At 72.0% G+C, this 57,001-nt stretch carries 50 protein-coding genes (1 of these 50 running past the window's edge); 25 read left to right on the top strand and 25 right to left on the bottom strand.

Translation table 11 applies throughout. From position 1 onward, the window contains the following. Positions 1–172: 172 nt before the first annotated feature. Both CU044_RS13960 and mgt read right to left on the bottom strand, forming a co-directional pair. Entirely contained in the window at positions 173–1,381 is a 1,209-nt protein-coding gene (locus CU044_RS13960; RefSeq protein ID WP_129768878.1) for a S8 family peptidase, read from the bottom strand. Positions 1,382–1,829: 448 nt separating this feature from the next. Next, positions 1,830–3,041: a macrolide-inactivating glycosyltransferase gene (gene mgt, locus CU044_RS13955; RefSeq protein WP_129768877.1), complete on the bottom strand. Its 1,212-nt coding sequence runs from the start codon at positions 3,039–3,041 to the stop codon at positions 1,830–1,832. 125 nt (positions 3,042–3,166) lie between these two features. On the opposite strand from mgt, the gene CU044_RS13950 reads away from it, so the two are divergent. Further along, positions 3,167–4,039 carry an aminoglycoside phosphotransferase family protein gene (locus CU044_RS13950; RefSeq protein WP_129768876.1) on the top strand — a complete coding sequence of 291 codons (873 nt, stop codon included), beginning with the start codon at positions 3,167–3,169 and terminating at the stop codon, positions 4,037–4,039. Positions 4,040–4,164: 125 nt separating this feature from the next. Here CU044_RS13950 and CU044_RS13945 read toward each other — a convergent pair whose 3' ends face one another. Together CU044_RS13945 and CU044_RS13940 are read right to left on the bottom strand one after the other, a co-directional pair. Beyond that, a complete protein-coding gene (locus CU044_RS13945) occupies positions 4,165–4,884 on the bottom strand; it encodes a 3'-5' exonuclease (RefSeq protein WP_129768944.1) in 720 nt (239 codons plus the stop codon). A gap of 163 nt (positions 4,885–5,047) precedes the next feature. Then, the gene (locus tag CU044_RS13940; protein WP_129768875.1) at positions 5,048–6,280 is read right to left on the bottom strand and encodes an SAV2148 family HEPN domain-containing protein; all 1,233 of its coding nucleotides are present in this window, start codon (positions 6,278–6,280) and stop codon (positions 5,048–5,050) included. Between the two features lie 469 nt (positions 6,281–6,749). On the opposite strand from CU044_RS13940, the gene glgX reads away from it, so the two are divergent. The 3 genes from glgX to CU044_RS13925 all read left to right on the top strand — a co-directional run bounded on the left by glgX (position 6,750) and on the right by CU044_RS13925 (position 12,693). Continuing rightward, positions 6,750–8,870, top strand: a complete 2,121-nt coding sequence (gene glgX, locus CU044_RS13935) for a glycogen debranching protein GlgX (RefSeq protein WP_129768874.1) — start codon at positions 6,750–6,752, stop codon at positions 8,868–8,870. Positions 8,871–9,053: 183 nt separating this feature from the next. Further along, positions 9,054–11,408, top strand: coding sequence for a malto-oligosyltrehalose synthase (treY, locus tag CU044_RS13930; protein WP_129768873.1), 2,355 nt, complete (start codon positions 9,054–9,056; stop codon positions 11,406–11,408). A 205-nt stretch (positions 11,409–11,613) separates the two neighbouring features. Beyond that, positions 11,614–12,693 (top strand): lytic polysaccharide monooxygenase, encoded by a 1,080-nt coding sequence (locus tag CU044_RS13925; RefSeq protein WP_129768943.1) that lies wholly within the window; start codon positions 11,614–11,616, stop codon positions 12,691–12,693. Between the two features lie 143 nt (positions 12,694–12,836). Here CU044_RS13925 and CU044_RS13920 read toward each other — a convergent pair whose 3' ends face one another. Continuing rightward, the gene (locus CU044_RS13920; protein ID WP_129768872.1) at positions 12,837–13,385 is read right to left on the bottom strand and encodes a DUF1707 and FHA domain-containing protein; all 549 of its coding nucleotides are present in this window, start codon (positions 13,383–13,385) and stop codon (positions 12,837–12,839) included. 375 nt (positions 13,386–13,760) lie between these two features. Between CU044_RS13920 and treZ the strand changes: the two genes are divergently transcribed. Next, positions 13,761–15,437, top strand: a complete 1,677-nt coding sequence (gene treZ, locus CU044_RS13915) for a malto-oligosyltrehalose trehalohydrolase (protein WP_129768942.1) — start codon at positions 13,761–13,763, stop codon at positions 15,435–15,437. Positions 15,438–15,468: 31 nt separating this feature from the next. Here treZ and CU044_RS13910 read toward each other — a convergent pair whose 3' ends face one another. Both CU044_RS13910 and CU044_RS13905 read right to left on the bottom strand, forming a co-directional pair. After that, positions 15,469–16,599 (bottom strand): aminopeptidase P family protein, encoded by a 1,131-nt coding sequence (locus CU044_RS13910; protein ID WP_129768871.1) that lies wholly within the window; start codon positions 16,597–16,599, stop codon positions 15,469–15,471. A 162-nt stretch (positions 16,600–16,761) separates the two neighbouring features. After that, the gene (locus CU044_RS13905; protein WP_129768870.1) at positions 16,762–17,718 is read right to left on the bottom strand and encodes a hypothetical protein; all 957 of its coding nucleotides are present in this window, start codon (positions 17,716–17,718) and stop codon (positions 16,762–16,764) included. Positions 17,719–17,878: 160 nt separating this feature from the next. Here CU044_RS13905 and CU044_RS13900 point away from each other — a divergent pair, with 160 nt between their 5' ends. The 3 genes from CU044_RS13900 to CU044_RS13890 all read left to right on the top strand — a co-directional run bounded on the left by CU044_RS13900 (position 17,879) and on the right by CU044_RS13890 (position 20,388). Beyond that, positions 17,879–18,325, top strand: a complete 447-nt coding sequence (locus tag CU044_RS13900) for a VOC family protein (protein ID WP_129768869.1) — start codon at positions 17,879–17,881, stop codon at positions 18,323–18,325. Positions 18,326–18,523: 198 nt separating this feature from the next. Beyond that, positions 18,524–19,468 (top strand): 4-hydroxybenzoate octaprenyltransferase, encoded by a 945-nt coding sequence (locus tag CU044_RS13895; RefSeq protein ID WP_129768868.1) that lies wholly within the window; start codon positions 18,524–18,526, stop codon positions 19,466–19,468. Positions 19,469–19,494: 26 nt separating this feature from the next. Next, positions 19,495–20,388 (top strand): oxygenase MpaB family protein, encoded by an 894-nt coding sequence (locus tag CU044_RS13890; RefSeq protein ID WP_240045572.1) that lies wholly within the window; start codon positions 19,495–19,497, stop codon positions 20,386–20,388. Between the two features lie 91 nt (positions 20,389–20,479). Here the strand turns inward: CU044_RS13890 and CU044_RS38570 are convergent, their stop codons facing one another. Beyond that, complete coding sequence (locus tag CU044_RS38570) at positions 20,480–20,647, bottom strand: hypothetical protein (protein WP_165371888.1); 168 nt, start codon at positions 20,645–20,647, stop codon at positions 20,480–20,482. A 262-nt stretch (positions 20,648–20,909) separates the two neighbouring features. Here CU044_RS38570 and CU044_RS13885 point away from each other — a divergent pair, with 262 nt between their 5' ends. After that, positions 20,910–23,306, top strand: a complete 2,397-nt coding sequence (locus tag CU044_RS13885; protein ID WP_129768866.1) for a GTPase-associated protein 1-related protein — start codon at positions 20,910–20,912, stop codon at positions 23,304–23,306. Positions 23,307–23,378: 72 nt separating this feature from the next. Here CU044_RS13885 and CU044_RS13880 read toward each other — a convergent pair whose 3' ends face one another. After that, positions 23,379–24,443, bottom strand: a complete 1,065-nt coding sequence (locus CU044_RS13880; RefSeq protein WP_129768865.1) for an aldo/keto reductase — start codon at positions 24,441–24,443, stop codon at positions 23,379–23,381. A gap of 116 nt (positions 24,444–24,559) precedes the next feature. Between CU044_RS13880 and CU044_RS13875 the strand changes: the two genes are divergently transcribed. Further along, entirely contained in the window at positions 24,560–25,393 is an 834-nt protein-coding gene (locus CU044_RS13875) for a helix-turn-helix transcriptional regulator (RefSeq protein ID WP_129768864.1), read from the top strand. An 89-nt stretch (positions 25,394–25,482) separates the two neighbouring features. Here the strand turns inward: CU044_RS13875 and msrB are convergent, their stop codons facing one another. From msrB to CU044_RS13855, 4 genes are all read right to left on the bottom strand, one after another. Continuing rightward, positions 25,483–25,890, bottom strand: coding sequence for a peptide-methionine (R)-S-oxide reductase MsrB (msrB, locus tag CU044_RS13870; protein WP_030350719.1), 408 nt, complete (start codon positions 25,888–25,890; stop codon positions 25,483–25,485). Positions 25,891–25,934: 44 nt separating this feature from the next. Further along, positions 25,935–27,338, bottom strand: coding sequence for a UDP-N-acetylmuramate--L-alanine ligase (gene murC, locus CU044_RS13865; protein ID WP_129768863.1), 1,404 nt, complete (start codon positions 27,336–27,338; stop codon positions 25,935–25,937). A gap of 58 nt (positions 27,339–27,396) precedes the next feature. Then, complete coding sequence (locus CU044_RS13860; RefSeq protein ID WP_129768862.1) at positions 27,397–27,867, bottom strand: indole-3-glycerol phosphate synthase; 471 nt, start codon at positions 27,865–27,867, stop codon at positions 27,397–27,399. Between the two features lie 153 nt (positions 27,868–28,020). Further along, entirely contained in the window at positions 28,021–28,935 is a 915-nt protein-coding gene (locus CU044_RS13855; RefSeq protein WP_193563967.1) for a pyrimidine reductase family protein, read from the bottom strand. A gap of 37 nt (positions 28,936–28,972) precedes the next feature. On the opposite strand from CU044_RS13855, the gene zapE reads away from it, so the two are divergent. The 5 genes from zapE to CU044_RS13830 all read left to right on the top strand — a co-directional run bounded on the left by zapE (position 28,973) and on the right by CU044_RS13830 (position 34,168). Beyond that, on the top strand, positions 28,973–30,070 hold the full coding sequence (gene zapE, locus CU044_RS13850) for a cell division protein ZapE (RefSeq protein WP_129768860.1): 1,098 nt from the start codon (positions 28,973–28,975) through the stop codon (positions 30,068–30,070). Between the two features lie 154 nt (positions 30,071–30,224). Further along, positions 30,225–30,650 (top strand): OsmC family protein, encoded by a 426-nt coding sequence (locus CU044_RS13845; protein WP_129768859.1) that lies wholly within the window; start codon positions 30,225–30,227, stop codon positions 30,648–30,650. A 172-nt stretch (positions 30,651–30,822) separates the two neighbouring features. Next, positions 30,823–32,193, top strand: coding sequence for an alkaline phosphatase PhoX (locus tag CU044_RS13840; RefSeq protein ID WP_129768858.1), 1,371 nt, complete (start codon positions 30,823–30,825; stop codon positions 32,191–32,193). A gap of 97 nt (positions 32,194–32,290) precedes the next feature. Further along, entirely contained in the window at positions 32,291–33,184 is an 894-nt protein-coding gene (locus CU044_RS13835) for a PPK2 family polyphosphate kinase (RefSeq protein ID WP_129768857.1), read from the top strand. A 138-nt stretch (positions 33,185–33,322) separates the two neighbouring features. Beyond that, complete coding sequence (locus tag CU044_RS13830) at positions 33,323–34,168, top strand: polysaccharide deacetylase family protein (RefSeq protein ID WP_129768856.1); 846 nt, start codon at positions 33,323–33,325, stop codon at positions 34,166–34,168. Positions 34,169–34,292: 124 nt separating this feature from the next. Here the strand turns inward: CU044_RS13830 and CU044_RS13825 are convergent, their stop codons facing one another. Genes CU044_RS13825 through CU044_RS13815 form a run of 4 tightly spaced genes read right to left on the bottom strand, consistent with a single transcriptional unit; the run spans position 34,293 to position 36,821 of the window. Then, positions 34,293–34,493, bottom strand: a complete 201-nt coding sequence (locus CU044_RS13825) for a hypothetical protein (RefSeq protein WP_129768855.1) — start codon at positions 34,491–34,493, stop codon at positions 34,293–34,295. Between the two features lie 14 nt (positions 34,494–34,507). Further along, positions 34,508–35,176 (bottom strand): ABC transporter, encoded by a 669-nt coding sequence (locus tag CU044_RS39035; RefSeq protein WP_193563966.1) that lies wholly within the window; start codon positions 35,174–35,176, stop codon positions 34,508–34,510. Beyond that, the gene (locus tag CU044_RS39030; protein ID WP_193563965.1) at positions 35,173–36,126 is read right to left on the bottom strand and encodes an ABC transporter ATP-binding protein; all 954 of its coding nucleotides are present in this window, start codon (positions 36,124–36,126) and stop codon (positions 35,173–35,175) included. Before CU044_RS39030 ends, CU044_RS39035 begins: the two co-directional genes overlap by 4 nt. 17 nt (positions 36,127–36,143) lie before the next feature. Next, positions 36,144–36,821 (bottom strand): AIM24 family protein, encoded by a 678-nt coding sequence (locus CU044_RS13815; RefSeq protein ID WP_129768853.1) that lies wholly within the window; start codon positions 36,819–36,821, stop codon positions 36,144–36,146. A gap of 95 nt (positions 36,822–36,916) precedes the next feature. Between CU044_RS13815 and CU044_RS13810 the strand changes: the two genes are divergently transcribed. Then, on the top strand, positions 36,917–37,675 hold the full coding sequence (locus CU044_RS13810; RefSeq protein WP_240045571.1) for a peptidyl-tRNA hydrolase: 759 nt from the start codon (positions 36,917–36,919) through the stop codon (positions 37,673–37,675). A gap of 113 nt (positions 37,676–37,788) precedes the next feature. On the opposite strand, the gene CU044_RS13805 is transcribed toward CU044_RS13810, so the two are convergent. Further along, positions 37,789–38,766: an STM4015 family protein gene (locus CU044_RS13805; protein WP_129768852.1), complete on the bottom strand. Its 978-nt coding sequence runs from the start codon at positions 38,764–38,766 to the stop codon at positions 37,789–37,791. Between the two features lie 640 nt (positions 38,767–39,406). Between CU044_RS13805 and CU044_RS13800 the strand changes: the two genes are divergently transcribed. From CU044_RS13800 to CU044_RS13785, 4 genes are all read left to right on the top strand, one after another. Continuing rightward, positions 39,407–40,186: a DUF4142 domain-containing protein gene (locus tag CU044_RS13800; RefSeq protein WP_193563964.1), complete on the top strand. Its 780-nt coding sequence runs from the start codon at positions 39,407–39,409 to the stop codon at positions 40,184–40,186. Positions 40,187–40,366: 180 nt separating this feature from the next. Continuing rightward, the gene (locus CU044_RS13795) at positions 40,367–41,719 is read left to right on the top strand and encodes a DUF692 domain-containing protein (RefSeq protein WP_129768850.1); all 1,353 of its coding nucleotides are present in this window, start codon (positions 40,367–40,369) and stop codon (positions 41,717–41,719) included. Between the two features lie 5 nt (positions 41,720–41,724). Then, a complete protein-coding gene (locus CU044_RS13790; protein WP_129768849.1) occupies positions 41,725–42,705 on the top strand; it encodes a TIGR04222 domain-containing membrane protein in 981 nt (326 codons plus the stop codon). A gap of 370 nt (positions 42,706–43,075) precedes the next feature. Then, positions 43,076–44,695 carry an alpha/beta hydrolase gene (locus tag CU044_RS13785; protein WP_129768848.1) on the top strand — a complete coding sequence of 540 codons (1,620 nt, stop codon included), beginning with the start codon at positions 43,076–43,078 and terminating at the stop codon, positions 44,693–44,695. A 53-nt stretch (positions 44,696–44,748) separates the two neighbouring features. Here the strand turns inward: CU044_RS13785 and CU044_RS13780 are convergent, their stop codons facing one another. The 4 genes from CU044_RS13780 to CU044_RS13765 form a co-directional block, all read right to left on the bottom strand. Next, a complete protein-coding gene (locus CU044_RS13780; RefSeq protein ID WP_129768847.1) occupies positions 44,749–46,140 on the bottom strand; it encodes a hypothetical protein in 1,392 nt (463 codons plus the stop codon). Next, positions 46,137–46,946, bottom strand: a complete 810-nt coding sequence (locus tag CU044_RS13775; protein ID WP_205124073.1) for an ABC transporter ATP-binding protein — start codon at positions 46,944–46,946, stop codon at positions 46,137–46,139. Before CU044_RS13775 ends, CU044_RS13780 begins: the two co-directional genes overlap by 4 nt. 243 nt (positions 46,947–47,189) lie before the next feature. Beyond that, positions 47,190–47,387, bottom strand: coding sequence for a ferredoxin (locus CU044_RS13770; protein ID WP_129768846.1), 198 nt, complete (start codon positions 47,385–47,387; stop codon positions 47,190–47,192). Beyond that, entirely contained in the window at positions 47,387–48,634 is a 1,248-nt protein-coding gene (locus CU044_RS13765; protein ID WP_129768845.1) for a cytochrome P450, read from the bottom strand. Before CU044_RS13765 ends, CU044_RS13770 begins: the two co-directional genes overlap by 1 nt. A 183-nt stretch (positions 48,635–48,817) precedes the next feature. Between CU044_RS13765 and CU044_RS13760 the strand changes: the two genes are divergently transcribed. Continuing rightward, positions 48,818–49,423, top strand: a complete 606-nt coding sequence (locus tag CU044_RS13760; protein WP_165371886.1) for a TetR family transcriptional regulator — start codon at positions 48,818–48,820, stop codon at positions 49,421–49,423. 308 nt (positions 49,424–49,731) lie between these two features. Here CU044_RS13760 and hemQ read toward each other — a convergent pair whose 3' ends face one another. Then, complete coding sequence (gene hemQ / locus CU044_RS13755) at positions 49,732–50,448, bottom strand: hydrogen peroxide-dependent heme synthase (protein ID WP_129768843.1); 717 nt, start codon at positions 50,446–50,448, stop codon at positions 49,732–49,734. A 4-nt stretch (positions 50,449–50,452) separates the two neighbouring features. Then, positions 50,453–51,907, bottom strand: coding sequence for a protoporphyrinogen oxidase (gene hemG, locus CU044_RS13750; protein WP_129768842.1), 1,455 nt, complete (start codon positions 51,905–51,907; stop codon positions 50,453–50,455). A gap of 143 nt (positions 51,908–52,050) precedes the next feature. Between hemG and CU044_RS13745 the strand changes: the two genes are divergently transcribed. Next, positions 52,051–53,037, top strand: coding sequence for a DUF4349 domain-containing protein (locus CU044_RS13745; RefSeq protein WP_129768841.1), 987 nt, complete (start codon positions 52,051–52,053; stop codon positions 53,035–53,037). A gap of 57 nt (positions 53,038–53,094) precedes the next feature. Continuing rightward, positions 53,095–54,474 carry an FAD-dependent oxidoreductase gene (locus CU044_RS13740; protein WP_129768840.1) on the top strand — a complete coding sequence of 460 codons (1,380 nt, stop codon included), beginning with the start codon at positions 53,095–53,097 and terminating at the stop codon, positions 54,472–54,474. 15 nt (positions 54,475–54,489) lie between these two features. Here CU044_RS13740 and hemE read toward each other — a convergent pair whose 3' ends face one another. Beyond that, positions 54,490–55,554 (bottom strand): uroporphyrinogen decarboxylase, encoded by a 1,065-nt coding sequence (gene hemE, locus CU044_RS13735; protein ID WP_129768839.1) that lies wholly within the window; start codon positions 55,552–55,554, stop codon positions 54,490–54,492. A 91-nt stretch (positions 55,555–55,645) separates the two neighbouring features. Between hemE and CU044_RS13730 the strand changes: the two genes are divergently transcribed. Continuing rightward, entirely contained in the window at positions 55,646–56,335 is a 690-nt protein-coding gene (locus tag CU044_RS13730; protein ID WP_129768838.1) for a DUF3000 domain-containing protein, read from the top strand. Positions 56,336–56,649: 314 nt separating this feature from the next. Beyond that, positions 56,650–57,001: the 5' portion of a response regulator transcription factor gene (locus CU044_RS13725; RefSeq protein ID WP_030350743.1), read on the top strand. Its footprint extends 308 nt past the window's final position; the window shows 352 of its 660 coding nt (coding positions 1–352); it begins with the start codon at positions 56,650–56,652; the stop codon falls past the right edge of the window.

Below are 57,001 nucleotides of genomic sequence, written 5' to 3'. Positions count from 1 at the left end.
GGGAGGCCGCGCACGGGGCACCCGGCGCGAGCGGATCGCGGCCGCCACGAGCGACGGGCACACACGGCGCGACGGGCACACAGCGGGCACCGCACGGCGCGACGGCCGCCGCACTCCGTGGGGGAGAGCGCGACGGCCGCCGGATGTGCCGAGCCTGCCGGGTGTACCGGGACTACTCGACGATCTTGAGCAGCTTGTTCGGGGTGCCCGCGGACGGGTTGGTGATGACGTCCGGGACGGCGCCGTCGGTCAGGGCCGTGGCGACCTGGTCCGGGGTGGCGTCCGGGTGACCGGCGAGGTAGATCGCGGCGGCACCGACCACATGGGGCGTCGCCATCGAGGTGCCGGAGATGGTGTTGACGCCCGTGTCGCTGTCGTTCCAGTCCGAGGTGATGGCGGAGCCTGGCGCGTAGAGGTCCACCAGCGTGCCGTAGTTGGAGAAGCTCGACTGGCCGTCGGTCTCGGTGGACGAGGCGACCGTGATGGCCTCCTCGACCCGCGCCGGCGACGTCGTGCTCGCGTCGCTGGAGTCGTTTCCGGCCGCGACGCCGAAGGTGACACCGGAGGCGATGGCGTTGCGGACGGCCTCGTCGAGGGCGGGGTCGGCGCCGCCGCCGAGGCTCATGTTGGCGACGGACGGGCCCTGGTGGTTGGCCGCGACCCAGTCGATCCCGGCGACGACCTGCTCGGTGGTGCCCGAGCCGTTGTCGTCGAGGACCCGGACGGAGACGATCTTCGCCTTCTTGGCGACGCCGTGCGCGGCGCCCGCGATCGTACCGGCCACGTGCGTGCCGTGGCCGTAGCCGTCGTCTGCGGAGTCGTCACCGTCGATGGCGTCGTAGCCGTAGCTGGCACGGCCCTCGAAGTCCTGGTGGCTGATCCGGACGCCGGTGTCGAGGACGTACGCGGTCACGCCCTCGCCCGCGCCGTCCGGGTAGGTGTAGGCGCTGTCACCGGCGGTCGCGGACTGGTCGATCCGGTCGAGACCCCAGGACGGCGGGTTGGCCTGGGTGGCGCTGACGGTGAACGTCCTGTTCTGGACGACCTTGTCGACGGCCGGGTCGGCCGCGAGGCTCTTGGCCTCCTGCGCGGTGAGCCCGCTGGCGGAGAAGCCGTTGACGGCGGTGCTGTAGTTGCGCTTCAGCTGGCCTCCGTACTCCTTGGCCAGGTCCTTCTTGTCGGTCTTCCTTGCGGTCTTCTGGTCCAGCAGCACGATGTAGCTGCCGGCGACCGCGTCCTTGGCGTCGGCGCCGTACACCACTGCCTGTGCCGGAGCCGCGCCCGCTGTGGGGGAGGTGAACGCGGTGATTCCGGCCGCGGCGGCCACGGCGGTGAGGGCGGCGGTGAGCTTGATCCTTCTCGCGCGCTTCTGTATGGCCATGAAGAGGGGGACTCCTCGTCACTATCTGTGGGGGGATCGCCCGCCGGACGGAAGATCTCCGACGGACTGATGCGAAACCCTGGCCGATTGACGCGCTCAGATCAAGGGCTTCATACAGCCGTGACGCAGTAAACAACATTTCGTAATAAGAAATCGGCCAGTCCGGAACACATCGGTCCTGACCGCCAACCCCCGGGAGGCGCAGGGGGCTTCGGACCTCTTTGATGAGAGATGTCCGCACGGCCCCGGGAGGAGGGGATCCCCCTCCCGGACCGCCGGGGCGCGGGGCGACGCGGCTTGAATCCGCCCCTGCCCCAACCCGGGCGGCCGGGAGGCCCGTTCCGTCAGCACGCACCCTCCGTCAGCACGCACCGTTCAGTGAGCATCCGCCGTTCGGTGTGAGCACCCACCGTTCACACCCCACCCGCCATTCACCCCCACCCGCCGTTCAGACCGCACCCTCGGGCAGGGCTTCCTCGATCAGATCCGCCGCCCGTCGCGTGCCGCCCTCCTTCGCCGTCTCTCGCCCGATCTCCCCGAGCCGCCTGGCCACTTCGGGGTCCGAGGCCATGGTGAGCACCGCCTCGCGCAGGGCCTCGGGGGTGGCCGCTTCCGTGTCGAGGCGGCGGGCCACACCCAGCCCGACCAGCATGTCGGCGTTGCCGAACTGGTCGACGGCCTGCGGGACCGCGACCATCGGCGTGCCCGTCGCCAGCCCCTCCTGGCTGCCGCCGGCGCCCGCGTGGGTGATGAACGCGTCGGCCTGCTTGAGGACGGCGAGCTGCGGCACCCAGCGGTGCACCTCCACATTGGCCGGCACGTCGCCCAACTCCGCCTCGTCGACGTACGCGCCGATCTGCAGGACGACATGCCAGCCCGGCAGCCCCCCGAAGGCTTCGACGCACGCCCGGTAGAAGGCGGGCTGCTTGGTGAAGGCCGAGCCGAGCGAGACCAGCAGCACCCGTTCCGCCCCGGCGGGCCGCTTCCACTCCCCCTGCTCCGCGCGGTCCCCCTGACAGGCACCGACGAAGGTGAAGACGGACTCGTCCACGGACTCGGCCTTGTACTGGAGCGCCTTGGGGATCAGTACGAGGGAACGGGCGGGCCTGGCGATCAGCCGGTCCGGGTCGGTGTGGTCCATGTGGTGCTCGTCCAGCCACTCCTGGAACCTCGCGCGGTACGCCCGCCCGCGTTCGGAGGCGTCGAGTTCCGCGCTCATCGACTCGGCGACGTCCTTCTCGTACCCCTCCCAGGCGACCGCGTGCGTCGAGAACTGGACGTACGGAACGCCCCAGCGGTGCGCGAGCAGGGGCGCCGGATAGGACGTGGTGTCGCCGAGGACCAGATCGGGGCGGTCGTCCTCGAACGCCCCGGCCAGCTGCGGCAGCGCCTGGATGGCGTCGTCGAGGAACGGTTCCAGATTGTCGATCAGCTCCGTGCCCCAGTCTTCGGGGTCGTCGTCCGGGCCGGGCAGTACGGAGGTGTAGATCACCGGTTCCGCGCCGGTGGCCGCGACCTTTTCGGCGAAGGAGGCGGGGATCGCGTAACTGACGCGGTGCCCGCGGGCGACCAGTTCCCGGATGACCTCCAGGCTCGGGTTCACATGCCCGTGGGCGGCGATGGAGAACATGGCGATATGGGCGCGCTTCGATGGGGTCATGGCCCGACCGTAAACGAGACGAGACGTCTCGTACAACTTAATGAGAGCCCAGGGGCGGTCCCGTGTCCGCGAATGCGAGACTTTGCCGGACGGGTGCGACCACCGGAAGCAAGAGAGAGTCATCGATGGACGAGACGCGGGCGCGGGAGATCCTGGCCGCGACGGGGCTGCCGCGCGACGCGGAGCTGCTGGCCCTGGGCGAGAACGCGGTGTTCGCAACGGCCGGACTGGTCGTCAAGGTCGGCCGGGACGCGACGGACCACACCGAGCTGCTGGAGCGGGCGCGGCGCGAGGTCGCCCTCGCGTCCTGGCTGGCGGAGTGCGGGATTCCGGCCGTACGGGCGGCCGAGCCGGAAGCGCGGTCGGTGGACGGTCATCCGGTGACGCTCTGGCACCGGCTGCCGGCCGCCGTACGGCCCGCGGGGCCCGGCGATCTGGCGTCCCTGCTGCGGCTGGTGCACGCGCTGCCCGCCCCGGACCCGTCGCTGTTCACGCTCCCCCGCCGGGAGTTGCTCGGTGGCGTCGAGCGCTGGCTGCGGATCGCCGGGGACGCGATCGACCCGGCCGACGCCGACTATCTGCGCGGCCGTCGCGACGGCTTCGCCGAGGCCGCCGCCACACTCGTCCCCCGGCTGCCCAGGGGCCCGATCCACGGCGACGCGCTGCCGCGCAACGTCCATGTCGGCCCGGACGGCCCCGTCCTGGTCGATCTGGAGACCTTCTCCTCGGACCTGCGGGAACACGATCTGGTGGTCATGGCGCTGTCCCGCGACCGGTACGGTCTGCCCGCCGAGGCGTACGACACCTTCACGGCGGTCTACGGCTGGGACGTACGCGAATGGGCGGGCTGCCCGGTACTGCGCGGCGCCCGTGAGACGGCCAGCTGCGCCTGGGTGGCGCAGCACGCCCCGGCGAACCCCAAGGCCCTCGACGAGTTCCGCCGCCGGGTCGCCTCGCTGCGCGACGACGATCCCGAGGTCCGCTGGTACCCGTTCTGACCCGTGGCCCTGTTCCGCTCAGCCCCGCCGCGCCCCGGTGGAGCACATCCGACACCCCGTCCGGCGGGCCGCGTCCCCGGTCTCCGTCCCGGTCCCGGCGGCCTCGGTCTCATGGGCCGGCACCGTCAGGGCGTGACCCGTGACGAGGGCTCGGCCGCCGGCTCGCGCAGCGGCCAGACCCCGTCGATCACCGCGTCCGCGTTGCCCTTCTTCCGCAGGAACGCCTGGAAGTCGGCCGCCCACTCGGCGTACCAGCCGATCTGACGCTCATGCAGCAGAGCCGGGGTCAGCCCGGCCACCGAGGCATGCCGCTCCGCTATCGCCGTGGCCACCCGGACCGCCGCCAGCGCGTCCGCGCCCGCTTCGTGCGCGGCGTCCAGCACCACGCCGTACTCCGCGCAGACCGCCTCCAGCGTGCGCTTGCCGCGGCGGTAGCGGTCGACGGCGCGGTCGATCGTATAGGGGTCGATCACCGGCCCGACCGGCTCCAGCGGCGGCAGTCCGTGCCGCCGCAACTCGGCGCTGAGCAGCGTCAGATCGAACGGCGCGTTGTACGCCACGACGGGCACCCCGCGCGTCCAGTAGTCACCGAGGACCCCGGCGATCTCCGCGGCCACCTCGGGCGCCGGACGCCCTTCCGCCGCGGCCCGTTCACTGCTGATGCCATGCACGGCGGACGCCTGGGCGGGGATCCGGATGCCCGGGTCGGCCAGCCAGGTCCGCTGCCGTGTCACCTCGCCGCCCCGTACCTCGACGACCGCGGCCGTCACGATCCGTGCCTCCAGCGGCTCCGTGCCGGTGGTCTCCAGATCGAAGCCGACCAGTGTTTCCCCATGCCAAGTCATCATGGCCCTCCCTCATGGTGCGGTGGTGCTTCCCCCGTTGGACATTCACCCTGCCACGCACCACTGACAGTGCCCCGGCACGGGCTCCGGCTCCCGTCTCGCGGCTCCGGCAGGCGGGTCCGACGGGCGGCGCCGGCTCCGGCGGGCGCTCGCGGCAGCCGGCTCAGGAGACCGGCCGCGAGTCGGTCCAGACCGACTCGAACTCCTCGCGGTAGGTCTGGAAGAGACCGTGCTCGGAGTCCTGCCCCGTACGCACCACCTCACGCCCGCCGCCCCGCAGCACCAGTACCGGCGCCTCCATGCCCCTGGCCCTGCGCAGATAGGACTGGACGACGGCCAGCCCGTCGGGGCCGTCCCCGTCGACGAGATACGCGGTGAAGCGCGGGGTCTCGTCGAAGACATGGATCTCGAACGCGCCCGGATCGCGCAGTTTGGAGCGCACCCGGCGCATATGAAGGATGTTCATCTCCACCGACCGGCTGAGCTCGCCCTTCTTGAGCCCCAGCTCGCGCTCCCTGCGCTTGACGGCGCTGCTCGCCGGGTTGAGGAAGACCAGCCGTATCCGGCAGCCCGACTCGGCGAGCCGGACCAGCCGCCGTCCCGAGAAGTTCTGTACGAGCAGGTTCAGCCCGATCCCGATGGCGTCGACACGCCGGGCGCCGCCGAAGAGATCCTCGGCGGGGATCTGCCGTTGCAGCCTCACCCGGTCGGGGTGGACGGAGACCACGTCCGCGTACCGGTCGCCGACCAGATCCTCCACGGCGTCGACCCGGAGCCGCACCGCCGAGGGCACCCCGCTGCCGCCGCCCAGGATCTCCAGGAGCCGGGCCGAGGCCCGCTCCGCCTGGGCCAGGACCGTCTCGGAGAGCGCGCGGTTGCGGGAGACGACGTTGCGCGCGACCTCCAGCTCGTCCAGCGCCAGCTCCACATCCCGGCGGTCGTCGAAGTAGGGCTCGAAGCAGGGCCAGTGCTGGACCATCAGCTCCCGCAGCTGCGGGAGGGTGAGAAAGCTCAGGACGTTGTCGTCGGCCGGGTCGAGCAGATACCCCTTGCGCCGCGACACCTCCCGTACGGCGACGGCTCGCTGCACCCACTCCTGCCCGGCGGGCCCGGCGGCGGCGACCACCCACTCCTCGCCGTGCACGGGCTCGTAGATGGGCCGCAGGACCGCGGCGACCACCGCGCGCAGCCGCTGTTCCACGAGATTCAGCCAGATATAGGCGCGTCCTGCCCGCTGCGCGCGCGTACGCACCTCACTCCACGCGTCCGCGCCCCACTCCAGTTCCGCCCCGATCTCCATCGGTCGCGCGAGGGAGACCGCTCCGGGCGGGATCTCGCCGGATTCCCCCGCATGACCTGCGTCACCAGGGGGCAACTCCAGCCCTCCCGAGCTCACCCGCGCACCGCCTTCTCTCCCCTTCAACGATCAAGGAAGGGTACTCCGCATCCCGGAGGCAGTGCAGCAGGATGCACAGGCTCCTTTCCCAACTCCCTTGATCGTGAGGCTTGTTCCCGGCGCCGAGATCGGCCGGAGTGAGGTGATTCATAGCGGTTGGACCTGATACGTGCCCGAGCCAGAAGGGACACCGGGAGACGCGCGGGACGGCCGGGACCGTCGCGGCGAGCCCGGCGACGGCCCGTCACGCGAGGTTGACGCCAAGCCCCCTCCCTGGTGCCGTCCCCCCGCATGCCCCCTGGCGCCGTCCCCCGCATCCCCCCTGATGCCGCCTCTCGCGCCGCCCCGGCCGAGAACCGGCGAGAAGAGGCAAGAACCCATCGGGTTCCTAGGTGGTTGCCCTTCTTTCGGGGAAGATCTGGCTCAAGAGCCCCGCAGCACCCGGATCAGAAATGGAAGAGTCTTATCTATGCAGGTCTGGCCGGGACAGACGTATCCCCTCGGCGCCACGTACGACGGCGCCGGCACCAACTTCGCGGTCTACTCAGAGGCCGCCAACCGAATCGAGTTGTGCCTGCTGCACGACGACGGTTCAGAAACGGCGGTGGAGCTGCGCGAGACGGACGCCTTCGTACGGCACGCCTATCTGCCGGGCATCATGCCAGGTCAGCGCTACGGCTTCCGGGTCCATGGCCCCTATGAGCCGGAGCGCGGACACCGCTGCAACTCCGCCAAGCTGCTTCTCGATCCGTACGCGCGTGCGATCAGTGGCAGTATCGACTGGGGCGAGTCGGTGTACGGCTACCACTTCGGCAAGCCGGACTCGCGCAATGACATGGACTCGGCCCCCCACACGATGTCCTCCGTCGTCGTCAACCCGTACTTCGACTGGGGCGACGACCGGCTGCCCCGTACGGACTATCACCGCACGGTGCTCTACGAGGCCCATGTCAAGGGCCTGACCATGCTCCATCCGGAGCTGCCCGAGGAACTGCGCGGCACCTACGCCGGACTCGCCCATCCGGCGGTGATCGAACATCTGACGGAGCTGGGCGTGACCGCACTGGAGCTGATGCCGGTCCACCAGTTCGTCAACGACCACCGGCTGGTGGACGCCGGCCTCGGCAATTACTGGGGCTACAACACCATCGGCTTCTTCGCCCCGCACAACGCGTACGCGTCCTGGGGCGACCGGGGCGAACAGGTCCTGGAGTTCAAACAGGCCGTACGGGCGCTGCACCGCGCCGGGATCGAGGTCATCCTCGACGTCGTCTACAACCACACGGCGGAGGGCAACCACCTCGGCCCGACCCTCTCCTTCCGGGGGCTCGACAACGCGCAGTACTACCGGCTCGCCGACAATCCCCGCTACTACACGGACACCACGGGGACCGGTAACTCCCTGCTGATGCGCAGCCCGCACGTACTCCAGCTGATCATGGACTCGCTGCGGTACTGGGTGACCGAGATGCATGTCGACGGCTTCCGGTTCGACCTCGCGGCGACGCTGGCCCGTCAGTTCCACGAGGTGGACCGGCTCTCGTCGTTCTTCGACCTCGTCCAGCAGGACCCGGTGGTCAGTCAGGTGAAGCTGATCGCCGAGCCGTGGGACGTGGGCGAGGGCGGCTACCAGGTGGGGAACTTCCCGCCGCTGTGGACGGAGTGGAACGGCAAGTACCGCGACACCGTACGGGACCTGTGGCGGGGTGAGCCCAGGACGCTGGCGGAGTTCGCGTCCCGGCTGACCGGCTCGTCCGATCTCTACCAGGACGACGGGCGCCGGCCGCTCGCCTCCATCAACTTCACCACCTGTCACGACGGCTTCACGCTGCACGATCTCGTCTCGTACAACGAGAAGCACAACGAGGCCAACGGCGAGTCCAACCGGGACGGCGAGAGCCATAACCGCTCCTGGAACTGCGGGGCGGAGGGCGACACCGACGACCCGGAGATCCTGGAGCTGCGCAACCGCCAGATGCGGAACTTCATCGCGACGCTGATGCTCTCGCAGGGCGTCCCGATGCTGAGCCACGGCGACGAGTTCGCCCGTACGCAGGGCGGCAACAACAACGCGTACTGCCAGGACAACGAGGTCTCCTGGGTCCGCTGGCCGGAGAAGGGCGCGGAGACCGACACCACCATGCTGGAGTTCACCCAGGCGATGGTGTGGCTGCGGCGCGACCATCCGGTGTTCCGGCGGCGGCGCTTCTTCCACGGGCGTCCGGTGGAGGGCACGCACGACGATCTGTCGGACATCTCGTGGTTCACGCCGGAGGGCGAGGAGATGACCCAGCAGGACTGGCAGGCCGCGCACGCCAAGGCCATGACGGTCTTTCTGAACGGTGGCGCGATCTCCGAGCCGGGGCCGCGCGGCGAGCGGATCTCGGACGACTCGTTCCTGCTGATGTTCAACGCGAGCGCCGAGAAGCTGGAGTTCGTGGTGCCGGTGAACCACGGCGAGCAGTGGAAGATCATGGTGGACACGGCCCGGCCGGAGGGAGTGACTCCGGGACAGGGCGAGAAGGTCGACGGCGGTGAGCGGTTCACGATGATCGGCCGCAGCATGACGGTGCTGATGCGGCCGGCCTAGGGCGTGTTGCGAAAGTCCCGTCTTCCACGTCCCGCCCGGTCCGTACGGAGGGGCGGCGCGCAGGGCCCGGAAGCCCGGTTGCCGCGCCGCCCCTTCCGTGTTCCCCGGGTCGGACCCCCGGGCGGGGATCCCGTACGGTTCCCGCATGACACAGATAGCGCGAAGCGGGGTACGTACGATCGTATGACTCCCACCGCGACCTATCGGCTCCAGCTCCAGCCGGACTTCCCGTTCACGTCCGCCGCCAGGGCCGTCCCCTATCTCGCCGCGCTCGGGGTCTCTCATCTGCATCTGTCGCCCGTCCTGGAGGCCGTACCGGGCTCGACGCACGGCTATGACGTGGTCGACCACTCCGCCGTACGGGCCGAGCTGGGCGGCGAGGAAGGGCTGCGGCGGCTGTCCGACCGGGCCCGTGAGTACGGCCTCGGGATCATCCTCGACATCGTGCCCAACCACATGGCCGCCGCGCCCCGGCACAACAAGGCGCTCTGGGAGGTGCTGCGCGAGGGCCGCGACTCGCCGTACGCCCGCTGGTTCGACATCGACTGGGCGGCGGGCGACGGCAAGCTGCTGCTGCCGGTGCTGGCCGGGCCGATCGGGGAGGAACTGGACTCGGGCGGACTGAGCGTCGAGGACGGGGTGCTGCACCACGGCGACCAGCGCTTCCCGCTCGCGCCCGGCACCGAGCACCTGGGGCTGCCCGAGCTGCTCGACGCCCAGCACTACCGGCTCGCCTGGTGGCGGCTGGCCCGTACCGAGCTGAACTACCGCCGGTTCTTCACCATCTCCGAGCTGATCGGGGTCCGGGTGGAGGACCCGGAGGTGTTCGCCGCCACCCACGCCAAGATCATCGAGCTGGTACGGGACGGAGTCGTCCAGGGGCTGCGCGTCGACCACCCGGACGGACTCGCCGACCCGGAGGAGTATCTGCGCCGGCTCCACGAGGCGACGGCCGGGCAGTGCTGGACGGTCGTGGAGAAGATCCTCGCCGACGACGAGGTGCTTCCGGCCGGCTGGCCGGTCGCCGGCACCACCGGCTATGACGCGCTGCGCCATATCGACGGGGTGTTCACGGACCCGGTGGGCGCCGAGGCGCTGGAGACGCGCTACCGCGAGGTCGCCGCGCCCGTCGGGGACCGCGGCGGCTACTGGGAGGGGACGGTGCGCCGGGCCGCGTACAAGGTCGTCTTCCATGAACTGGCCGCCGAGATCTCCACTCTGGTCCGTACGGCGCAGCGCGTCTGCGCCGCCGACCCCGCCCTGCGCGACCACGCGCCCTGGGCGCTGCGCACCGCGATCCGGGAGCTGCTGGTACGGGTCCCCGTCTACCGCCCCTATACGACGGCGGGCGGCCCCTGCCCCGAGGCGGCCGAGGCGGCGGTCTCGGCGGAGGCGGCGCGGCAGGCGAAGACCGTGTTCCCGGTGGAGCGCGAGGCGACGGCCGTGGACGTGGTGCGGGAGCTGGCGCTCGGCAGGCTCGGCACCGGCCCGGACCATACGGCCTTCTGCGCGCGCTTCGCCCAGACCGCGTCCGCGCTGCGCGCCAAGTCGGTGGAGGACACGGCGTTCTACCGCTATGTGCCGTTGCTCTCCGCGAACGAGGTGGGCGGCGATCCCGGCCGTCCCGCGGTGACCCCGGAGCGGTTCCACGCGTACTGCGCCCGGCTGGCGCGCGACTGGCCGGCCACCGGCACCGTACTGACCACACACGACACCAAGCGCAGCGCGGACGTCCGGGCCGGGATCGCCGTCCTGTCCGAGTGCCCCGAGCGCTGGTACGAGCTGCTGGAGCAGGTGGCGGGGGCTGTGCCCGCGCCGGCGCCGGATCCTCAGGTGGCCTGGCAGGCCTGGCAGACGGCGGTGGGCTTCACCCCGGCGGCCGACGGCATTCTCCCGGAGGGCTCGCGGATGGTGCCCGCGCTGCTGAAGTCCGTACGGGAAGCCGGGCTGCACACCAGCTGGACGGAGGCGGAGCCGCTGTACGAGCAGGCGGTGGCCGCGTTCGTGGAGGCCGGTCCCGCCGGTACCGCGCGGCGTGCGGTCGCGGCGCTCAGCCGCGCGCTGGCGCCGTATTCGCGGGCCAGTGCGCTGGGCGCGGCACTGGTACAGCTGACCATGCCGGGGGTGCCCGACCTCTACCAGGGCACGGAGCGCGCGTACTTCGCGCTGGTGGACCCGGACAACAGGCGCCCGTTCAGGACCGGGCCGCCGGACGACAAGACGGTGATCACGACGGCGGCGCTCCGGCTGCGCGCTGAACGGCCCGAGCTGTTCGGCGAGTCGGGGACGTACGCCCCGCTGCCGGCGGCCGGTCCCGCCTCGTCGCACTGTCTGGCCTTCGTCAGGTCGGGGCGCGTGATCACCGTGACCACCCGGCTGCCGTACGGACTGGAGCGCTCGGGAGGGTGGCGCTCGACCGAACTGGCACTGCCGCCCGGCCGCTGGCGCGATGTGCTGACGGGGCGTGAGGTGTCGGGCGCGCCCCGGCTCGCGGAGCTGCTCGACCAGTTCCCGGTGGCGCTGCTGACGAGCGACTGACGGGCCGGCCGACGAGCGCCTGACGGGGCCGGCCGACGACCGGGGGACGGACCGGCCGGCCATCGGTCGGCGGGCCGGACGTTCCTCACCCGAAGCCTTTCGCACACGAAGCGTTTACAGAGTGGGCGGGCCGCGCTACGTTCCGAAATGGGAGCGCTCCCATTCATCATCCACTTGTCATGATCACGACGAAGGGACTCGCGTGATGAAGCACCCCCCACGACGGCCGCGGTGGCTGTCGCATCCCCGGAGAGCCGTCCTCCTCGCCCTGCTCGCCGTACTCCCCGCCCTGCTGCTGGTCGTCGGCACCAGCGGGACCTCGTCCGCCCACGGCACCCCCATGCAGCCGGCCAGCCGTACGTTCATGTGCTGGAAGGACGGCCTGAGCAGCACCGGTGAGATCAAACCGATCAACCCGGCCTGCAAGGCGGCCGTCGCCGCGGGCGGCACGACCCCGCTCTACAACTGGTTCTCCGTGCTGCGCTCCGACGGCGCGGGCCGGACCCAGGGCTTCATCCCCGACGGACAGTTGTGCAGCGGCGGCAACACCACGTTCACCGGCTTCGACCTGGCCAGGAACGACTGGCCGCTGACCCATCTGACCTCGGGCGCGTCGCTCGACTTCTCGTACAACGCCTGGGCGGCGCACCCCGGTTGGTTCCGTGTCTATGTCACCAAGGACGGGTTCGACCCCACCAAGACCTTCACCTGGGCCGACCTGGAGTCACAGCCCTTCCTGACCGTCGACCACCCGCAGGTCACCGGGCCCGTCGGGACGGTGGAGGGCGCCTACAAGTGGACCGGCAACCTGCCCGGCGGGAAGTCCGGCCGGCACATCATCTACATGGTGTGGGAGCGGTCGGACAGCAAGGAGACCTTCTACAGCTGCTCCGACGTGGTCTTCGACGGCGGCAAGGGCGAGGTGACCGGAGTCGGCGACCCCGGAAACCCGACCGACCCGACCGACCCGACCGACCCCACGGCGACCTGCACCGCCACCCGCACGGCCACCGGCACCTGGTCGGGCGGCTACCAGGCGGAGGTCACGGTGAAGAACACCGGCGGCCACCCGATCCTCGGCTGGATGGTGGAGTTCACCCTGCCGGGCGGCCAGCGGGTCGACAGCCTCTGGAACGGCAACGCCACCTACGGCGGACAGGAGGTGATGGTCCATAACGCCGACTGGAACGGCTCGTTGGCGGCCGGTGCCTCCACCACCTTCAGTTACGTGGCCACGGGAGGCCCGCCGGACATCACTTCGGCATCACCCTGTTCCGTGCACTGACCCGCGCGTGCGCGTGCACTGACCCGCGCGGTCGCGTGCGCTGAGCACACGGTCGCGTGCGCCGAGCCCGCGAACCGCCCGGCCCGCCGTTCCCCCACCCCACCCGGAACGGCGGGCCGGGCCCCGCCGTCTCCGCTTGCCCGTCAGTGCGAGGCGAGCCGGAAGCCCATCGTCCCGAAGCTCACCAGATCGCCGTCCCGCACCTCGGCCGTCGTGGTCACCCGCCGGCCGTTGACCGTCGTGCCGTTCGTCGAGCCGAGATCGCGCAGGATCCACCGCCCGCCCTGCATGCTCAGTTCGGCGTGCAGCCGCGAGACCGTGTCATGGCTGAGCCGCAGCCCGTTGGCCGGATCGCGGCCTATCCGCAGCGGATACGCGCCGGGATGGGGCAGCAGCAGCTTCGGCAGCCGCTCCGCCTGCCAGGCCCTGCGCAGCCGCTGCGAGAACGCGGACACCCGGCTCACCGTGCCGAACACCCGCCGGGACCACGGGCCTTCGGATTCCAGATCCGCGGTGAGCAGCTTCAGCTCATCGGCCCTGCGCGCCGCCAGCGCCAGATCCATCCGGCGCATGAAGGTGTCGTGCGACAGCTTGCCCTGCGCGGCGCCTTCCCGGAGTACCGCGAGGACACGGTCGCGCTCGGCGTCGGAGAGCCGCGCGGGATACGTGTGGAACTCGAAGGAGGACGTCACAGACGTGATTGTCCTTCCGACGCACCTGAGGTGTCCAGACGGTCAGGGGTTCCCGCCGCTCCGGCCTCGCCGCCGGACGCCCCCGCCCCTTTCGCCGCCGTCGCCGCGCCTCGCGCCGTCTCGCTTGTCACGATGGAATTTGTCACCGTGTGGCGGAGACGAGTGGACAGTGCCGACGACGAGGGGGAACCACCCGTGCGGTTCGAGGTGTGGGCGCCGCAGGCGCAGGACGGGATCGTGCTCCGGCTGGCGGACGCCGGCGGCAACGGGGACAACCGGAACGCGGGACACGACACGGACGACCGGACCGGCACAACCGGCGAGAGCGGCCGGAGCAGCGGAAACGGCGCGGGCGACGCGGGCACCGGACTGCCCATGGAGCGCGATTCGGAGCGGGCGGACTGGTGGACCGCCGAGGCGCCCGCCGCCGACGGTACGCGGTACGGCTTCGCGCTCGACGGCGGGCCCGTACTGCCCGATCCGCGCTCCCGCCGCCAGCCGGACGGCCCCGACGGCCTGAGCGCCGTCGTCGACCAGTCGGCGTACGCCTGGCACACGCCGTGGCAGGGCCGCGATCTGCCCGGCGCGGTCCTGTACGAGCTGCACATCGGCACGTTCACCCGCGAGGGCACCTTCGACGCGGCGGCCGAACGGCTCGCTCCCCTGGCCGAACTGGGGATCACCCATGTCGAGCTGATGCCGGTGTGCCCGTTCCCCGGGACCCACGGGTGGGGGTACGAGGGCGTCTCGCTGTGGGCGGTGCACGAGCCGTACGGCGGGCCCGCGGGGCTCAAGCGCTTCGTGGACACCGCGCACGCTCTGGGTCTGGGCGTGGTGCTCGACGTGGTGCACAACCATCTCGGCCCCTCCGGCAACCATCTGCCGCGCTTCGGCCCGTACTTCACCGACACCCACCACACCCCGTGGGGGGCCGCCGTCAATCTGGACGCCCCGGGCTCGGACGAGGTGCGCGCGTATCTGCTGGGCAGCGCCCTGGCCTGGCTGCGGGACTTCCGGCTCGACGGGCTGCGGCTCGACGCCGTACACGCCCTCGCCGACCAGCGCGCGATGACCTTCCTCGAAGAGCTGTCGACGGCCGTCGACGCGCTCTCCGCGGAGCTGGGGCGGCCGCTCTTCCTGATCGCGGAGTCCGACCTCGGCGACCCGCGCACCACCACCCCGCGCGCGGCGGGGGGCCTCGGGCTGCACGCCCAGTGGAACGACGACTTCCATCACGCGCTGCACGCGGCGCTCACCGGTGAATCCCAGGGCTACTACGCCGACTTCGCGCGCGAGCCGCTCGCCGCGCTGGCCAAGACGCTCACCCGCGTCTTCTTCCACGACGGTACGTATTCGAGCTTCCGGGCCCGGACGCACGGCCGCCCCGTCGACCGCGCGCGAACGCCCGCGCACCGTTTCCTCGGCTACGCCCAGACCCATGACCAGATCGGCAACCGCGCGCTCGGCGACCGGCTCTCCGCCACCCTCTCCCCCGGACTGCTCGCCTGCGCCGCCACGCTCGTCCTGACGGGGCCGCACACCCCGATGCTCTTCATGGGCGAGGAGTGGGGCGCGACCACCCCTTGGCAGTTCTTCACCGACCATCCCGACCCGGTGCTCGCGGAGGCCGTACGGACCGGCAGGCGCCGGGAGTTCGCCGCGCACGGGTGGGCGGCGGAGGACATCCCCGACCCACAGGACCCGGCGACGCGGGAACGCTCCTGTCTGGACCGCTCCGAGGCCGGGAAGGAGCCGCACGCGCGCCTGCTGGCCTGGTACCGCGAGCTGATCGCCCTTCGGCGCACCCACCCGGACCTCTCCGATCCGGATCTGGCGGCGGTCCGGGTGGCGTACGACGAGGAGGCGCGCTGGCTGGCGTACCGGAGAGGGGACCTGCGGGTCGCGGTCAATCTCTCCGGCGAACCCGCGGAGATCCCGCTGCTCGGCGACGCGGGCCGGGTCCTGGCGTCCTGGCAGCCGACCGAACCGCCGGGCGCGAACGGCGTACTGCGACTGCCGCCGGAGTCGTGCGTGGTCCTGGCGGGCGGCTGACGCGGACCCGGACGCTGCGGCCGAGCGGCGCCTACTCGACGATCGCCATCTCACGAGGGGTGTTGTTGAGGCGCCGGCCGCCGTCCTCCGTGACCGTGACGATGTCCTCGATCCGCACCCCGAAGCGCCCCGGCAGATAGACACCGGGCTCGACCGAGAAGCACATGCCGGGGACCATCGGACGCTCCTCGCCCTCGATCATGTACGGCGGCTCATGGGTGGTGACCCCGATGCCGTGGCCGGTGCGGTGGATGAAGTACTCGCCGTACCCGGCCGCGGAGATGACCGCGCGGGCCGCCCGGTCGACGTCCTGGCAGGCGGCTCCCGGCCGTACGGCTTCGAACCCGGCCTGCTGCGCCTCGCGTACGAGATCGTGGACGCGCCGCTCCTCGGCGCCGGGCTCGCCGACATGGACGGTACGGGTGGTGTCGGAGCCGTAGCCGTACTTGAGCCCGCCGAAGTCGAGGACGACCATGTCGCCGTGGACGATGACGCGGTCATCGGCCTCATGGTGCGGATCGGCGCCGTTCGGGCCCGAGCCGACCACGGTGAAGTCGACCTGGGAATGGCCGTGTTCGAGGAGGAGCGCGGCGAGATCGGCGGCCACGTCCGTCTCCCGGCGCCCGGCGAAGCGGACCTTCAGGATCTCGCCGTACGCGGCGTCGGCCGCCGCGCCCGCCGCCGCGAGCCGGGTCAGCTCCCGCGCGTCCTTGACGGCGCGCAGCATCGGCAGCGCTTCGGTGAGCGCCACGTACGAGGTGCCGGGCAGCGCCTGTTGCAGCGCGAGCAGATGCATCGCCCAGGCGTTGTCGCTGACGCCGAACCGCCCGGCGGGGTCGAGCAGCGGGGCCGTCACACCGTACGGATCCTTGCCGTCGGTCCAGTCGCGCAGGGTGAGCGCCGGGGCGCCGGGGGCCCGTGCCGCGTCAGGCGCCTCCAGCGTGGGCACCACGAGCACCGGGTCCTGGCCCGCCGCGACGACGAGCATCGTGAGCCGCTCGGTGTCGGCGGTCGGCCGGTACCCGGTGAGATACGTCAGATCCGGGCCCGGCGCGATCAGTACACCCGCCAGCCCGGCCTCGGCGGCGGACTCGGCCGCGCGGGCCATCCTGGCGCGGTAGTCGTCGGCGGTGAAGGGCGGGGGCGGGGCGGTGGTGGGCATAGGTGCTCCTTCTCGATCGCTCGCGGACCGGGAGGCCTCTCGCGGACCGGGAGGCCATCACGGCAGGAGATCATTCACGGCCAGGAGGTCGTCCACGGCCGGAGGTGTTCCGTGACCGGAGGTGTTCCGTGACGGGACGGCTTCCCCGACTGGATGTCTTCCTCAGATGTCGTCCGGCGACTCCTGGCGGGCCAGCCGTTCCAGCAGCTCGTGGAAGTCGTCGCCGACGACGATCCGCAGCCCCTCGCCGTCCCTGGCACTCAGCTGCGTGAGCGTGCCGGCGCGCCACCAGTAGACATACGGGCTGACCGCCCCCGGGGCGTCCTCGTACCCGGAGGCGGCGAACGCGGTCATGGCGTTGAGGGTCGGGATGATGGAGGTGTCGTGGATGACATGGAAGGCGAGCTGGTGTCTGAAGGGCATCGCGACCAGCGCGCCGTCCGGCGGGACCGGCCGGCCGGTGACCTTCGGTACGACCGTGTCCAGGGCCAGCACCCGGCTGGCTGTGTAGAACGAGTCGCCGAGGAGCACCTCGAAGCGCATCCCGTCGGAGTCCTTGACGGTCTCGTGCCCCTCGATCGGCAGCTCCTGGAGATTGCTCAGGGCCCGGTCACGGAGGTGCTGGAGCCGGCCGAGCGGCTCCAGGGCCTCGTCGGTGAGCATCATGACGCTCTCGGGGAGGTCGAGGGCGAGCACTTCGTACAGCCCGGGGGCGACGGAGCGCGCGTAGCCGAAGGTCTGCGGATCGAGGCCGTCCTCACTGATCACCCGGGGGTAGAGCTGGGCCCGGATCTGCTCGGGCGGCAGGGTGTCCAGCGCGGACGGGGAGTCCATGGTGCGCAGCACCATCCCCGCGTGCCGCCGGGCCAGATCGCCCCAGACGCGGGGACCGCGCTCGTCGTGGTGGCAGACGGCGGCGAGATTGCCCAGACCGAACTGGCGGCCGGCGCTGTCGGTCACCTGGTCCGCGTAGAGCGTGACCTCAAGGCCGTGCTCGGCGAAGGCCTCCCGGACCTGGCTGCGGAACAGCGCGGCCTCGTCGACCGAGAAGAAGGAGAACGCGAGGTCCCGGGGCGTGTCGCGGCTGTCGCGCTTCGGTCCTCGTCGGAACAACCCCACACCATCGCCTCCTGCCCGGTCGTCCGGTGATCGCCCGTCCCGGTGATCGCCCAACCTCTGATGCTAGTCGGAGGGGGTGACAACATGGCGGGCCGCATCCCGCCATCCCTGCGCCCGCCCACTCTTGCTGGACACCGGTCATACGTATAACGTACGCCGTATGCCTTATATCGCCCTGGTCACCCTTGTCGTGGACGACTACGACAAGGCGCTCGCGTTCTATACGCGGGTGCTCGGCTTCGAGCTGATCGAGGACACCGAGCGGGGCGACGGCTCGCGCTGGGTCGTGGTCCGGCCGCGCGCGGTCGTCGGCGGCCGGGACAGCTCGGACGGATCGGGTGGCACGGGCGGATCGGGTGGCACGGCAAGCTCCGTGGGCCTGCTGCTGGCGCGCGCCAAGGACGACGCGGAGCGCGCCAGCATCGGCGTGCAGACCGGCGGCCGGGTCGGCTTCTTCCTCCACACCGACGACTTCACCCGCGACCACGCGCGGATGCGGGCCGCCGGGGTCCGCTTCCTGGAGGAGCCGCGCCATGAGCCGTACGGCTCGGTCGCCGTCTTCGAGGACCTCTACGGCAACCGCTGGGACCTGCTCCAGCCCGCCTGAGCCCCAGGGCCTCTTGTATGGATCACGCCGGGACCCGCGCAGCAGCGGCCGGGCGAACTCCCCGTCGGCATCCGACAGTTGATGTCGACGTATCACCCGACCATGACCCACCAGTCAAGATCATTTGAAGATACCGCCCAGCCGGGGCCAGGTTGAACCGATCATCACACAATCCCCTGGAAAGGGGCATGAATCGGTATGCCCGTCGCCTCACAAGCCCCGGCCCATGTTCCGACTCACGTCCCGGACCAAGGCCGTGCCGCCCGGCTGGTGGGGCGCGCCCCCGCCGGGGTGCGGCCGTATCTGGAGTTACTGCGGCTGGACCGGCCGGTGGGGGCCTGGCTGCTGGTGGTCCCCGGATGGATCGCCCTGGGAGCGATCGCCGGGCCACGGGACGGGGCCCTGCTCGGGCTGCTGCTCCTGGTGTACGGGGTGCTGTCGAGAGGGGCCGCCTCCGGGCTCAACGACGTGCTGGACGCCCGGTTCGACGCACAGGTGCCGCGTACGGCGGGGCGGCCCGTCGCCTCCGGGCGGCTGTCGGCCGGGCGGGCACTGGTGCTGTCCGTCGTGGTCGGTGCCGCCGCTCCGCTGGTGATGGGGTTCTGGAGTGTCGAGGCCGTGGTGTGGGCGGCGGCCGGCGCGCCCCTCGCGGCGGTGTATCCGTATATGAAGCGGGTCACCCACTGGCCGCATGTGTGGCTGGGGATCACCATCAACTGGACGGTGCCGCTGGTCTACGGCCTGCTCACCGGAGGCCTCGGGCTCGGGGGCGCGGTGCTGTACGGGGCGCTGATCTGCTGGGCCGTGGGGACGGACGTGATCTACGCCTGCCAGGACCGGGAGGCCGATGTGCGGGCCGGGGTGCGGTCGGCCGCCGTGCTGCTGGGGCGCCATACCCGGGTGCTGGTGGGCGGCGTGTACGCGGGGTGTGTGGTGCTGCTCGCCTGGTTCGGGGTGGTGGCCGGGCTCGGACCGCTGTACTGGCCCGGACTGTGCGTGGTCGCGGGGCAGTTGGGATGGCAGGTATGGCGGGCCGACCCCGCGGACGTCGGAGCCTGCGGGCGGGCGTTCGGCACCAACCCCCTGTGCGGGCTGCTCATCCTCGTGGCCGTGCTCGCCGGGCGGGTCGGTACCCTCGGCTGAGGGACACATGGACCCTGGAGGTGCTGGTGGGACTGCGGGAACGGATCGCGGCGGAACTCACGGCGACCACGCACGGCGGGGATCTCAAGCTGGAGCGGTACGCGGGGCCGCCCGGTGATCCCGGGCTGTTCGGGATCGCGCCGGAGAGCCCGGTGTGGCGGGTGCACGGGCATGCCACCGGGATGCTCACCGGCGGGTTCGCCGCGCTCATGCTCCAGTCGCTGCATCCGCTGGCCATGGCGGGGGTCGACCAGCACTCCGACTTCCGCGCCGATCCGGTCGGGCGGCTGAACGGAACCGTACGGTTCATCACCGCGACCACCTTCGGCTCCTCGGCCGCCGCCCGCGAGGTGATCGACCTCGTCCGGCGGATCCACACCCGGGTGCACGGCACCGCCCCCGACGGCCGGCCGTACCGCGCGGACGACCCCGACCTGCTCACCTGGGTGCACACCGCCGAGGTGCGCAGCTTCCTCGCCGGCCACCAGACCTACGCACCCCGGCCGCTCCGGCTGACCCCCGCCGAGTGCGACGCCTACTACGGCCAAACCGCCCCCATGGCCGAGGCGTTGGGCGCGCGGAACGTACCGCGCACGTCCCTCGAAGCAGAGAACTACCTGGCCCGCCTCCGCCCCCAACTCCACGCCACCCCGGCCGCGTTGGACTCGGTACGGTTCCTCCGCCGGTTCGGACGCACACGACGGGAGCGGCTGGTCGTGGGCTTGCTCACGAACGCCTCGGTCGGACTCCTCCCCGACTGGGCCCGCGCCGGACTCGGCATCCACCGACCGGCCCCCGTCCGCACCGGCTGGGACCGGCCCCTGGCGACGGCCGTCGGACGCACCCTCCAGTGGGGCCTCGGGCCCTCCCGGATCCAGGCCGCCGCGCGGGGGCGGCTGGCGGGGGCGCGGCGGGGGTGACGCCGAGATCGTCGAGGCGTCCGGCAGCAGCGCGCTTCATGCCTGTGCGCCCGCCCTCCGGACGGACGGCACGGAGGCTTGAAGACAGGACCTAGGACGGGGACTTGCGCAGCAGCCATAAGCCCAGTCCGGACCCCACCACTCCAAGCCCGGCCACGACGCTCAGCGCGATCTCCGTCCCGCCGTCGTCCACCAGGAAGTTCAAGTACACGTTGGCCAGCAGGCAAACGATGAGCACGATCCAGAGCAGGGCTTTCATGGGGATTCCTTCACCTTCCAGGACGCTTTCCTCAGCACGTTCACTCTGCCGTACCGAGCCCGCCCGCGCAGGAGGGCAGCCCCCCGAACCGGGGGTTCAGCACACCCCCCGAACACGGGTGTGATTCCCTGACTCCGCCCCTGCGGGAGCGGGGGTCTGTGCGCGCCGCCCGTCGCCGGACGGTACCTTCGTGCTGCCGAACTCGACGCCGCCCGAGCCGGGTTGACGGCCGGGGCACGCAAGGAACGAAGGGGGCCGGCGCATGAGCCTGGCGCAGCTGCACTACACCTCGGCCCCGCAGGGACCGGACGGACCGGGCGGGCCTGGCCGACCTGGCGGACCGGACGGGCCTGGCTCCCGGTTCACCGCGGTCACCCCGGGCATACCGGGGTCGCTGCTCAAGGAGGCCGAGCCGCTGCTCGGATACGAGTCGCCGCGCGATGCCCCCACGCACCCCGGCGTCGCCGAACTCGCCGCGTTCCCGCAGGCGTTCAGCCACAGCCTGCTCTCCGACGGTACGCGTCTGCTCGCCCGCGCGGTGCGTACGGGCGCGAACGGCGGCGGCCCGGCCGGCTCCCACACCCACGCCGTGCTGCTGCCCGGGGACGCCGGGCTGCCCGGCGGAGGGCTGCCCATCTCCGCCTGGAACTCGTCGCGGTGGGCCTCCGCCGCACCGGCGGACGGGTTCCCCGCGCAGTTGGAGGCGCTTCCCCCGTCGGGCCTTCTCGGCCGGGAGGCACTGGTCGGATTCGCCGCCTCGCGCGGCCCCTGGCTCCCCGGATTCCTGGCCAGTCTGCGCGAGCTGACCGACGAGGCCCCCGGGCGGCAGGACACGGGGCGGGCGGCGCGGATCGTCCTCGTGGAACGGGACAGCGCCGACGTGGCCCTGTGGATCGCGCTGGCCTGCGCCGTACTGCCGCGCGATCGCGCCGACCTGCTGACGTTCACCACCTATACGCGCCGGCCGCGCGACGCCCGGCAGCGGATCGTCGGCGTACTGCCCGGGGACGCGCCGGAGCCGGACGGGCGCGACCACGGCTGCCGGGTGCACGACTGCACCGCCCCCGTCCCCCCGGAGCACGCGCCGACGCCGGACGTCTGGGCCGGTGTCGCGGCGCGCGTCTGGCTGGGCCGGGCGCCCGAGCTGTTCACGGAGGCGGCGGCGCTGCCGGGCGGGGTGTTCGCCCCCGGCGCGCTGGCCGTCGTGGCGCTCTGCGCGGATCTCGCGCCCGGTCCCGACGGCCGTACGGCGGCGGCCGACTGGGCGCGGACGCACGCACGGGCCCTGGGCGACGCCCGGCTGCGCCGGCTCGTCGAGGCGTTCCAGGCGGGTGCCGAGGACCGTACGGCGGCCGAATTCGCCGCGCTGACACGGCTGTTCACGGCGCTCCCCGACGATCTCGGGCAGCGCCTGGCCGCCGGGCTCGCTCCCGAGCTGCGCGCGGGCGTCGCGGACCACGGCCCCGGGATCGCCCGGCCGGTGGAGCTGCTGCGGGTCGCCGATGTGCTCGGGGTGGACTGTACGGATCTGCTGCCGGGTCTCGCCCAGCGGCTGGCCCGCTCCCTGCTCGCGGAACCGGAGGCCGCCGACACCCCGGACCTGCTCACCGTCCTGGAGGAGCATTTCGAACTGCGTACCGCGCTGCTCAGCGCCCTGGACGCGCTGGCCGCCGAGGATCCGCCCGCCGCCGTCCGGCTGCTCGGCCGTACGGCCCTGGTTCTCTCGGGGGTCCAGGCGCTGCCGCATCTGCGGATGTGCGCCGGCGCGCCCTGGGCACCGGCCGGCGGGGGCGGCGACGGACTCGCCGCGCTGCATGCCGCGCTGCGCGCCTGCGGGGTCTCGCCGTTCACGGATCCGCTGGTGCTGCGTACGGCCGTACAGCTGGTGTGGGACGGCGGCGCGCCGGCCCCGGGCGAGGCACGGCGGGTGCTGAGCGAGACGGGTTCGGACGCGCACCGCGCCGCGGGCACCTGGCGCACGCTGGTCCGGGCCGCGCTCGACAGCCCCGCGGACTCCGCCACCGCCACCGCCACCGCCACCGGCGTCGAGGACGCGGACGCCGCCGCGCTCGCCCACGATCTGCTGCGCTGCTTCCCCGACGAGCTGGAGCCCCGCGTACGGGGCGCCCTGCTGCTCCTGGAGTTCGCCGGCGAGATCGGCGCGGGCCGGGCCGGACCGCCGTGGACGGAACGGGTGCTGGCGCTGCGCGCCGAGGCCGAGCCGGTGGAACCGGCCGTCCTGGCCCGGGTGTTCGGAACCCTCACGCGCCGCCTCCTCTCCGAGGAGCGTCCTGAGGGTGAGCTGTACGCCCTGATCCACTGCGGCGAGCCCCAGCTGCTCACCGCGTACACGACCGCCGCCCAGGAGGAGCGGGTGCGCGACCGGCTCCGTACCGCGCCGGCCTACACCGCCGACTGCTTCATCGCGTGGAGCTCCCTGCCCGGCGCGAACCGGGCATGGGACTCGGCACGTACCTCACTGCTCGACAAGGTGCTGCGGCCGGCCGTGCGCGCGCTCTCCGACGAGGACACCGCCTCCGTCGAGCGGAGCCTGGAGCGGGCGGGGCTTCACCGGGCGGAGGAGTTCAGGGCCTGGAACCGCCCGGGGGCCCTCAGCCGGCTGAGCCGCCGCTTCGGCGGCCTCGGACGAGCCCGTTAGGGCCTGTCTTCACCACAGCGCCCCGTCCGACCCGAGGGCGGCGGTTGTGCCGCCCTCGGGGCCCGTGCGGTATCAGCGGCGGGTCTCGATCTTCAGGTCCCCCGCGGTCACCTTGCGGACGTGGTCACTGGCGAGCATGTCGTGCGGGAAGCCGAGTCCCGTCGCGCTGGCCTCGTCGAGGCGGGCCAGCTGGGCGGCGGTGAAGTCGACATCCAGGGCGCCCAGGTTGTCCTCCAGCTGCGCGGGGGTGCGGGCGCCGATGATCGGTGCCGTCACGCCCGGCCGCCGCAGGGCCCAGGCCAGCCCGACCTGGGCGGGTGTGCGGCCCAGCTCCGTGGCGGCCTCCTTCACGACATCGGCGATGGCGAGGTTGCGTTCGGTGACCGTGCCCAGGGCGCGGTTGAAGCTCTTGCGGTTGCTGTCGTCGGACGCGAGGTCCGTCGCGGTCAGGTCGTCGCGGCTGTACTTGCCGGTGAGCACCCCGCCGGCCAGGGGTGAGTACGGGATCACCCCCAGTCCCATCTCGCGTGCCATGGGGATCAGGTCACGTTCCCCGGTGCGCTCGATCAGGCTGTATTCGATCTGCAGCGCGACCAGCGGCGACCAGCCGCGCAGGTCGGCGATCGTCTGCATGCGCGACACCTGCCAGGCCGGGGTGTTGCAGATCGCCACGTACAAGATCTTCCCCTGCCGGACCAGATCGTCCATGCCGCGCAGGATCTCCTCGACCGGTGTCGTGAAATCCCACACGTGCAGGTAGAGCAGATCGATGTAGTCCGTGTCGAGCTGTCGCAGACTCGCTTCCACCGAAGCGAACAGGCTCTTGCGGTGGCTGCCCCCGGAATTCGGGTCGCCGGGGCTGCGCAGCGTCGTGTATTTCGTCGCCAGCACCAGGCTTTCGCGCCGGCCGCGGGTGAATTCGCCCAGCAGGCGCTCGGAGCTGCCCTTGGTGTAGGTGTTGGCGGTGTCGATGAAGTTGCCGCCTCGCCCGACGTAGAGGTCGAACAGCTTGCGCGCCTCGTCCCGCTCGGCGCCCCAGCCCCAATCGGTGCCGAACGTCGCCGCGCCCAGCGCCAGCGGTGAGACCCGCAGCCCGGAGCGGCCCAGCAGCCGGTAGGTGTCGAGGGTGAGGGACATGATGTCTCCTGTTCTCGTGATCCGTTGTCGAGAACAAGGCTGCGACCGCCGCGATCCATGGGTAAGGGAAAGAGGTTCCTGGGAACGCCAGTCCTACCCTGGCTGTTGGAACGACCATGACGACCCACACCGTGGACACCACACAGGAACTGGCCGCGTTCCTGCGGATCCGGCGCGAACGGCTGGACCCGCGCGATCTCGGTCTGCCGTCGCGTCGGCAGGCCCGGCGGACCCCGGGACTGCGCCGCGAGGAGGTCGCCGAACTGGCCGGGGTCAGCGTCGACTACATCGTGCGGCTGGAGCAGGGTCGGGGACTGCGGCCCTCGGCGGACGTGGTGGAGGCGCTGGCCAGGGCGCTGCGCCTGTCCCCCGTCGAACGCGCCTACCTCTTCGACCTGGCCCAGCAGCGCCCCCGCAGCGCCGACAGGCCCGCCACCACCGCGGCGCCGCCGCTGGCCCGGCTGGTCACCGACCTGTCACCGCTGCCGGCCATGCTGATGAACCACCGGTACGACATCCTGGCCTGGAACCACGAAATGACGAGGCTGCTCCTGGATTTCGACACCCTGCCCCCGGCGCAGCGCAATTCGATGTGGCTGTGCCTGATGCATCCGGAGACACGCGAGTTCTACGTCGACCGGGAACGCGTCGTGCGGGAGGGGGTCGCTCACCTGCGCGCCGCGTGGGCCGCGCATCCGGAGGATCGGGCGCTGACCGACCGCATCGCCGAATTCATCACTCATGACGAGGAGTTCGCGCGACTGTGGGCAGAGCGGGACATCAAGGCCAACGGCCGCGGACACAAGGTGATGCGGCGCCCTGACGTCGGTGTGATCGCGCTGCACTTCGAAGTGCTCGTGCCGCTTCAGGATCAAGATCACCGGTTGGTGATCTTCCGTGCCGCGGACGACGAGAGCCAGTCGGCACTGGACCGGTTGTGCACCCGGTGATCCGGACGGCCCCGCCTGCGGACGGCGGCCTCGGACGGCCCCGGCCCGGCAGGGCCTGACGGAGCCGTCCACACCGTGCCTCGGACGCGTCAGCTCTCGTCAGGGGCCAGCCGCAGCGAGATGCTGTTGATGCAGTACCGCTGGTCCGTCGGGGTCGGATACCCCTCGCCCTCGAAGACATGGCCGAGGTGCGAGCCGCAGCGCGCGCAGCGGACCTCGACCCGGACCATGCCGTGGGAGCGGTCCTCGATCAGCTCGACCGCGTCCGTGTCCTTCGGGTCGTAGAAGGACGGCCAGCCGCAGTGCGACTCGAACTTCGTGTCGGACCGGAAGAGATCGGCGCCGCACGCGCGGCAGGAGTAGACGCCGGTCGTCTTGGTGTCCGTGTATTCGCCGGTGAAGGCGGGCTCGGTGCCGGCCTTGCGGAGTACCTGGTACTCCGCGTCGGTCAGCTCCGCGCGCCACTGCTCGTCCGGCTTGTCGATGTCGTACGGCATGCGCTCTCCTCAGTCGGTCGGACGGGCCCGGCCGCCCCGGCGGGTCAGTCCCCGAGCCGGGCCAGGATGTCAGGACCGAGGTCCGTGACATCGCCGGCGCCCATGGTGAGAACGAGATCACCGGGGCGCGCCATTCCCGCGACCGCCTCCGGGACGGCTCCCTTGTCGTGGACGGCCGTGACGTCGGCGCCCGCCTTCCCGGCCGCGTCGACGATCAGGGCGCTGGTGACACCGGGCAGCGGGTCCTCGCGGGCCGGGTAGATGTCCAGCACCAGCGAGGCGTCGGCGAGGGCCAGGGCCTGGCCCATCTCCGTGGCCAGCTCCTGCGTACGGGAGAACAGATGCGGCTGGAACACCACCAGCAGCCGGGAGCCGGGAGCCGCGGCGGCCCGCATCGCCTCCAGGTCGGCGGTCATCTCGGTGGGGTGGTGCGCGTACGAGTCGATCACCTGCACGCCCGCCGCCTCGCCCTTGAGCTGGAGCCGGCGCTTGACCCCGGTGTACGCGCCGAGGGCCGAGGCCAGATTGTGCGCCGGAATACCGAGGGCGATCCCGGCGGCGAGGGCGGCGACCGCGTTGTGCGCGTAGTGCCGGCCGGGCACCGAGACGGTGAAGGTCAGGAAGCGGCCGTCGAGCAGGACGGTGACCTCGCTGGTCAGACCGCGTGCGGTGACCTTGTGGACGCGTACATCGGCGCCCTCGGCCTCCCCGTAGGTGACGACCTTGAACGGGCCGGAACCCCGGACCCGGGAGGCCAGCTCGACAGCGCCCGGCTGGTCGGCGGCGATCACCAGCGTGCCACCGGGGACGATCTTGCCGGTGAACGCCTCGAACGACTCGTAGATCTCGTCCATCGACGCGTAGTTCGCGTGGTGGTCCAGTTCGACATTGAGGACGATCGCGACCTCGGGGTCGTACTTCTGGAAGCTGCGGTCGCTCTCGTCCGCCTCGGCGACGAAGATCCCGCCCTCGCCGTGCCGGGCGTTCGTGCCGGGCCCCGCGAGGTCGCCGCCGATGGCGTACGACGGGTCGAGACCCAGTTCCGTGAGGGCGACGGCCAGCATGGAGGTCGTGGTGGTCTTGCCGTGGGTGCCCGCGACGGCGATCGCGCGCAGCCCGCCCATCAGCGAGGCCAGCGCGTCGGAGCGGTGCACGACGGGTACGGAGAGCTCGGCGGCCCGTGCCAGCTCGGGGTTGTCGGCCCGGATCGCGCTGGAGACGACCACGCACGAGGCGTCGTCCGCGAGGTGCTCCGCGGCATGGCCGATATGCACGGTGGCCCCCAGCGCCCGCAGCGCCTCGGCGGTCTCCGACTCCTTCGCGTCACTGCCCGCGACCTTGGCGCCGCGCTGGGCGAGGATCTTGGCGATACCCGACATTCCGGCGCCGCCGATACCGATGAAGTGCGGCCGTTCCATGGCGGCGGGGATACCGGGTGCCGGTGCCATACGTGTTCTCTCCCAAGGTGCGGGCGGGGTACAGCGTGCAGCTGTAGGGAACCCCAGCTTATTCGCTGTGCGCGAAGAGTTTGAGCACCGGTACGCCGACCTTGTGGCGCGCCCGCGACGCCCAGTCCCGGTGGAAGAACTCCTCCACGTAGTGCGGCTCGGTGAGCACGATCACCTCATCGGCCCCGGACTCGTCCACGACCTCCTTGAGCCGGTCGAGCGGATGTTCCTCCACGACCTGGCCGGAGGCGGCGGACCCCTGGGCGCGCAGCGCCGCCAGTGAGTGTTCGAGAGCGAGTTCGGCGGGCCGTCTCGCTTCCTTGCCCTCCAGCACCTCGTCCTCCCTGGTCGCGTCCCGCAGTTCGCCGATCGCGATGTCGTCGATGGCGCGCAGCAGCAGATCCGCCTGGTCGCCGCGCGGCTGCATGAGCACCACGAACGAGATCTCCTCGTCGCCGTGGAGGGTGGTGACGAACTCCACGTCCTCCCGCGACAGGGGCTTCTCGATCATCAATACGCTTGTGAACACGACAGGCGCCCTTCTTCTTCCAGGGCCGTGCGGCCCACTGCTGAAACCATCCTTCCCCGTGCCCGCACGGGGTCTGTGCAGTAAGTCTGCCCAGCGGAAGCTAACCGGAACGACAAATTCCGCTGATTGTCAGACACGCGGATCCCGGGTGGATCAGGCGCGCCGGTACCGGCTGAAGAGGAACCCGTCCTGCTCCAGCAGCGACGCCAGCGCGAACCGTTCGGGCACGGCGGGAGCCGGCCCGCCCGCGATGCGCTGCGCGTACCCCGAAGTGAGCATCGGAGACACGGTCAGACAGAGTTCGTCCAGCACCCCCGCCGCCACGAACTGTCCGAGGAGCCGCGGTCCGCCCTCGGTGAGCAGCCGGAACAGTCCGCGATCCGCCAGGGCGCGCACGACCCGCTCCGGGTCGGCTCCCGGGCCGTCCCCGGCGATCACCACCTCCACGCCGGCCTTCTCCGCGGCGAGGATCCGCTCCTGAGGCGCCGCGGCGCCGGTCAGGACGAGCGTCGGGACGAGGGGGGCGGCGAACAGCGGCAGCGTGAAGTCCAGCTCCAGACTCGCGCTGACCACGGCGATCGCCGGCGCGGGCGCCTGACCGGCCGCCGCCCGGCGCGCGGCGAAGGCCGCACGGGCGCGAGCGGGCCGGTAGCCCTCAAGGCGAACCGTTTCCGCACCCACCACCACCGCGTCGGCGAGCGCCCGGAGGGTGCCGAAGACACGCATGTCGGCGGGTGAGGAGATGGACTGCGAACGGCCTTCGTGGTGGGCGGCGCCGTCCAGCGTCGACACCATGTTGGCGCGCAGCCAGGGCCGTGCGCCGCCACCCGTGCCTGTGCCGGTGCTCGTGCCGGTCTCGGCGCCCCTGCCGGTGCCTGCGCCAGTGCCTGCGGCTGTGCCTGTGCCTGCGGTGCGGGGGTACGCGTAGGCGTCCGCCAGCTCGTCGAGCGTCCAGTCACGGTCCGCGCCGGGATCCACCCCGGAACCAGCCCCGGAATCCGCTCCGGAATCGGCTCCGGAACCAGCGGCGGAGTGTGTCTGATCGGTCACAGGGAACAGGCGTCGCATGCGAAGCAGTCTGGCATGGCGCATAGAGTTACGAACTGTGTCGTCCTCCACCACGGCGTCCGGCCGTCAGTCGATAACCGAAGCGGCCCCGCTCTCCCTCTGCGCACGTGAGCCACATGTCCCCGCCGACCGGCTGGTCGCGGAGATGGTGCCCCCGCCGCGCTTCGACTCCGTACGCTTCGACACGTACGTACCCGACCCCCAGCAGCCGAGTCAGACCGAGGCGGTCTCGGTCCTGAGCGCGTTCGCGGCGGGGCTCGGCGGAGCGCATCCGGCCGGCGGCGGCCACGGCAAGCGGCGCTGGTTCGCCAGAAAGCCCGTGGCGCCCACCGGTCCGCGCGGTGTCTATCTGGACGGCGGCTACGGCGTCGGCAAGACCCATCTGCTCGCGTCGCTCTGGCACGCCACTCCGGCCGCTCCTGAGCAGAAAGCTTTCGGCACGTTCGTGGAGCTGACGAACCTGGTCGGCGCGCTGGGTTTCCAGGAGACCGTGCGGACGCTCAGCGGCCACCGGCTGCTCTGCATCGACGAATTCGAACTGGACGACCCGGGCGACACCGTCCTGGTCTCCACCCTGCTCGGCAAGCTGGTCGACGCGGGCGTGGCACTGGCCGCGACCTCGAACACCCTGCCGGGCAAGCTCGGCGAGGGCCGGTTCGCCGCCGCCGACTTCCTCCGCGAGATCCAGGGCCTGTCCGCGCGCTTCCGTCCGCTGCGCATCGACGGTGAGGACTACCGGCACCGCGGACTGCCCGCGGCGCCCGTCCCGTACTCCGACGGCCAGGTGACCCGGGCCGCGTACGCGACCGAGGGCGCCAGCCTCGACGACTTCCCCGGGCTGCTCGAACATCTCTCCCGGGTCCATCCGAGCCGGTACGGAGCGCTCACGGACGGGGTGCGGGCCGTCTGCCTCACGGGGGTCGCGCCGGTGCCCGACCAGTCGACCGCGCTGCGCCTGGTCGTCCTCGCGGACCGGCTGTACGACCGGGAGGTGCCCGTGCTCGCCTCCGGGCTCCCCTTCGACCGGCTGTTCAGTGAAGAGATGCTGAACGGCGGCTACCGGAAGAAATACTTCCGGGCGATCTCGCGGCTGACGGCCCTGGCCCGGGACGCGAAGGGACTGGTCGCCCAGTAGGTTCGGGGGCGTAACTCCGCAGCGTCGCAAGGCCGTACGCGCCGTGGCGGCGTGACAACCCGACGCCGCGACACCTCGGCGCCGCAACACCGCGCGTCATCGCGTCTGCTGTACTCACACCCGTATCACCACGACCAAGCAGAAGGGTTCCACCATGGCCACCACGCGCCAGGCGCACACGGTCTGGGAGGGCAACCTCCTCCAGGGCACGGGCACCGTCACCTTCGACTCCTCCGGCATCGCCGACCAGGAGGTCTCCTGGCCCTCCCGCGCGGAGGCGGCGAACGGCAAGACCAGCCCGGAGGAGCTGATCGCGGCGGCCCACTCCAGCTGCTTCTCGATGGCGCTCTCCAACGGTCTGACGAAGGGCGGCACGCCGCCGACCAGGCTGACCACCCAGGCCGATGTCACCTTCCAGCCCGGCACCGGCATCACGGGCATCCACCTCACCGTTCAGGGCGAGGTCCCGGGTATCGACGCGGCGGACTTCGAGAAGGCCGCCGAGGACGCCAAGGCGAACTGCCCGGTCAGCCAGGCGCTCACCGGCACGACCATCACGCTGAGCGCGTCGCTGGCCTGACGCGACACCTGAGGCGAGGGCGTGTTGCGAACGTCCCGTCCGCCCGCGCCGCGGGCGGACGGCGCCACATTCGCAACACGCCCTCGCCGTGACCCGCGTGGTTCACGTGTCACACCACACGTGCTACACACATGCGGGTCACGTTTCCTGTCCGCCAACAGGGAGTTGCCTCATGTCCGCGACACGACGTCAGATCCTCGCCCGCACCGGCGCCACCGCCGTGGGTATCACCTTCAGCGGAGCGCTCTCCGAGCTCTTCTCCGGCACCCCCGCCGCCGCCCAGGGACTCGGCCGCCGCGGCTACGGGCCGCTGGTCACCGACCCGGACGGCCTGCTCGATCTTCCCCGGGGATTCCGCTACAAGGTCCTCTCCAGGGAGGGCGATCCGCTGCGCTCCGGCGAGGGCGGGGTCCCCAGCAACCACGACGGCATGGCCGCCCTCCCGGGCCGCCGGGGCCGCGTGCGTCTGGTCCGCAACCACGAGAACCGCGCCACCGCCGCGATCCCCGTTCCCGCCGTGCCCGGCCTCACCTACGACCCGATGGGCAAGGGCGGTTGTACGGCGCTGGAGCTGGACGGCCGCAACAACGTCCTCGATGAACGCGTCGCCCTCGCCGGAACCGCCGTCAACTGCGCGGGCGGCCCCACCCCCTGGGGTACCTGGCTCACCTGTGAGGAGACCGAGGACAGAGCCGGAACCAACGGCTACACCAAGGACCACGGCTTCATCTTCGAGGTCGACGGCGCCGATCCGCGCCGCACCGGCGCCGTACCGCTGACCGCCATGGGCCGCTTCCAGCACGAGGCGATCGCGATCGATCCCGGCACGGGCATCGTCTACGAGACGGAGGACGCCTTCGAGCGGCCGTTCGGGCTCTTCTACCGCTTCCTGCCCCAAAAGCCGCACGGCGGGACCGGATCGCTGCGCGCGGGCGGCGACCTGGAGGCCATGCGGGTGCCCGGGGTGCCCGACCTGTCGGCCGTCCAGGAACCGGGCACCTCCTTCGACCGGGTGGAATGGGTCCCCGTACCCGACCCGCTGGCGCGCGAGACCCCCATCCGGCTCCAGGACTTCGGGCCCAGGGGCATCACCCACGCGCAGAAGCTGGAGGGCTGCTACTGGGGCGAGCACGCGGTCTACTTCGTATCGAGCTTCGCGCGCAGCGCGGAGGGCTCGGCCGCGGACCACTACGGGCAGGTGTGGAAGTACGAGCCGAAGAGGCGCCGGCTCACGCTGGTGATCGTCTTCGGCCCCGACACGGACATCCAGCTGCCCGGCGAGTCCCCCGACAACATCTGCCTCGCGCCGAGCGGCGGCCTGATGGTGTCCGAGGACGGCGGAGGCGCCCAGCATGTGTTCGGCGTGACCCGCCGGGGCGAGGTGTACGCGCTGGCCAGAGGCGCCCAGAACATCGGCACCGCGGAGGAGCCCGAGTGGGGCGAGTTCGCGGGCGTCACCTTCTCGCCGGACGGCGCGACGATGTACGTGAACTGCTATACGCCGGGGACGACCTTCGCGGTGACCGGCCCCTGGCAGGAGTAGCCGGGAGCAGCCCTCCCCGGCGGCGTCAGCGGTCGCAGAACGCCCCGATCCGACGCACCCTCTAAGGAGCCTGAGGAGCCGACCTAAGGGGTGCGCAGTGGCCAAGAAGGACAAGAAGGACAAGACAGCCGGGAAGCGGCAACAGCCGCCACCGGCGCTCCGTGAGCTGCTGCGCATCCCCGAGGGCGAGCCCGTCGACCTCTCCTCGTACGACTCCCGGGCCACCCCGGGCGGCCCGGCGGACAAGGCGGCGGCGCTCGCCGCCGTCCCTCCGCTGGCGCAGCGTCTGGCAGGTCTCCAGGAGCGGCTGTACGCGGCCAGCACGGCGGGCGGCCGGCACCGCGTACTGCTGATCCTCCAGGGCATGGACACCAGCGGCAAGGGCGGCACGATCAAACATGTGATCGGCCATTTCAACCCGGCGGGCTGCCGGATCAGGGCCTTCAAGACCCCGACCCCGGAGGAGCGCAGCCACCCCTTCCTGTGGCGCGTCAGACGGGCCCTCCCCGAGCCGGGCGAGCTCGGGATCTTCGACCGTTCGCAGTACGAGGACGTCCTGATCGCCCGCGTACGGGAACTGGTCCCCCGCCGCGATCTGGGCCGCCGCTACGGCCAGATCAACCGCTTCGAACAGAGCCTCGCCGACAACGGCGTGACGATCGTGAAGGTCTTCCTCCACCTCGGCCGCGACGAGCAGCACGACCGCCTCCTGGCCCGGCTGGACAACCCGGACAAGCACTGGAAGTTCAGCCCGTCCGACATCGAGGACCGCGCCCTGTGGCCCGCCTACCAGGAGGCCTACGAACTGGCCCTGCACCGCTGCTCGACGGCGGCAGCCCCCTGGTACCTGGTCCCGGCGGACCGCAAGTGGTACCGCAACTGGGCGATCAGCACGCTGCTGCTCGAACACCTGGAGGCGCTGGACCCGGAGTATCCGGAGGCCGGCTTCGACGTCGAGGAGAGCCGCCGGCAGCTGCTGGCGACGGGCTGATCCCGGGCGCCACCCTGATCCCGGGCGCCACCCTGATCCCGGCGTCACCGTGATCCCAAGCGTCGCCGTACGGGGCCAGTTCAGCGCGGGCGAGTGCCGTGCGACCATTCCGGGTGGATCATCATATATTTTCCGTGAGTGACCACATATGTACGTATTATCGCCACCGTCGCCGTTCTGGGTGCCGCGCTCGCCGGCTGCGCCGACGGCGCCGGCAAGGCCGTGACCTCCGGCTCCTCCGGCGCGCGCGCCGCCGCGACCTCCACTCCCGGGGCGGGGAAGTCGCCGCCGACCCTGGCCCCCGGCCCCGGCGGGCTGACCCCGGTCTTCAAGCGGGGGAACCCGGCCGCGGGCAAGACCGTGGCACTCACCTTCGACGCCGATATGACGGCCGATCAGGGAACCCGGGCGGCGCGCGGCGAGCGGTTCGACAACCCTTCGCTGATCGCCCTGCTGCGGCGGCTGGAGGTGCCCTCGACGGTCTTCATGACGGGCCGCTGGGCCGAGGAGTACCCGACGCAGGCGAAGGAGATCGGCGAGGACCCGCTCTTCGAGATCGCCAACCACTCCTACAGCCACCACGCCTTCACGGCCGACTGCTACGGGCTGCCGAGGGTCGGCGAGACGCAGATGAACGACGACGTGCAGCGGGCGTTCACCGCGTTCCGCGAGGCGGGGGCGCGCAATGTGGTGCCGTACTTCCGCTTCCCCGGCGGCTGCTACGACGACACGGCGCTGCGGGCGCTGGCGCCCTCCAAGGTGACCGCCGTCCAGTGGGACGTCGTCAGCGGCGACGCCTTCGCCACGGACGCGGAGGCCGTCGCGCAGCAGGTGCTGGAGGGCGTGAAGCCCGGGTCGCTGGTGGTGATGCACTGCACGCGCAGCGCGGCGCCCGCGACGGAGGAGGCCGTGGAGCAGATCGTCCCCGAGCTACGGAAGCAGGGCTACCGGTTCGTCAAGGTCTCCGAGCTGATGAGCCACTGACCGACAGGGCGCGGCCGGGGGTGCCGGGGGTGGGGGTGAGGGGGAGGGTGGGCGCGGCCCGGGGAGCGCGGGAAGGCGGAGGACGGAGGGGCGGGAGGCGGGGGAAAGGAGCGCGGGAAGGCCGTCAGCCCGAGCACGCCGTCCGCTGGGCCTCCTGCCACTCGCAGACGGGACAGAGCGTCGCGCCCTTGACCGTTTCCGGGTACTCGGTCGGCTTCCCGCACAGGACGCAGTCCGCGTACGCGGCCTCCTCGGCCCTCTCGCGGGCTTCCGCCACGTCGTCCACCGCGTCGTCCGTCACGTCCGCCACCACGTCTTCCGCCATACCGGCGAGCGTACTCAGCTCCGCCGCGTCGCGACCGCACAGGCCACCGCGCCCGCCGCCGCGGCCAGCAGCACGGCGGCGGCGAAGGGCAGTGCCGGCACCGGCACGACGCCCGTCCGCGAGCCTGTCACCAGCCCGGTGATCGCGTATTTCGCCGGAGACCCGGTGCCGATCAGGGCCAGCAGGACGACCAGCAGCGTGGCGAGCAGCGACCAGCCCCGGGCGGACAGCAGCGGTCTCGCGCACAGCGCTCCCACCGCCGCCCCGAGCAGCAGACAGACCGCCGCGGCCAGCAGTCCGGCGCCCCCCGCGGCGAGCCGGGACACCTCGACCGTGTGGTCCGCGTTCTTCGGCTCGCTGATCACCGTGACCGTCAGCGTGGCGGCCGTCCCGAGCACCCCCGCGACGATCACGGCGGCCAGCAGCGTGGCGAGATGGGCCCGGAATGTTCCCTTCGCGGCGGCGGTGACGGCACGGGCGGCCGGCGGTTCCTGGGCGACGCAGATCCGGACCAGCCAGGCGGTGACGGGCAGCAGCGCCGCGGCCGTGTAGCCGAGCGAGTCCAGGACCGGCTGCCCCGGCCGCACCCCGACCGCGAGGAAGACCCCGTACAGCAGGAGCGGCGGCAGCCAGCGCTGCGAGCGCAGCAGCAGGGCGGTCTGATAGCGCAGCAGGGCGGTCATGCGGAGGAGTGCCTCGTTGTCATGGGGGAGGAAGCCGGCCCGGAGGACAGCGTGCCCGAACCCGTCGTACCGGAAGGAGTCGTGACGGGGGCCGCGGCGGCGGGCGGCGGCTCGGCCGCGGCGCGTACCTCCCTGATGTGCCACGGCGGGCGCGCCGTCAGCAGTGCCCGAAGCAGCGCGTCGGAGTGCACGGCCGGCGCGGTCAGCAGGACGGATCCGTCCTGGCACGGTACGGACGCCGGGGAGCCCGGCAGTCCGACGGGCGGCGCCGCCCCCGGCGGGCCCTCGGCCACGATCCGTACGCGCGGTCCGTGTGCGGCGGCGGGGGTCTCGTCCGTACGGCGCTCCAGCCCACGGTCCACCACCGCGTACACCTCGTCCGCGGCCCCCGCCAGCCGCCGCGGGTCGTGGTCGACGAACACGACGGTGCCGCCCGCCGCGACGCGTTCTGCGACCGCCCGGTCCAGTTCCGTACGGGCCGACGCGTCGAGCCCGGTCCATGCCTCGTCGAGCACCAGCAGCTCGGGGCCGGCCAGCAGCGCCTGCGCGACCGCGACCTTCTGGCTGGTCCCCTTGGACAGCTGGGACATGGGGGTACGGAAGTGTCCTGCCGCCCCGAACCGCTCCAGCCACTCGGCGGCGCGGGCCTCGGCGACCGTGCCCCGCAGCCCGTGGATCCGGCCCAGACGCACCAGATAGCCACCGGCCGTGAACGGCAGCGAGACCGGGAAGCGCTCGGGAACGTAGGCGGTCCGCGGGCGGCCGGTCAGCCGGCCCTCGGTCGGCGTGTCGATGCCGGCGAGCAGCCGCAGCAGGGTGGACTTCCCGCTGCCGTTGGCGCCTTCGACCCGCACCAGGGTGCCTGCCGCCAGATCGAGATCGATGCCCCGCACCACCCAGGGTCCCCGGAGGCCGTAACGACGGCCCACGCCCCGCAGATTCCTCACCATGGAGAAGCCGGGCCCCGTCAGTGCGCGGCGGCCTTCTGCGGGGTGCCCTCGCTGGGCCGGACGATGACGAAGCCCTCGCCCTGGAGCATCAGCTGGACGGCCTCGCCCGAGCCGCCGCGGATCATCGAGCCGACGGACTGCGAGCGGTGCAGCGAGGTGCTGAGCTGCGCGCTCCACCCGACGACCGCGTCGGTGTCGACGTACACCGGGGCCTGGCCCGTGACGGGTATCACGATGGGGCTGCCCTCGCATATGACGCCGAGCTTCCCGTAGCCGGTGAAGAGGCTGTTGAAGAGCCCGCCGCCGGTCATCCCGGCGCCCTTCACCGTCTTGATCTCGTACGAGAGGGTCGGGTCGAAACAGAGCACGTTGCGGCCGTTGATGGTGAGCGCGTCGCCCGGCTCGATATCGACGATGAAGCAGTTGGCGGCTTCCTGCGCGAACCACGCCTCCCCCTGGCCGCTGACCGTCATCAGCGGCAGGCCCTCGCCCGTGACGGCCCGCTTGAGCAGGCCGCCGATGCCCTGGCCCTTGCGTTCGAACTGGAGGCTGCCGCGGAAGGCGATCATGGATCCCTGCCGTGCGTACATCTCGCCATGGACGGCGTACTTGATCGACTTGGAGTTCTGCAGCGTCATCCCGGGGGCGGTGGCCGGCTGCGCCAGGTACTCGTCGGAAAAGAGATCGCTCTTCATGCCGTGCATACTCACCCGGACGCGCCTGTTCCGCCAAGAAGGGTTTGCCCAAGAACCCAGGAAGGCGGGACCCGCGCTGCTGGCAGACTGGACCCGTGAGCAGTGACATCAGCGACCGCGGCGACCACGTACCCGACCGGACCTCGCGCGACGAGGCTCCCCAGTTCGTACTGCCGCTGGTGGTCCGGATCGAGAAGGCCGCGCCGCCCGCCCGTACCGACGCCCTGGAGACGGCCGCCCGCGCGGTGCTCCTCATGCTCTCCGACGAGCGGTCGGAGGGCGAGGGCGAGTGGGCAAGGGCCGTACGGGAGTGGCAGGACGCCCGGATCCGCAAGGTGGTGCGGAGGGCGCGCGGCGCGGAGTGGCGCCGCGCCTCCGCGCTCCCCGGGATCACGGTCCTGGGCACGGGGCCCACGACCGAGACGTCGTCCACCGCCGAGGTACGGGTCTTCCCTCCCATCCCGCTCGACGGCTGGCCCAAGGAACTGGCCAAGCTCCAGGTCTCCGGCACCGAGCTGGACGACGCCGGGGCACCGCCCGCACCGGACCCGGAGCTGCCCGTGCTCTGGTTCAGCCCCGAGCTGGCCATGTCGGCGGGCAAGTCCATGGCCCAGGCCGGGCACGGCGCCCAACTCGCCTGGTGGGAGCTGTCGGACACGGAACGCAAGGCGTGGCGCGAGGCCGGCTTCCCGCTCGCCGTACGTACGTCGGGTGCCGCGCGCTGGCGCGAACTCACCACCAGTGGACTGCCGGTGGTCCATGACGCGGGATTCACCGAGATCGCCCCCGGGAGAACCGTGGTGGCCGAAGGGGGCAGTCGCCTCTGCCCCCTCCCGCGTGAGCGCGAGCGGTGAGCGAGCCCCGAGCGGGCTCGCTCACCCGCGTGTAGCCGACGGCCGGAACGCCGCGTACCGGTCCGCCGTGCCCGCGACCGCGCGGCCGACCAGGACGGCAGCCGGGCGGGAGGTCATTCCGACACGGCGACGTACCGCCTCCCGTCCTCGTCCTCCCGGCTCCTCTCCTCCGGCCCTTCGCTCAGGTCGACCTCGACGCCGTAGGGCGTCAGCGCCTGCCGGATCCGCTCGGCCACCGGTTCGCCGATGTAGTGGTGGTGCAGGTCCAGCTTGGCGAGGTGGGTGAGCGGTTGCCCCTCCAGGAGTGCCATCGCCCCCTCGTCGCCGAGCGTGCCCATGGACAGGTTCAGATCGGTGAGCCGGGCGACGACCGGGGCGGAGGCGCAGGCGAGGGCGATCCCGTCCTGGATCTCGCTGTTGCGCAGGGCGAGCCGGCGCAGCGCGGGCAACCGGGATCCGGTCAGGAACGGCGCCAGGTCGGATATTTCGGTGTCCGCTCCGTACCAAGGATGGCCGAGCCAGATGTCCAGCTCCTCCAGGGCGGGGAAGTCGCTCTCCCCCACACCGCGTACGACCTTCCTGGACAGGCCGCCTGTCTCGATGATCAGGCGGCGCAGCGCGTCATGGCGCTGGGACGGGAAGGCGAGGGACGAACCGCCGCGCACTCCGAACTCCTCCAGCCGCGGGAAGGCCCGCAGCAGCGGGGTCACATCGCTGTTGATGATCCAGGAGATCTCGCAGTCCTGGTACATCATGTCGCCGACGAACAGCGCGCGCAGCGCGGGAAGCCGGTCGGCCGCGGCGACCAGCGCGTCGATGGCTTCCGTGTTCGGCTCGTCGTCGTCCGGGACGGCTGCCTGGGGCCAGATGCCGACGAGGAGTGCCTGGACGCGCGAGAGATCCACCACCTCGGCGAAGCGGACGAAGGTGGCCGCCCACTCCCCCAACTCGACCTCGCAGTAGTCCTCGACGGATATGCGCCACGCGACGGCGTCGGCGTCGGGCAGGGACGCGGGCAGTTCCTCCTCAAGGAGGGGGAATTCGAAGGTGGGCAGTCCGCCCCACTCACTCATACGGTCGACTCGGGTCATGCGCTTGGCTCCAGGATCCAGCGGACGGGCATCGCTCAAAGACCTATCAAGCCTCACCGACAACACCGAGGCGGTGAGCGGCGGCAACACGCACGAAGCGGATGAGCCGGTGAGCGGGGCTCGTTGCGCGGCCGCACCGGGAACCCCACGGAGGCCTGTCGCACCACGGTCTCTTCCACGGCCACGCGGCGAACCCGCCCGCCGCACGGGTCCCGCGAACTGCTCACCGCACCTGCGCGCTGACTCGATGGCAACGGTCGGTCCGGTCCGCCCTGGCGTCGCGCGCCCGGCTGTCGGTGGGAGACGACGTGGAGGATCGCCGGACCGGCCGGGCCCCCCGTTGTCCCGTCCCGCCCGCATGGGCCCGTTGTCCGGCAGCCAGTCTTCCCCCGTGGCACCGTCGCCACGCGCCACGCTCCACGCTCCACGCCGACGGGAAGAGAACGGAGCGCAGGGAACGGAGCGCTCGGAGAGGAAAAGGAGCCCCGGCGAGGGCGCGCCGCTGATCATCCGGCGCCGCGGAGCTGAACGCTCCGGCCGCGGCGTCCGTATCTCCCAGTACCGCGAAGCGGGTTGACCGGCAGGTCGGTCGGCGGTTGGTTCAGCGGAGTCGTCATTCGGTTCGGGAGGCAGCACATTGTTGCGACGCATCAACGGTACGGCGCTCATCATCGCGGCGCTGGTCGTCACGGTCGGGGCCCTGGCCTTCCCCGTCTGGTCGTACGCCGACCGCTCCGGTACCGGTCAGGCGAACCTCAACGCGTCCAGTGTGGCCACCCAGTGGGGCCCGCTCTCCGCGACGGACCGCGATCTCCTGGTGAAGGTGCGGCTTGCGGGACTCTGGGAGCTGCCGGCCGGGCAGCAGGCCATCGAGCGCGCCCCCAGCCAGGCGATCAAGGAGTGCGGTGACCATCTGGTCGTCGGCCACACCGATCTCGACAAGCGGGCCCGCAATGTCGCGGCGAAGCTCGGGGTCGAGCTGCCGAACCAGCCGAACGAGCAGCAGCAGGGCTGGCTACGGGAGTTGTCGGCGGCCACCGGCCAGGAGTACGAGCGGAAGTTCGCCAATCTGCTGCGCAATGCCCACGGCAAGGTCTTCGCGCTGATCGCGCAGGTCCGGCACACCACCAGAAACACGCTGATACGGCAACTGGCGAGTGACGCCAACCAGACGGTCCTGGACCACATCACCATGCTGGAGGCCACCGGCATGGTCGACTTCGACACGCTCGCCAACGAGGCGGCGGGCACCATGACGGCCAGCCCGACCGGACCGCCGCCCCCGAACGGGAATCTGCCGCCCGCGCCGGACGCCGTGGCGCCCTCCGGCAACGACACCTTCACCTCCCGGCCCTCCACCCAGCCGGGCGCCCCGACGGCGATCAACACCAACCGGCCGGCGCCGGGGACCGATCCGTAGAAACCCGTCCGCACGTGAGACCCGGCGCCGGGAGACCCGGCGCCGCCGTGGAACCTCAAATCATCCTCTGAACGTCCCCCTCTGCGGATTCACCGGCGCGCCGCGGGGTCATCACCTCTGCACCGCGCCCGTCGCGGACGGCGGACGGGGGACGACCTCGGACACCGAGGAGGGGGAGCCATGAACGACACACCACAGCTGGGGATCGGCATCGGCTGGCGCCCGGAGATCGCGGACACGGTCGAGGCGCTGTCCGGTGTCGACTGGGTCGAGGCCGTCGCGGAGAACATCTGCCCCGGCCATCTGCCCGACTCGCTGGTACGGCTGCGGGAACGCGGCGTCACGGTCGTACCGCACGGGGTCTCGCTCGGCCTCGGCGGAGCGGACCGTCCGGACGCGCGGCGGCTCGCGGATCTCGCGGAGCGCGCCGAGACCCTCGGGTCCCCCCTGGTCACCGAGCACATCGCGTTCGTACGGGCCGGCGGGGCGCTCACCGCGTCCCCCGTCCTGGAAGCCGGTCATCTGCTGCCGGTCCCGCGCACCCGGGACGCCCTGCGCGTGCTCTGCGAGAACGTACGCATCGCCCAGGACTCGCTGCCCGTGCCGCTCGCCGTGGAGAACATCGCCGCGCTGATCAGCTGGCCCGACGAGGAGATGAGCGAGGGACAGTTCCTCGCGGAGCTGGTCGGGCGCACGGGCGTACGGCTGCTGATCGACGTCGCCAATCTGCACACCAACCAGGTGAACCGGGGCGAGGACCCGGCGAAGGCCCTGGACGAACTGCCGGTCGAGGCCATCGCGTACGTCCATGTCGCGGGCGGTATCGAGCGCGACGGCGTCTGGCACGACACGCACGCGCACCCGGTCACCGCGCCGGTACTGGACGTACTGGCCGAGCTGCGCGCACGGGTCGCCCCGCCGGGCGTCCTGCTGGAACGGGACGACGACTTCCCGCCCGCGGCGGAGCTGGCCGGTGAACTCACCACGATCCGGGAGACGATCACGGCCGCGGCGGCCGTCGCGTCTCCGCGCCCGCCGACAGGAGCGGGCACGGGGACGGGAGCGAGGACAGGAGCGGGGACGGCGGCGGCGGTTACGGAGGAGCGCGAGGCGGGCGGCACCGACGCGGCCCGCGGCCGGCTCGCGCTCGGTGAGGCCGCCCTGCTCTCCTCGCTGGTCGCCGGTACACCCGCACCCGAGGGGTTCGATCCGCGGCGGCTGCGCGTCCAGAGCCGCGCCCTCGCCGCCAAACGCGCCGGGGTCGTCGCCAAGATCGCACCCGAGCTGCCGGAGATCCTCGGCAAGGGCTTCCGCCCGGCGTTCCTCGCGTACGCCGCGCACACGCCCATGCGTGCCGGATACCGCCGCGACGCGCTCGACTTCGCCGAGAGCCTGCTGATCGAGAGGCGCCCCGAGGACTCCGCCGCCCGCCGGCGGCTGACTCTCTGGTGGCGTGAACGGGCCGCCTCGCGGCCACCGCGCCGGGCGACCCGACTCTTCCGCGTGGCCCGCGCCGCGCTGGCCGGGAGGTGAGGGCGGTGACGACGTTCCTCCTCACCGCGGTCCCTCTCGCGGTCGCCGTCTCGTCCGTGCTGCTGATCGCCGGGGTGATCCGCTCGCGCGGCGGGGTGACGGGCACTCCCACCGTCCATGACGTGTGGGAGGCCGCCTTCCTCGGCGGCGGTCCCGGCAGGGTCGTGGACGCCGCGCTCGCCGGGATGCGGGCGGACGGCCGGCTGGCCATCGGCGGCCCCGGGATCGTCGCCGTCATCCGGCCCGTCGCCCACCACCCGGTGGAGCAGGCCGTGCTCCAGGAGCACGCCATGGCGCCCAGCGGCGCCCTGCACGCGCTGCGCCTCGCGGTGATGCGCGCCCCCGCCGTACAGCAGGTGGGCGACGCGCTCGCGGCGCGCGGGCTGGTGGCACCCCGCGCGCGGACACGCCCGTGGCGGACCTGGGGCGTCACTCAGGGTGTGCTCTGCTTCATCGCCCTGCCCGTGTCGTTCATCGCGGGCGCGCTGGCGGCCTTCGGCTCCTCCGGGTCCGGTCCGGGTGGGATGTGGGCGTTCGCGCTGTTGCCGGTCCTGTTCGGGGGCACGATCACGGGGTTCGTCTGCGCGGCCTTCGCCGGGCGGCGGATCACCGGAGCGGGGCGGCGGGCGCTGCGCGGCTTCGTCGCGGGGCTCGCGTACACCGACGCCTCGGCGGCGCACCAGGTCGCGGCGCACGGGGTGGCGGGGGTGCCGGACCCGGAGCTGCGGGAGCGGTTGCGCACCGCCGCGCGGCTGCGGCCTGGGCGTGACTTCACGCCGGCGGCACATATGTCCGCCGGCGTGGTGGCCTGGTGCTCGGGCGCCGATCCCGGATCGGGTACGGGATGCGGGGGTTCGGGGTCGGGCTGTGGCGCGAGTTCCTGCGGAGGCGGGGGTTCCGGCGGCTCCGGCGGGGACGGGGGCGGAGGCGGCAGCAGTTGCGGCGGCGGAGGCGGAGGCTGCGGGGGTGGCGGCGGAGGCACGTGAGGAGCGGGGGGTCCCTAGGTCCTGTCTTCAAAGTAGCGCCGTCCGTCCGGAGGGCGGGCTCGGCGGCGTCCGGTGCGTGCGATCGCAAGGCGGAGGGTCTCCCCAGTACTGGACGTACTGGGGTGATCCCGACAACGCCGCGAGCGTGCGTGCCGGACGCCGCCGAGCAGGCGGGACTTTGAAGACAGGGCCTGGGTCCGGCGGCACATCCCGTCCCGTACGGCCACTCCTCAGACCCTTCGGAGTGGCCGTACGACGCATCGGGGTCATTGCGGCCGACACCGCGCACGGATGCTTGTCCGGCTCCGCCGCGCTGCTGACCCTCTGTCTGCGGATCACTCTCCGATCCGTACGCACGGAAGGGAACGCGATGAGAGCAGTAGCGAAATACGGGGCACTGGCCACCCTCGGCTCCGTGGTCCTGTCGGCCCTCGTCGCCGCCCCCGCGGACGGCGCCGACGCCACCGCCGGCGCGGCCCGTGGTGTCGTCCGCGCCGCCCAGCGCGCCGCCGCCACCGGCATCACCTTCGGCGCCTGCCCCAAGGCCGAGCGGCTGCCCGCCCCCATCGTCTGCGGCACGGTCGAGGTCCCGCTCGACTACGCCGAGCCCGACGGCCGGACGATCAGCCTCACCGTCAGCCGGGTGCCCGCGAGCGGGAGTCCGGAGCGGCGGCAGGGCGCGCTCGTCTTCAACCCCGGCGGCCCCGGCGCCTCCGGCATGTACTTCCCGATGGCCGCCGAGGTGCCCCACTGGAAGCGGATCGCGGAGGCGTATGACCTCATCGGCTACGCACCGCGCGGAGTGGGCCGCTCCGCGCCGCTCTCCTGCGAGAATCCGGCGGACTTCGGCAAAGCCCCGACGCAGTCCCCGGTGCACCCCTCGGAGTCGTACAAACGGGAGCGGATCGCCGAGGCCAAGGCATACGCGCGGGGCTGCGCCCGCGGCGCCGGCTCGGCGCTCGCCCACTACAACTCGCTGAACAACGCCCGCGATCTGGAGGTGCTGCGCGCGGCGCTCGGCGAGCAGAAGCTGACCTTCATGGGCGCCTCGTACGGCACCTACTTCGGCGCGCTCTACGCGACGCTCTTCCCCTCACACGTGGGCCGGATGGTCTTCGACTCCGCCGTGAACCCGGACCCCGAGCAGGTCTGGTACCGCAACAACCTCGACCAGTCGGCCGCCTTCGAGCGGCGCTGGGATGACTTCCGTACCTGGGTGGCCAAGCATGACGCGACGTACCACCTGGGCACCGACGCCGAGGCGGTGCGGCGGAGTTACGAGAAGGTACGCGCCGGGGTCGCGCACAAGCCGGCCGGCGGGAAGGTCGGGCCGGGGCAGCTCCAGGCGGCGATGCTCGGGGCGGGCTACTACGACGACTACTGGCCGTCGCGCGCCTCGGCCCTCTCCGCGTATCTGAAGGGCAATCAGCAGCCGCTGATCGCGCAGGCCGCGCCCCGTCCGGCCGGCGCCGCGGAGAGCGAGAACGCCAACGCGGTCTATACCGCCGTCGAGTGCGGTGACGCGCCCTGGCCCACGGACTTCGCGGTGTGGGACCGCGACAACACCGCGCTGGCGCGGCACGCGCCGTTCGAGACCTGGGACAACGTCTGGACGAACCTGCCGTGCGCCTACTGGACCGCGCCCCGGCAGCGTCCGGCCGAAGTCCGCACCCGGCCGGGCCAGTTGCCGCCGACGCTGATCCTGGCCGCGGAGCGGGACGCGGCGACGCCGTACGAGGGCGCGGTGGAGCTGCACGAGCGGCTGGCCGGTTCGGCGCTGGTGACCGAACGGGACGCCGGTACGCACGGCGTGTCGGGCGGCGGCAACGCCTGTGTCACCGCGCTCGTCGAGGACTATCTGCTGCACGGAAGGACGCCGGCGCGGCGCGCCGAGTGCGCGCCGCACGCGGAGCCGGACCCGGTGTCACCGGAACCGGCCAACAGACTTGCCGAGCTGCACAGAAGACACAATCCGGGTGCTCGTTTCTGAGCGTGCGGGAGCACCACGCGGGAGCACCGTGGGAGCTGCCGTCCGCCCACCGCTCAGCGTGGCCCGCCGGCCAGTACGTCGAGCGGGTCGGTCTCGTCCTCGCAGGAGAACGCGGAGGCGCGCATCGCGTCGATCCGCTCACGCTGCTCCGCCTCCGGCAGCGCCGTCAGCCTCTTCCACGCCGAGCGGGCGGTCTTCTCGGCCATCTCGGCCGCCGGGCCAGGGGCGGAGGGCAGCATCCGGAACTCCCCCATGACCCAGCTCGACGCGACGCTCTGCACATCGAGTCCCCCGAAGGAACACTCCGGTGCCAGGCCCAGGCCGAGCAGCGCCCGGGTCAGGTCCTCGTCGGTCCTCGCGTAACGCAACACCTCGTCGTCGAAGTCGATGAGCACGTCCTCGCGGGACCGTTCCTTCACTTCGAGGTACGGCACGATCGTGGTGCGCTCCCGGATCCCGACCGGTGCCCGGCCGCCCAGGGCTCCCTTCATCAGGCCCAGCGCCTTCTCGCCCGGACCCGTGAGGCCGGCCAGGCGGGACCGCTGCATCGCGGTGACGCACACCGCGCCGTCACAGACCTTCTCCGCCGCGGCCTTGTCCAGGACGTACGTCTCCTCCGACGTGGAGGGCAGGATGAGCAGGGCCACCGCCGCACCCACCACGGCGGGGACCAGTGCGAGCAGCCGGCCGCGCCGGCTCGCCGCGGCCAGCAGGGCGAAGCCCGTCGTGGTCAGCGCGATCACCCAGACCAACTGCCCGGCGTGCACGGCCGCGGAGAGCGTGAAGAGCGTCTCCCCCGTCTCCCTGATCGCCGGTGCCAGCAGTGCGATCCGGCCCGGCAACAGGCCCGCGCCCCTGGCCTCCTCCCAGGTACTCACCGCGCTCGCCAGGGGGGCCGACTTGATCAGAAGGAGCTGGCCGAGCATGAAGGCCGCCATGGTCACCATGGGCGGGGTGAACACGGAGGGGAGGCTGCGCCCGATCCCGATGCCCAGCACCGCCCCCGCGGCGAGGAAGAGCGCCCCCACCAGCGAGACCGGCATCCAGCCGACGTGCGTGTACTCGGTGTGGGCGAGTACCTGGACCCCGCCGATCAGGACGAGGACGGCGAAGGCCGAGGCGAGCACGACCGCTGTCGTCCCCCCGAGCGAGGCCGCGCGGTGCCAGGCGGGCCGTGGCGTGCTCGACAGCAGCTCGGGCATCTTCGAGCGGCTGTCCCGCAGCCCCTGCAGGGCCCCCGCGCCCAGGGCGAGCGGCCACGCGTAGAAGAGCACGCCGCGGGTCCACATCGCCATGGACGTCCACTCGGCCGTCCACGCCGAGGAGTCCTCCGCCGCGTCGCCTCCCAGCAGGAACAAGAACGCCACGGTGCTCGCCGCGATCCCCAGGCCGGCCCACGGGGCGAGGGAACGCCGTGTCTCGATGCGCAGAATCCGGCCGTTCACCAGGTGCCCTTTCCCTGTTCGGTGGGGGAGAGCAGTGCCGAGTAGCCGCGCTCCAGCGGGCTGTCGCCGACATGCTCGGAGGTGCCGGCCGCGGCGAGTTCGTCCGGGGTGCCCTGGAACACCAGCCTGCCCTCGGCGAAGAGCACCACGCCGGTGCAGGCGGCGGCGATGTCCTCCACCAGGTGCGTGGAGACCACCACGCACGTGTCGGTGCCGAGCTGTTGCAGCAGTTCGCGGAAGCGCAGCCGCTGGGCGGGGTCCAGTCCGGCCGTCGGCTCGTCCAGCAGCAGGATCTTCGGGTCGTTGACGATGGCCTGGGCGATGCCGACCCGCCGCACCATGCCGCCCGAGAGGGCCTTCATCTTGTCGTCGGCGCGGTCCGCCAGCCCCACGCGGTCCACCGCGTGCTGGACCTTCGCGGGGATGTCCGCCTTGGGCACCTCCTTCAGCCACGCCATGTACTCGACGAACTCGCGTACCGTGAAGCGCTTGTAGTAGCCGAACTCCTGCGGCAGGTAACCGATCCGGCGGCGCAGCGCACGGTGCTCGCCCAGGCCGCCGGCCGGCTCACCGAGGAGTTCCAGCGTGCCTTCCGTCGGGCGCCGCACCGTGGCCATCGTCCGGATCAGCGTCGTCTTGCCGGCCCCGTTGGGGCCGACCAGCCCGTGCACCCCCGTGCCGAGCGACAGGTCGAGCCCGTCCACCGCCATGCGGTTCTTGCCGACCCTGACCTTCAGCCCCGTGGCCCGGACCTCCCAGGCGTATGTCTGCGGCGCGATCCCCGCCGCGCCCACCGCGGTCATCATGGTGCGTTCCTCTCCTGCGTTCACCGGTGAGTTCCCAGCACGGAGCGCGCGAGGGCTACGCGCCGCCCCACCCCCTGAAGGGCTGTTCTCACTGGTCTCACGCCCGCTAGACGGGCGGCCCGAACGTCAGGATTTCCCCCCGCGTATGACCCCCGTCACACCTGGGGGTGTGCCCCATCGGGCGGTGCGGATACCTGTAACCCGCACCGCCCGATGGCCCAGGGGCGGGCCCGGGAGCCTGGTTTACGCGTCCTCGTCCAGGCGTATCACCGCCGCGGGGCAGCGGGCCGCCGCGTCGAGTACCACCTCGCGCTGTTCGGACTGGGGGCTGTCGTCGAGTACGACGACCAGGCCGTCGTCGTCCTGGTCGAACACCTCAGGGGCGGCCAGCACGCAGACCCCCGCCGCCACACACTTCTCGGTTTCGGTGTGAACACGCATCAGAGCACCTCGTCCCAGGTGACCGGCAGCGCGGTGGGCCCGGTCACTACGGTGTCGGTCTTGAATTCGATCTGTTCGAACGGAACGGCCAGGCGCAGGGTGGGAATCCGGCGCAGCAGTGTTTCGAGCACGGTCTTCAGTTCGAGTCGTGCCAGTTGCTGGCCGGCGCACTGGTGCGGGCCGTGGCCGAATCCGATGTGCCTGCCGGCGTCGCGGGTCACGTCGAGCCGGTCGGCCTCCGGGAACTGCTCCGGATCGTGATTGGCGGACTGGATGGCGGCGATGACGAAATCACCTGCCGCGACGGGCTGCCCGCCGATCTCGGTGTCGCGGGTGACCTCCCGCATGATGCCCGTACCGACGCCGAGGAACCGCACCAACTCCTCCACCGCGCCCGGTATCAGCGCGGGGTCCTCGCGCAGGGCCGCCAACTGGTCGGGGTGGTGCAGGAGTGCCAGCACGCCGTAACTGATCATGCTGGCCGTGGTGTCGAAGCCCGCGACGAGCAGACCCGCCGCCGTCGCGACCAACTCGGTGTCGGTGAACGGCCGGTCGCTGCGGTCGCCCCGTTCGATCAGCTTGCTGAGGATGTCATCGCCGGGCTCACGTCGCCGCCGGGCCACGAGGGGGTGCAGGTAGCCGAAGAGCGCCTCGAACGCGGCGGCCCCCTCTTCCGGGTCGGCGGTCGCGGTGAAGAGCGCGGCCCCCGCCCTCTGGAACAGCGGGTGGTCGGCGGCGGGGACTCCCAGCAGTTCCGCGATGACGGTGGAGGTGACCGGAACGGCGAACTGCTGGTAGAGGTCCACCGGCGGGGCCGACTCGCCGAGCGCGTCCAGCCGTTCGTCCACGATCCGCTGCACTGTGGGCCGGAGCCGTTCGATGCGTTTGATCGTGGAGAGCTCGGGCCCCAGGATCCGGCGGAACCGCAGGTGCTCGGCCCCGTCCATCCGTGAGAACGAGCCCTCCGTCACGGGCGCGTCGGGCGGCATGTCGGCCAGGATGTGGGCCGCCTGCCCCGAACGGTTGCTGAAGCGCTCGGGATCGCCGAGTACGTCGCGTACGTCGGCGTAGCGAGTGACCAGCCACGCCTCGATGCCGGTGGGGCCCACCACTCTGGCCACCGGGAGGTCGGTCCTGAATCCGGCGACCTCCGGCGCCGGACGGAAGGGACATTCCTGCTCGCGTGGAAGCGGCAGCGGGAGCGGAGACTCGGCGCCGGAGAGGGTGCTGTGAGCGGAAACAGCCATGGCATTCCCGTCGGTCGTGGGGGTATTGGTGCACGACATGCAAAATGTCTGCCACAGACAAATTAGCACCCGCGACCGCGCCCCGCACCCGTCCCCCGGAGGATGACCGGATCAGTTGCGGCGGAGAACGGCCGGGGGTACGTTGCGGCGACGCGTCACCCACAGGAAAGGTCTGGGCTGTTCGTGCGTACGAATGTCCCGGAGACGGCGGGGCTGCGGGAACGGAAGAAGCTGCTCACGCGCCGGGCGCTGATGGAAGCGGCGACCGACCTGTTCGAGCGCAAAGGCTTTCACGCGACGTCCCTGGAGGACATCGCCGCGGTGGTGAACGTCTCGCCCCGGACCCTCACCCGCTACTTCGGCTCCAAGGAAGGCGTGATCCTCGGGTACGAGGACGACGACAACGCCACCCTGCTGCGTGAACTCGCCGCGCGCCCGGCCGCGGAATCCCCGCTGAAGGCAATGCGGGCCGCCACCCTCGCCGTGCTCGACGGCAGTTCGGGCGAGGACGGCGAACGCTACCTGCGCGTCCAGCGCCTGATCCTGGCCAACCCGCCCCTGCTCGCGAAAAGCCTGGAACGGACCACGGAACACAGCTACGTCCTGGCGGGTGTGCTCGCCGGACGCATGGGAGTGGACCCCGACGCGGACATGTATCCGCGCCTGGTCGTCGGAGTGATCGGGGCGGCGGTGCAGACCGCGAAGGAGCGCTGGCTGCGCGTGCCGGGCAAGCCGGCGGAGCAGTTGCCGGACCTGGTCCGGGAGGCCCTCGACCTTCTGGAGCCGTAGGCCGGGCACGTCCCGACGGGGTGGAGACGCTCCCGGCGGGAGCCACCGACTCGGGCTCCATCGGCCGCGATCGACGCGGAACGGGGAGGTACGGGGGAAGAATCGGCTTCTCCCCCGCGGGTCACCGCGTTCCGCGGGTCGACGGCCGATGGGAACCCGGAGCCGGACCCGGTGTCGCTGGACGAGCGGGTGAGCGGCCATGAGCCGCCGCCGGTCGTCTGATCTTCCGGGCGGGGTGGCCCGGCCGTCCCACAGCGGGCCGGCCGGGCCACCACATCCACATCGCTTCCGGAGACCGGAAGCCGGGGTTACGCGAGCCCCGCCACGAGGTCCGCGACCGACTTGCGGCGGCCCGTGTAGAACGGGACCTCTTCCCGGACGTGCATCCGGGCCTTGGAGCCGCGCAGATGGCGCATCAGGTCGACGATCCGGTACAGCTCGTCGGCCTCGAAGGCCAGCACCCACTCGTAGTCGCCGAGCGAGAACGAGGCGACCGTGTTGGCGCGCACGTCGGGGTAGCCGCGGGCCATCTTCCCGTGGTCGGCGAGCATCGTGCGACGCTCCTCGTCGGGCAGCAGATACCAGTCGTAGGACCGTACGAAGGGGTAGACGCTGACATAGTCGCGGGGCGTCTCGTCCGCCAGGAAGGCCGGGACGTGCGACTTGTTGAACTCGGCGGGGCGGTGCAGCGCCATGTTCGACCAGACCGGCTCCAGCTGCCGTCCGAACCGGGTGCGGCGGAAGCGGTTGTACGCGTCCTGGAGTTCATCCGAGGTCTCCGCGTGCCACCAGATCATGACATCGGCGTCCGCGCGCAGCCCGGACACGTCGTAGGTGCCGCGTACGGTGACGTCCTTGGCGCCGAGCTGGTCGAACAGCTCCTGGACCTCGTCCGCGAAGCCGGTCCGGTCATCGGGCAGCACGTCGCGCAGCTTGAAGACGGACCACAGCGTGTAGCGGATGACCTCGTTGAGGTCCTTGGCCTTCTTGCCCGCGTTCGGGGTCTTCTCTGGTGCAGCAGTCATGGGGCTATTCTCCCGCGCCCCGCCCCGTGCCCCGCGCCAGGGTCGACGTGGCGATGATCTCGTCGGCGGCGCGCCGGGCGGACGCGACGCACGCGGGGATGCCGACGCCGTCGTACGCCGCGCCGCACAGCCGCAGCCCCGGGAGCTTGGCGACGGCCTCGCGGATCCGGGCGGTTCTCGTCCGATGGCCGACCGGGTACTGCGGCAGACCGCCGGTCCAGCGGGTCACTTCGGTGGCCACCGGCTTCGCGGTGAGCCCGACCGCGTCGCCGAGGTCGTGCAGCGAGACGCCGACGAGATCGGCGTCCTCGCGCTCCAGTTGCTCCTCCTCGCCGTACCGTCCGATGGAGGTGCGCAGGAGGAAGAGACCGGGCGCGGCATCCGCGACCCACCCCCACTTCCGGGTGGAGAAGGTGGACGCCTTGATCGTGCGGCCGTCCACGGGCGGTACGAGAAAGCCGCTGCCGGACGGCATCGCGCCGAGATCGGCGCGCCGGAACGCCATCGTGACCAGCGCCATCGAGGCGTACTCGACCGTGGCGAGTTCGGCGGCCGCGGCCGGTGACTCGTCGGACAGCAGCGCCGAGGCGGACCACGCGGGGGTGGCCAGCACGACGCCATCGGCGTCCAGGGTGCGCCGCTCGGTGCGGATCCGCCAGCCGTCGGGGGTGCGCCGGAGGCCGAGCACGGGCGTCTCCGTGAGGATCTCGCCGCCGCCGGCCCGTACGGCGTCCGCGACGGCGCCCGGCAGTCTGCCCACGCCGCCGGCGATGCCGGCGAAGACCGCGGCCGGCGCTCCGCCGTCGCGCTGCCGGGCCGCGGCCGCGGCCTGGACGTCGCGCACACCGGCCAGCAGCGAGTCATGGGTTCTGGCGATGTCGAAGAGCTGGGGGACGGCCGCCTTCATGGAGATGCGGTACGCGTCGCCCGCGTAGACCCCGCCGAGCAGCGGTTCCACCAGCCGGTCGACGACCTCGCGGCCGAGCCGCTCGGCGACGTACTCGCCGACCGCGACATCGTCGCCGACCTCGGTGGGCGGCAGTTCCGGCTCACGGGCGATCCTGGCCAGCCCTTCGTCGGAGAGCAGCCCCGCGAGTGCGGCCGGGTCGCCCGGCACGCCCATCACATGGCCCCTGGGCATGGGTCGCAGCTCCCCGCGCGACCACACCGATGCGGTGGTGGCGGTGGGCGGCTGGAGCAGCTCCCCGAGCCCGACGGCCTCGGCCAGGTCGACGCCCTCGGGCCGACGCGCGAGCATCGACTCGGCCCCGAGGTCGACGGGCGCGCCCTCGATCTCGCCGGTCCGCAGCTTGCCGCCGAGCCGGGCGGTGGCCTCCAGCAGCGTCACCCGGACCCCGGCGCCCAGCAGTCGGTGCGCGGCGGCGAGACCGGCGATACCGCCCCCGACGACCACGACATGGCCTGTGTGCGTGTCCACATGCTGCGCGCTCGACTCCATGCCCCCACTCTCTCAAACCGTCATGGACGTTCCATAACGAGTCCCGACCGTGACCGCTTCGGAACCGTGGATGAGCATCCGTGCACGGGCCTCACACGTCGAACCGTCAGCACACTCTCATCAACCGTCCCTGGGGGGCCGACATGCGCGCGATGCCAGCATTCGCGGCAGCACTACTCACCGTCTCACTCGCTCTCGCCGGATGCAGCGCCTCCGATGGCGGTGCGAACAAGTCGGCGGCGGACAGCGCCGCGAAACCGGTGCGGGAGGGGCAGGCGGACGCGGCGGACGCCCCGTCGGGGGCCGGTGCGCCGGCGTCCGGCAGCGAGGGGGCGGACGCCGAGCAGCGGCCCGCGCAAGCCGGTACGCATGTGATCCGCACCGCCGAACTCACCGTGCGCGTCAAGAACACGGAGAAGGCGCTGGCCACGGCGCGGTCCGCGGCCGTCGGCTCCGGCGGTCTCGTCGAGGACGAGTCCACCGAGCGGATCGGTGGCGACCATGTCGGCTCGCGCATCGTGCTGCGGGTGCCGCAGGACGCGTACGACGACGTCCTGGCCGAACTGGCGGGCACCGGCACGCTGCTGGCGCGCAAGGCCAACGCGAAGGACGTCACCGACCAGGTCGTCGACGTGAACAGCAGGATCGCCTCGCAGCGGGCGAGCGTCGCGCGTGTGAGGGAGTTGATGGACCAGGCGACGCGACTCAGCGATGTGGTGTCGCTGGAGGGCGAGTTGAGTACGCGTCAGGCCGATCTGGAGTCGCTGCTCGCCCAGCAGGCGTCGCTCAAGGACCGCACCACCCTGGCCACCATCACACTGGAGCTCACCGAGACTCCGGCCGTCACGAAGGAGAAGGAGGAGGACGATCCCGGGTTCCTGGACGCGCTGGGCGGCGGCTGGGACGCGCTGACCGTGACGGTGCGGTGGATCGCGGTGGTGATCGGTGCGGTGGCCCCGTTCGCCGCCGTGCTCGCGGTGCTCTATCTGCTGTGGCGGCTGGTACGCGGCCGGCTGCCCCGCAGGCCGGAGCCCGTACCCCCGCCCTGGCCCACCCCCGCGCACACGCCCGGGGACGAGCCCTCGCCCGAACCCGACAGGCCCACCGCCCGGAGGACACCCGAGCACTGATCCGGATCCGTCCGCGTAGCGTTCCCCCTGGAAACACGGAAGCGAGAGGGGCGCGCAATGGCGGCGGAGCGCATGGTGGTCATCGGCGGCGACGCGGCGGGCATGTCCGCCGCGTCGCAGGCCCGCAGGCTCAGGGGCCCGGAGGAGTTGGAGATCGTCGCGTTCGAGCGCGGCCACTTCACCTCCTACTCCGCGTGCGGCATTCCGTACTGGGTGGGCGGGGACGTTCCCGGGCCCGATGACCTGATCGCCCGTACGCCCGAGGAACACCGCGCACGCGCCATCGATCTGCGGATGCGCACGGAGGCCATGGAGATCGACGTGGCCGGGCAGCGGGTGCGCGTACGTGATCTCGCCGACGGTACGGAGAGCTGGACCGGCTTCGACAAGCTCGTCGTCGCGACGGGCGCCCGCCCGGTGCGCCCACCGCTGCCCGGGATCAACGCGCCGGGCGTGCACGGCGTGCAGAACCTCGACGACGGCCAGGCGCTGCTGGACGCCCTCGGCGCCACCGAGGGCCGGCAGGCGGTCGTCGTCGGCGCGGGCTATATCGGTGTGGAGATGGCGGAAGCGCTGCTGAAGCGCGGCTATCGGGTCACCGTGGTGTACCGCGACGATCAGCCGATGGCGACGCTCGATCCCGACATGGGCCGGCTGGTCCAGGAGGCGATGGCCGGGATGGGCATCACCACGGTGGGCGGCACGGCGGTCACCGGCATCCGCACCGGCGCGGACGGCCGGGTACGGGCCGTGGTCACCGACGCCGCCGAGTACTTGGCCGATGTCGTCGTACTCGGCATCGGCGTGGAGCCGGAGACCGCCCTCGCCCGCGCCGCGGGACTGCCCCTCGGGCCGCACGGGGGGCTGCTCACCGATCTGGCGATGCGGGTGCGCGGCCACGAGAACATCTGGGCGGGCGGGGACTGCGTGGAGGTCTTCGACCTGGTCTCGGGCTCGACCCGGCACATCCCGCTGGGCACCCACGCGAACAAGCACGGCCAGATCATCGGCGCGAACGCCGGCGGCGGCTACGCGATCTTCCCCGGGGTGGTCGGTACGGCCGTCAGCAAGGTCTGCGACCTGGAGATCGCCAGGACCGGGCTGCGGGAGAAGGACGCCCACCGGGCGGGCCTCCAGTACGTCACCGCGACCATCGAGTCCACCAACAGCGCCGGGTACTACCCCGGCGCCGCCTTCATGACGGTGAAGATGCTCGCGGAGCGCCGTACGGGCCGGCTGCTGGGCACGCAGATCGTCGGCCGCGAGGGCGCGGCGAAGCGGGTGGACATCGCGGCGGTGGCGCTGACGGCCGGGATGACGGTGGAGGCGATGACCACCCTGGACCTGGGCTACGCCCCGCCGTTCTCCCCGGTCTGGGACCCGGTGCTGGTCGCCGCGCGCAAGGCGACGACGACGGTACGGAAGGCGGGGGTGTAGCCGCGGACCGGTCGCTCAGCGGGCGGTCCGGGTGTGGACGTACTCCACGAGCCGGGTCAGGGCGTCCGGGTCCATGCTCGGCAGCACCCCATGGCCGAGATTGAAGACATGGCCCTCCAGACCGGCCGCCGCGTCCAGCACCTCGCGGGCCTTGGTCTCCACCGCCGCCGGGGGGGCGAAGAGCACGGCCGGGTCGAGGTTGCCCTGGAGCGCCTTGCCGGGGCCGACGCGGCGGGCCGCCTCGTCCAGCGGGACCCGCCAGTCGACGCCGACGACATCCGCGCCGGCCTCGCCCATGAGCCCGAGCAGTTCGCCCGTACCGACCCCGAAGTGGATGCGCGGCACGCCGTACGGGGCGACGGCGTCGAAGACCTTCGCCGAGGCGGGCAGCACGGAACGGCGGTAGTCGGCGGGGGCCAGGGCGCCCACCCATGAGTCGAAGAGCTGCACGGCGCTCGCGCCCGCCTCGATCTGCACCTTGAGGAAGGCGGAGGTGATGTCCGCGAGCCGGTCGAGGAGATCCGCCCACAGCTCCGGGTCGCCGTACATCATCGCCTTGGTGTGCTCGTGGTTGCGGGACGGGCCGCCCTCCACGAGATAGCTGGCGAGCGTGAACGGCGCGCCGGCGAAGCCGATGAGCGGGGTGGCGCCCAGCTCGCCCGTGAGCATGCCGATCGCTTCGGTGACGTACGAGACGTCGTCCGGGGTGAGATCGCGCAGCCGGGCGAGATCGCCGCGGGTCCGGATCGGCTCGGCGACGACGGGACCGATCCCGGGCTTGATGTCGAGGTCGAGGCCGATGGCCTTGAGGGGGACGACGATGTCGCTGAAGTAGATCGCGGCGTCGACCTTGTGGCGCCGTACCGGCTGGAGGGTGATCTCGGTGACCAGCTCGGGCCGCATGCAGGACTCCAGCATCGGAATCCCCTCGCGCACCTTCAGATACTCCGGCAGCGAGCGCCCCGCCTGCCGCATGAACCAGACCGGTGTGTGCGGCACCGGTTCACGCCTGCACGCCTTCATGAAGGGCGATTCGTACGTCTTCGTCTGCTGGCCCGAGGGGCGGTCAATGGCGCTCACGCCCAGAATCTTCGCATGTACGGGGAAGCCGCTGCCCCGGCCCGGGTGTCCTTCCCTGCGCGAGACGCGCGTTCCGCCTACTCTTCCCCGCATGGCTGCGGCTCAGGGACAGTTTTCCGATCATTCCAACGGCACCGAGGGAACGGGGGGCGCGGAGGGGGATTCCGGTCCCGCCGCGTTCCGTTCGGCGGTCGAAGCACTGCGAACGGCGCGGCTGCGTCCCGAGATCGAGGTCGACCCGACACCGCCGCCCAAGCGGCTGGCACCGTACGCGTACGCCCTGGAGGCGGCGGTCGTCGACGGCGACGACGATCTCGCGGACGGCCGGCTCATCCTGCTCCACGACCCGGCGGGACACGACGCCTGGCAGGGCGCCTTCCGGCTGGTGACGCTCGTACGGGCGGAGCTGGAGCCGGAGATGGCGGCCGACCCGTTGCTGCCCGAGGTCTGCTGGTCGTGGCTGACCGGTGCGCTGGAGGCGCGCGGACTGTCGTACGGGGAGGCCAGCGGCACCGTCACACGCGCCGGGTCGCACTACTTCGGCGGCCTTTCCGAGCGCCGGCCCGCCACCCAGATCGAGATCCGCGCGTCCTGGACTCCGCGCGAGGGCCGGGGCGGGGTGCCCGACGCGGCGGCGCATCTGGCGGGCTGGTGCGATCTGCTCTGCCAGATCGCGGGGCTGCCGCCCGCCACGACGGGACCGGCCGCGGGCGCGGCGGACCAGGGCGCCGGCGCGGGTGTGGTCTCACTGCCCCAGCGGCGCGGACCGCAGGTGTCCTGACAGCACTCCCCCTCGGGCCCCTTCCGATCCCGCCGTCGCACGGGAGCCGGCGATACCCCCGCATCCCGCCGATGCCGCCCGATACCGACGGCCACGACGACGCTGACGGCCCCTCACCGCACCGCCACGGGTGGGGCCAGTCGTAGGATGATCGATCACTCGTCCGAATTGCCCGAATTGTTACTCACCAAATCGTGATCATTCTCTAAAGGCGGGCGGGATTGCTGCCGAAGAGGTCAATGACCCTTCAAGCACGGATCGCCCCGGCTTCATCCCCAGAGCCGGCCCCGTCCCGCACCTTCCCAGGAGGCCTGGTGTCCGTTCTCCTCGAGCAGCCCGCAAGCCTGGTCGCCTACCGCCCGAACAAGCCGACGGCCATGGTCGTCGTGGCCGACCCACGCGTCCGCTCCACCGTCACCCGCCACCTGTGGGCCCTTGGAGTACGTGACGTCATCGAGGCGTCGTCCATCGCGGAGGCCCGCCCCCGCGTCGGCAACCCACGCGACATCTGCGTTGCCGACGTCCACCTGCCCGACGGTTCCGGGCTGACCCTGCTGTCCGAGACCCGAGCCGCGGGCTGGCCCAACGGCCTCGCCCTCTCCGCCGCCGATGACATCGGCGCGGTGCGCAACGCCCTCGCGGGCGGCGTCAAGGGCTATGTCGTCA

Origin of the sequence: Streptomyces sp. L-9-10 (genome assembly GCF_004151105.1) — a bacterium.
GTDB lineage: Bacteria > Actinomycetota > Actinomycetes > Streptomycetales > Streptomycetaceae > Streptomyces.
The sequence above is the reverse complement of the archived record's forward strand: the minus strand, read 5'-3'. Positions and strand labels throughout refer to the sequence as shown.

Excerpts from the sequence above, each read along its gene's own strand:
- CU044_RS13805 (WP_129768852.1), bottom strand. The coding sequence starts at position 38,766 with ATGACCCGAGTCGACCGTATGAGTGAGTGGGGCGGACTGCCCACCTTC.
- treZ (WP_129768942.1), top strand. The coding sequence starts at position 13,761 with ATGGAGCGCGATTCGGAGCGGGCGGACTGGTGGACCGCCGAGGCGCCC.
- CU044_RS13765 (WP_129768845.1), bottom strand. The coding sequence starts at position 48,634 with ATGGCTGTTTCCGCTCACAGCACCCTCTCCGGCGCCGAGTCTCCGCTC.
- CU044_RS13880 (WP_129768865.1), bottom strand. The coding sequence starts at position 24,443 with ATGTCCCTCACCCTCGACACCTACCGGCTGCTGGGCCGCTCCGGGCTG.
- CU044_RS13950 (WP_129768876.1), top strand. The coding sequence starts at position 3,167 with ATGGACGAGACGCGGGCGCGGGAGATCCTGGCCGCGACGGGGCTGCCG.
- msrB (WP_030350719.1), bottom strand. The coding sequence starts at position 25,890 with ATGCCGTACGACATCGACAAGCCGGACGAGCAGTGGCGCGCGGAGCTG.
- hemG (WP_129768842.1), bottom strand. The coding sequence starts at position 51,907 with ATGGAGTCGAGCGCGCAGCATGTGGACACGCACACAGGCCATGTCGTG.
- murC (WP_129768863.1), bottom strand. The coding sequence starts at position 27,338 with ATGGCACCGGCACCCGGTATCCCCGCCGCCATGGAACGGCCGCACTTC.
- CU044_RS39030 (WP_193563965.1), bottom strand. The coding sequence starts at position 36,126 with ATGGTGAGGAATCTGCGGGGCGTGGGCCGTCGTTACGGCCTCCGGGGA.
- CU044_RS13740 (WP_129768840.1), top strand. The coding sequence starts at position 53,095 with ATGGCGGCGGAGCGCATGGTGGTCATCGGCGGCGACGCGGCGGGCATG.
- CU044_RS39035 (WP_193563966.1), bottom strand. The coding sequence starts at position 35,176 with ATGACCGCCCTGCTGCGCTATCAGACCGCCCTGCTGCTGCGCTCGCAG.
- CU044_RS13945 (WP_129768944.1), bottom strand. The coding sequence starts at position 4,884 with ATGACTTGGCATGGGGAAACACTGGTCGGCTTCGATCTGGAGACCACC.
- CU044_RS13795 (WP_129768850.1), top strand. The coding sequence starts at position 40,367 with ATGAACGACACACCACAGCTGGGGATCGGCATCGGCTGGCGCCCGGAG.
- CU044_RS38570 (WP_165371888.1), bottom strand. The coding sequence starts at position 20,647 with ATGAAAGCCCTGCTCTGGATCGTGCTCATCGTTTGCCTGCTGGCCAAC.
- CU044_RS13855 (WP_193563967.1), bottom strand. The coding sequence starts at position 28,935 with ATGCGACGCCTGTTCCCTGTGACCGATCAGACACACTCCGCCGCTGGT.
- CU044_RS13785 (WP_129768848.1), top strand. The coding sequence starts at position 43,076 with ATGAGAGCAGTAGCGAAATACGGGGCACTGGCCACCCTCGGCTCCGTG.
- glgX (WP_129768874.1), top strand. The coding sequence starts at position 6,750 with ATGCAGGTCTGGCCGGGACAGACGTATCCCCTCGGCGCCACGTACGAC.
- CU044_RS13875 (WP_129768864.1), top strand. The coding sequence starts at position 24,560 with ATGACGACCCACACCGTGGACACCACACAGGAACTGGCCGCGTTCCTG.
- CU044_RS13815 (WP_129768853.1), bottom strand. The coding sequence starts at position 36,821 with ATGAAGAGCGATCTCTTTTCCGACGAGTACCTGGCGCAGCCGGCCACC.
- CU044_RS13895 (WP_129768868.1), top strand. The coding sequence starts at position 18,524 with ATGCCCGTCGCCTCACAAGCCCCGGCCCATGTTCCGACTCACGTCCCG.
- CU044_RS13825 (WP_129768855.1), bottom strand. The coding sequence starts at position 34,493 with ATGGCGGAAGACGTGGTGGCGGACGTGACGGACGACGCGGTGGACGAC.
- CU044_RS13770 (WP_129768846.1), bottom strand. The coding sequence starts at position 47,387 with ATGCGTGTTCACACCGAAACCGAGAAGTGTGTGGCGGCGGGGGTCTGC.
- CU044_RS13910 (WP_129768871.1), bottom strand. The coding sequence starts at position 16,599 with ATGCCCACCACCGCCCCGCCCCCGCCCTTCACCGCCGACGACTACCGC.
- CU044_RS13745 (WP_129768841.1), top strand. The coding sequence starts at position 52,051 with ATGCGCGCGATGCCAGCATTCGCGGCAGCACTACTCACCGTCTCACTC.
- CU044_RS13925 (WP_129768943.1), top strand. The coding sequence starts at position 11,614 with ATGAAGCACCCCCCACGACGGCCGCGGTGGCTGTCGCATCCCCGGAGA.
- CU044_RS13885 (WP_129768866.1), top strand. The coding sequence starts at position 20,910 with ATGAGCCTGGCGCAGCTGCACTACACCTCGGCCCCGCAGGGACCGGAC.
- CU044_RS13900 (WP_129768869.1), top strand. The coding sequence starts at position 17,879 with ATGCCTTATATCGCCCTGGTCACCCTTGTCGTGGACGACTACGACAAG.
- CU044_RS13960 (WP_129768878.1), bottom strand. The coding sequence starts at position 1,381 with ATGGCCATACAGAAGCGCGCGAGAAGGATCAAGCTCACCGCCGCCCTC.
- CU044_RS13845 (WP_129768859.1), top strand. The coding sequence starts at position 30,225 with ATGGCCACCACGCGCCAGGCGCACACGGTCTGGGAGGGCAACCTCCTC.
- hemQ (WP_129768843.1), bottom strand. The coding sequence starts at position 50,448 with ATGACTGCTGCACCAGAGAAGACCCCGAACGCGGGCAAGAAGGCCAAG.
- CU044_RS13840 (WP_129768858.1), top strand. The coding sequence starts at position 30,823 with ATGTCCGCGACACGACGTCAGATCCTCGCCCGCACCGGCGCCACCGCC.
- mgt (WP_129768877.1), bottom strand. The coding sequence starts at position 3,041 with ATGACCCCATCGAAGCGCGCCCATATCGCCATGTTCTCCATCGCCGCC.
- treY (WP_129768873.1), top strand. The coding sequence starts at position 9,054 with ATGACTCCCACCGCGACCTATCGGCTCCAGCTCCAGCCGGACTTCCCG.
- CU044_RS13730 (WP_129768838.1), top strand. The coding sequence starts at position 55,646 with ATGGCTGCGGCTCAGGGACAGTTTTCCGATCATTCCAACGGCACCGAG.
- CU044_RS13775 (WP_205124073.1), bottom strand. The coding sequence starts at position 46,946 with ATGATGACCGCGGTGGGCGCGGCGGGGATCGCGCCGCAGACATACGCC.